The 57,671-nt window shown below is 28.5% G+C and carries 49 protein-coding genes, 5 tRNA genes, 1 rRNA gene, 2 pseudogenes and 3 other annotated features (1 of these 60 running past the window's edge); of the genes and pseudogenes, 8 read left to right on the forward strand and 49 right to left on the reverse strand.

The window, feature by feature from the left end; translation table 11 throughout:
- Positions 1–59 precede the first annotated feature (59 nt).
- The 8 genes from rrf to BUA90_RS08175 all read right to left on the reverse strand — a co-directional run bounded on the left by rrf (position 60) and on the right by BUA90_RS08175 (position 8,113).
- A 5S ribosomal RNA gene (gene rrf, locus BUA90_RS08140) occupies positions 60–176 on the reverse strand.
- Between the two features lie 413 nt (positions 177–589).
- The gene (locus tag BUA90_RS08145; RefSeq protein WP_072967478.1) at positions 590–1,168 is read right to left on the reverse strand and encodes an indolepyruvate oxidoreductase subunit beta; all 579 of its coding nucleotides are present in this window, start codon (positions 1,166–1,168) and stop codon (positions 590–592) included.
- 1 nt (position 1,169) lies between these two features.
- Positions 1,170–2,939: an indolepyruvate ferredoxin oxidoreductase subunit alpha gene (gene iorA, locus BUA90_RS08150; RefSeq protein WP_072967480.1), complete on the reverse strand. Its 1,770-nt coding sequence runs from the start codon at positions 2,937–2,939 to the stop codon at positions 1,170–1,172.
- Positions 2,940–2,970: 31 nt separating this feature from the next.
- A complete protein-coding gene (locus tag BUA90_RS08155) occupies positions 2,971–3,879 on the reverse strand; it encodes a bifunctional enoyl-CoA hydratase/phosphate acetyltransferase (protein ID WP_072967482.1) in 909 nt (302 codons plus the stop codon).
- Positions 3,880–4,052: 173 nt separating this feature from the next.
- Positions 4,053–5,180 carry a tetratricopeptide repeat protein gene (locus tag BUA90_RS08160; protein WP_072967484.1) on the reverse strand — a complete coding sequence of 376 codons (1,128 nt, stop codon included), beginning with the start codon at positions 5,178–5,180 and terminating at the stop codon, positions 4,053–4,055.
- Between the two features lie 61 nt (positions 5,181–5,241).
- Positions 5,242–5,727: a GNAT family N-acetyltransferase gene (locus BUA90_RS08165; protein ID WP_072967486.1), complete on the reverse strand. Its 486-nt coding sequence runs from the start codon at positions 5,725–5,727 to the stop codon at positions 5,242–5,244.
- Between the two features lie 25 nt (positions 5,728–5,752).
- Positions 5,753–7,504: a B12-binding domain-containing radical SAM protein gene (locus BUA90_RS08170; RefSeq protein ID WP_072967488.1), complete on the reverse strand. Its 1,752-nt coding sequence runs from the start codon at positions 7,502–7,504 to the stop codon at positions 5,753–5,755.
- A gap of 111 nt (positions 7,505–7,615) precedes the next feature.
- Positions 7,616–8,113, reverse strand: a complete 498-nt coding sequence (locus tag BUA90_RS08175; RefSeq protein WP_072967490.1) for an amidase domain-containing protein — start codon at positions 8,111–8,113, stop codon at positions 7,616–7,618.
- 139 nt (positions 8,114–8,252) lie between these two features.
- On the opposite strand from BUA90_RS08175, the gene BUA90_RS08180 reads away from it, so the two are divergent.
- Complete coding sequence (locus BUA90_RS08180) at positions 8,253–8,747, forward strand: hypothetical protein (RefSeq protein WP_094756815.1); 495 nt, start codon at positions 8,253–8,255, stop codon at positions 8,745–8,747.
- A gap of 30 nt (positions 8,748–8,777) precedes the next feature.
- On the opposite strand, the gene argS is transcribed toward BUA90_RS08180, so the two are convergent.
- The 18 genes from argS to BUA90_RS08270 form a co-directional block, all read right to left on the reverse strand.
- The gene (argS, locus tag BUA90_RS08185) at positions 8,778–10,478 is read right to left on the reverse strand and encodes an arginine--tRNA ligase (RefSeq protein WP_072967492.1); all 1,701 of its coding nucleotides are present in this window, start codon (positions 10,476–10,478) and stop codon (positions 8,778–8,780) included.
- Between the two features lie 99 nt (positions 10,479–10,577).
- Positions 10,578–10,791: a binding site (T-box leader), on the reverse strand.
- A gap of 81 nt (positions 10,792–10,872) precedes the next feature.
- Positions 10,873–11,463 carry a GerMN domain-containing protein gene (locus tag BUA90_RS08190; RefSeq protein ID WP_072967494.1) on the reverse strand — a complete coding sequence of 197 codons (591 nt, stop codon included), beginning with the start codon at positions 11,461–11,463 and terminating at the stop codon, positions 10,873–10,875.
- Positions 11,464–11,495: 32 nt separating this feature from the next.
- Positions 11,496–11,954 carry a 2-thiouracil desulfurase family protein gene (locus BUA90_RS08195; protein ID WP_072967496.1) on the reverse strand — a complete coding sequence of 153 codons (459 nt, stop codon included), beginning with the start codon at positions 11,952–11,954 and terminating at the stop codon, positions 11,496–11,498.
- Positions 11,955–11,973: 19 nt separating this feature from the next.
- Positions 11,974–14,346 carry an endonuclease MutS2 gene (locus BUA90_RS08200; protein WP_072967507.1) on the reverse strand — a complete coding sequence of 791 codons (2,373 nt, stop codon included), beginning with the start codon at positions 14,344–14,346 and terminating at the stop codon, positions 11,974–11,976.
- Between the two features lie 51 nt (positions 14,347–14,397).
- Positions 14,398–16,866, reverse strand: coding sequence for a U32 family peptidase (locus tag BUA90_RS08205; protein ID WP_094756816.1), 2,469 nt, complete (start codon positions 16,864–16,866; stop codon positions 14,398–14,400).
- A 172-nt stretch (positions 16,867–17,038) separates the two neighbouring features.
- Positions 17,039–17,602 (reverse strand): cell division protein ZapA, encoded by a 564-nt coding sequence (zapA, locus tag BUA90_RS08210; RefSeq protein WP_072967509.1) that lies wholly within the window; start codon positions 17,600–17,602, stop codon positions 17,039–17,041.
- A 239-nt stretch (positions 17,603–17,841) separates the two neighbouring features.
- Positions 17,842–20,235, reverse strand: coding sequence for a phenylalanine--tRNA ligase subunit beta (gene pheT, locus BUA90_RS08215; protein ID WP_072967511.1), 2,394 nt, complete (start codon positions 20,233–20,235; stop codon positions 17,842–17,844).
- 57 nt (positions 20,236–20,292) lie between these two features.
- Positions 20,293–21,312 carry a phenylalanine--tRNA ligase subunit alpha gene (gene pheS / locus BUA90_RS08220; RefSeq protein WP_072967513.1) on the reverse strand — a complete coding sequence of 340 codons (1,020 nt, stop codon included), beginning with the start codon at positions 21,310–21,312 and terminating at the stop codon, positions 20,293–20,295.
- Positions 21,313–21,476: 164 nt separating this feature from the next.
- Positions 21,477–21,694: a binding site (T-box leader), on the reverse strand.
- Between the two features lie 17 nt (positions 21,695–21,711).
- Entirely contained in the window at positions 21,712–21,804 is a 93-nt protein-coding gene (locus BUA90_RS12830; RefSeq protein ID WP_072967515.1) for a YqzL family protein, read from the reverse strand.
- A gap of 88 nt (positions 21,805–21,892) precedes the next feature.
- The gene (rlmB, locus tag BUA90_RS08230) at positions 21,893–22,702 is read right to left on the reverse strand and encodes a 23S rRNA (guanosine(2251)-2'-O)-methyltransferase RlmB (RefSeq protein WP_072967517.1); all 810 of its coding nucleotides are present in this window, start codon (positions 22,700–22,702) and stop codon (positions 21,893–21,895) included.
- Between the two features lie 11 nt (positions 22,703–22,713).
- A complete protein-coding gene (locus tag BUA90_RS08235) occupies positions 22,714–23,364 on the reverse strand; it encodes a potassium channel family protein (protein WP_072967519.1) in 651 nt (216 codons plus the stop codon).
- Between the two features lie 206 nt (positions 23,365–23,570).
- Complete coding sequence (gene rplT, locus BUA90_RS08240; protein WP_072967521.1) at positions 23,571–23,930, reverse strand: 50S ribosomal protein L20; 360 nt, start codon at positions 23,928–23,930, stop codon at positions 23,571–23,573.
- 31 nt (positions 23,931–23,961) lie between these two features.
- A complete protein-coding gene (rpmI, locus tag BUA90_RS08245) occupies positions 23,962–24,159 on the reverse strand; it encodes a 50S ribosomal protein L35 (protein WP_072967523.1) in 198 nt (65 codons plus the stop codon).
- A gap of 29 nt (positions 24,160–24,188) precedes the next feature.
- Positions 24,189–24,791: a translation initiation factor IF-3 gene (gene infC / locus BUA90_RS08250; protein WP_465220309.1), complete on the reverse strand. Its 603-nt coding sequence runs from the start codon at positions 24,789–24,791 to the stop codon at positions 24,189–24,191.
- A 131-nt stretch (positions 24,792–24,922) separates the two neighbouring features.
- Positions 24,923–26,236 carry an ABC transporter permease subunit gene (locus tag BUA90_RS08255; RefSeq protein ID WP_072967525.1) on the reverse strand — a complete coding sequence of 438 codons (1,314 nt, stop codon included), beginning with the start codon at positions 26,234–26,236 and terminating at the stop codon, positions 24,923–24,925.
- 1 nt (position 26,237) lies between these two features.
- Positions 26,238–27,278 (reverse strand): ABC transporter permease subunit, encoded by a 1,041-nt coding sequence (locus BUA90_RS08260; protein WP_072967527.1) that lies wholly within the window; start codon positions 27,276–27,278, stop codon positions 26,238–26,240.
- Complete coding sequence (locus tag BUA90_RS08265; protein ID WP_072967529.1) at positions 27,279–28,889, reverse strand: sugar ABC transporter ATP-binding protein; 1,611 nt, start codon at positions 28,887–28,889, stop codon at positions 27,279–27,281.
- A gap of 99 nt (positions 28,890–28,988) precedes the next feature.
- On the reverse strand, positions 28,989–30,185 hold the full coding sequence (locus tag BUA90_RS08270; RefSeq protein WP_072967531.1) for a DUF3798 domain-containing protein: 1,197 nt from the start codon (positions 30,183–30,185) through the stop codon (positions 28,989–28,991).
- A 433-nt stretch (positions 30,186–30,618) separates the two neighbouring features.
- Between BUA90_RS08270 and ftsH the strand changes: the two genes are divergently transcribed.
- Positions 30,619–32,178: an ATP-dependent zinc metalloprotease FtsH gene (ftsH, locus tag BUA90_RS08275; RefSeq protein WP_072967534.1), complete on the forward strand. Its 1,560-nt coding sequence runs from the start codon at positions 30,619–30,621 to the stop codon at positions 32,176–32,178.
- 36 nt (positions 32,179–32,214) lie between these two features.
- Here the strand turns inward: ftsH and thrS are convergent, their stop codons facing one another.
- The 6 genes from thrS to BUA90_RS08305 form a co-directional block, all read right to left on the reverse strand.
- Positions 32,215–34,137 (reverse strand): threonine--tRNA ligase, encoded by a 1,923-nt coding sequence (gene thrS, locus BUA90_RS08280; protein WP_072967536.1) that lies wholly within the window; start codon positions 34,135–34,137, stop codon positions 32,215–32,217.
- Positions 34,138–34,189: 52 nt separating this feature from the next.
- Positions 34,190–34,405, reverse strand: a binding site (T-box leader).
- Positions 34,406–34,490: 85 nt separating this feature from the next.
- On the reverse strand, positions 34,491–35,093 hold the full coding sequence (locus BUA90_RS08285; RefSeq protein ID WP_094756818.1) for a DUF445 domain-containing protein: 603 nt from the start codon (positions 35,091–35,093) through the stop codon (positions 34,491–34,493).
- Between the two features lie 83 nt (positions 35,094–35,176).
- Positions 35,177–36,091: a putative sporulation protein YtxC gene (ytxC, locus tag BUA90_RS08290; RefSeq protein WP_072967541.1), complete on the reverse strand. Its 915-nt coding sequence runs from the start codon at positions 36,089–36,091 to the stop codon at positions 35,177–35,179.
- 95 nt (positions 36,092–36,186) lie between these two features.
- Positions 36,187–36,948, reverse strand: coding sequence for a DUF6873 family GME fold protein (locus BUA90_RS08295; RefSeq protein WP_072967544.1), 762 nt, complete (start codon positions 36,946–36,948; stop codon positions 36,187–36,189).
- 615 nt (positions 36,949–37,563) lie between these two features.
- On the reverse strand, positions 37,564–38,760 hold the full coding sequence (locus BUA90_RS08300) for an MFS transporter (RefSeq protein ID WP_072967546.1): 1,197 nt from the start codon (positions 38,758–38,760) through the stop codon (positions 37,564–37,566).
- On the reverse strand, positions 38,760–40,067 hold the full coding sequence (locus BUA90_RS08305; RefSeq protein WP_072967548.1) for a radical SAM/SPASM domain-containing protein: 1,308 nt from the start codon (positions 40,065–40,067) through the stop codon (positions 38,760–38,762). The genes BUA90_RS08300 and BUA90_RS08305 overlap by 1 nt, the downstream gene beginning before the upstream one ends.
- Positions 40,068–40,789: 722 nt before the next feature.
- Between BUA90_RS08305 and BUA90_RS12600 the strand changes: the two are divergent.
- Together BUA90_RS12600 and istB are read left to right on the forward strand one after the other, a co-directional pair.
- Positions 40,790–41,356 (forward strand): annotated as a pseudogene (locus tag BUA90_RS12600) (Mu transposase domain-containing protein); the annotation flags it as partial.
- 102 nt (positions 41,357–41,458) lie between these two features.
- Positions 41,459–42,105, forward strand: a pseudogene (gene istB, locus BUA90_RS08310) (IS21-like element helper ATPase IstB).
- Between the two features lie 244 nt (positions 42,106–42,349).
- Here istB and BUA90_RS08315 read toward each other — a convergent pair.
- From BUA90_RS08315 to BUA90_RS08365, 11 genes are all read right to left on the reverse strand, one after another.
- Positions 42,350–42,424, reverse strand: a tRNA-Cys gene (locus BUA90_RS08315).
- A gap of 11 nt (positions 42,425–42,435) precedes the next feature.
- Positions 42,436–42,510: transfer RNA gene (locus tag BUA90_RS08320), tRNA-Gly, on the reverse strand.
- A gap of 1 nt (position 42,511) precedes the next feature.
- Positions 42,512–42,587 (reverse strand) — tRNA-Phe (locus BUA90_RS08325).
- Between the two features lie 3 nt (positions 42,588–42,590).
- Positions 42,591–42,667: transfer RNA gene (locus BUA90_RS08330), tRNA-Asp, on the reverse strand.
- 111 nt (positions 42,668–42,778) lie between these two features.
- Positions 42,779–42,854 (reverse strand) — tRNA-Val (locus tag BUA90_RS08335).
- A 196-nt stretch (positions 42,855–43,050) separates the two neighbouring features.
- Entirely contained in the window at positions 43,051–43,932 is an 882-nt protein-coding gene (gene hslO / locus BUA90_RS08340) for an Hsp33 family molecular chaperone HslO (protein ID WP_072967550.1), read from the reverse strand.
- A gap of 266 nt (positions 43,933–44,198) precedes the next feature.
- Entirely contained in the window at positions 44,199–44,396 is a 198-nt protein-coding gene (locus BUA90_RS08345; RefSeq protein ID WP_072967552.1) for a cold shock domain-containing protein, read from the reverse strand.
- 144 nt (positions 44,397–44,540) lie between these two features.
- Positions 44,541–45,281, reverse strand: a complete 741-nt coding sequence (locus tag BUA90_RS08350) for a class I SAM-dependent DNA methyltransferase (protein ID WP_072967554.1) — start codon at positions 45,279–45,281, stop codon at positions 44,541–44,543.
- Between the two features lie 126 nt (positions 45,282–45,407).
- Positions 45,408–45,620: an alpha/beta-type small acid-soluble spore protein gene (locus BUA90_RS08355; RefSeq protein ID WP_242945067.1), complete on the reverse strand. Its 213-nt coding sequence runs from the start codon at positions 45,618–45,620 to the stop codon at positions 45,408–45,410.
- A gap of 255 nt (positions 45,621–45,875) precedes the next feature.
- Positions 45,876–46,823 (reverse strand): type II CAAX endopeptidase family protein, encoded by a 948-nt coding sequence (locus BUA90_RS08360; RefSeq protein ID WP_072967557.1) that lies wholly within the window; start codon positions 46,821–46,823, stop codon positions 45,876–45,878.
- Positions 46,824–46,942: 119 nt separating this feature from the next.
- Positions 46,943–48,109, reverse strand: coding sequence for a M20 metallopeptidase family protein (locus BUA90_RS08365; protein WP_072967559.1), 1,167 nt, complete (start codon positions 48,107–48,109; stop codon positions 46,943–46,945).
- 364 nt (positions 48,110–48,473) lie between these two features.
- Between BUA90_RS08365 and BUA90_RS08370 the strand changes: the two genes are divergently transcribed.
- From BUA90_RS08370 to dapD, 4 genes are all read left to right on the forward strand, one after another.
- Positions 48,474–49,469 (forward strand): aspartate-semialdehyde dehydrogenase, encoded by a 996-nt coding sequence (locus BUA90_RS08370; protein WP_072967562.1) that lies wholly within the window; start codon positions 48,474–48,476, stop codon positions 49,467–49,469.
- A gap of 111 nt (positions 49,470–49,580) precedes the next feature.
- Positions 49,581–50,462, forward strand: a complete 882-nt coding sequence (gene dapA, locus BUA90_RS08375; RefSeq protein ID WP_072967565.1) for a 4-hydroxy-tetrahydrodipicolinate synthase — start codon at positions 49,581–49,583, stop codon at positions 50,460–50,462.
- Between the two features lie 12 nt (positions 50,463–50,474).
- Positions 50,475–51,224, forward strand: coding sequence for a 4-hydroxy-tetrahydrodipicolinate reductase (dapB, locus tag BUA90_RS08380; RefSeq protein ID WP_072967567.1), 750 nt, complete (start codon positions 50,475–50,477; stop codon positions 51,222–51,224).
- A 42-nt stretch (positions 51,225–51,266) separates the two neighbouring features.
- Positions 51,267–51,998 carry a 2,3,4,5-tetrahydropyridine-2,6-dicarboxylate N-acetyltransferase gene (dapD, locus tag BUA90_RS08385; protein ID WP_072967569.1) on the forward strand — a complete coding sequence of 244 codons (732 nt, stop codon included), beginning with the start codon at positions 51,267–51,269 and terminating at the stop codon, positions 51,996–51,998.
- A gap of 52 nt (positions 51,999–52,050) precedes the next feature.
- On the opposite strand, the gene hpt is transcribed toward dapD, so the two are convergent.
- The 6 genes from hpt to BUA90_RS08410 form a co-directional block, all read right to left on the reverse strand.
- Positions 52,051–52,581, reverse strand: a complete 531-nt coding sequence (hpt, locus tag BUA90_RS08390; protein ID WP_072967571.1) for a hypoxanthine phosphoribosyltransferase — start codon at positions 52,579–52,581, stop codon at positions 52,051–52,053.
- 111 nt (positions 52,582–52,692) lie between these two features.
- Complete coding sequence (locus tag BUA90_RS08395) at positions 52,693–53,994, reverse strand: L-cysteine desulfidase family protein (protein WP_072967573.1); 1,302 nt, start codon at positions 53,992–53,994, stop codon at positions 52,693–52,695.
- 254 nt (positions 53,995–54,248) lie between these two features.
- Positions 54,249–56,000, reverse strand: a complete 1,752-nt coding sequence (locus BUA90_RS08400; protein WP_072967575.1) for a sigma-54-dependent Fis family transcriptional regulator — start codon at positions 55,998–56,000, stop codon at positions 54,249–54,251.
- Positions 56,001–56,186: 186 nt separating this feature from the next.
- Positions 56,187–57,119: a 1-phosphofructokinase family hexose kinase gene (locus BUA90_RS08405; RefSeq protein WP_072967578.1), complete on the reverse strand. Its 933-nt coding sequence runs from the start codon at positions 57,117–57,119 to the stop codon at positions 56,187–56,189.
- 133 nt (positions 57,120–57,252) lie between these two features.
- Positions 57,253–57,393 (reverse strand): hypothetical protein, encoded by a 141-nt coding sequence (locus tag BUA90_RS12515; protein ID WP_170139262.1) that lies wholly within the window; start codon positions 57,391–57,393, stop codon positions 57,253–57,255.
- A 28-nt stretch (positions 57,394–57,421) separates the two neighbouring features.
- On the reverse strand, positions 57,422–57,671 hold the 3' end of the coding sequence (locus BUA90_RS08410; protein ID WP_330390708.1) for a CCA tRNA nucleotidyltransferase. Its footprint extends 1,112 nt past the window's final position; the window shows 250 of its 1,362 coding nt (coding positions 1,113–1,362); its start codon lies off the right edge, out of view — the gene reads right to left on this strand; it ends in the stop codon at positions 57,422–57,424.

A 57,671-nucleotide genomic window follows, 5' to 3' on the forward strand; every position in this document is an offset into this window, starting at 1 on the left:
ACCCACAACCTACCGGTTAACAGCCGGGTGCTCCACCATTGAGCTACTCTGGAATACCTAACCGGCAACGACCTACTCTCCCAGGCGGTCTCCCACCAAGTACCATCGGCGCTGAAGGGCTTAACTTCTGTGTTCGGTATGGGAACAGGTGTATCCCCTTCGCTATAGTCACCGGACATATAAACTAATTAATAATTAATAGTGAATAATTAATAAGTAAAAAAACAACAAATTATCAAACGATTTTATGTTCTTTTAATACCTATTCATTATTCATTATTAACTATTAATTGCTTTCGCTACTCTTTAGCGACATTTTATATTTTAACATTTTAAATCTAATTTGTCAAGAAAAACTTTAAACAATTTTTCAAGAAGTTCATTGTAAAATTAAATACAATAAATAACAAACAGTATAAAATTTCATTTGCTATGAAACCCTTAATAAATCAACTACTTTTGCTATCACTAACCAGGTGATATGTTAGCATATTTTTATTAATATGTCAATTACATTTTTTATTTTTTACAAAATCAATTAATCAGGCTAGGATCTATTATTAACTAGAACCTAGCCTGATTTCAATTATTATTTAACTTGTTCCATTCCTTTTTTAAATGCTTTTATATTTATATCTATAAACTTTTCTTTTACTGTCTTTTTAATTACTTCTTCCCAATCAATATCATCTAATCCAAGAGCTTTAACTAAAGCTCCTACCATAACAACATTCATTGTTCTAATGTTTCCTAACTCTTTAGCTATATCTGCTGCTTTAAATACTGTAACATCTGCTTTTTCTTTAAGTTCTTCTATAATACCTTCTGGATAGTTTGCTTTTCCAGCTAATATAGGTGCAGAAGGAATTTCAAAATCATTTATTACAACTTTACCGTTTATATTTAAGTATTCTATCCACTTTGCAGTTTCCATTTTTTCAAATGATACAAGTATATCTGCTTGTCCTTTACCTATAATAGGTGAATATACTTTTTTACCAAATCTTACCTGAGTAGTAACACTTCCACCACGCTGAGCCATACCATGAACTTCTGACATTTTTACATCATAACCTGCATTCATCAATCCAGTAGACAATATTTTACTTGCAAGAATTATACCCTGTCCTCCTACTCCTACTAATAATATGTTTTTTACATCTGACATATTATTCACCCACCTTTTCTATAGCATCAAATGGACATACTTGAAGGCATACTTCACAGCCCACACACATATGTTCATTTATTTTAGCTTTATCAGTAAACTCTATAGCAGGACATCCAACTTTTGTACAAAGTCTACATGATTTACACTTATCTTCTATTACTACACAAACAGTTTTTTCACTACCAAATTCCTCAATATCTTCTGGAGTCGGTTTTTTAAGAACACATGGCCATCTCGTAATTATAACTGAAGGTTCATCTAATGCAAGGGCGTCATCTAAAGCCTTATTAACTTCATCAAGATTTAATGGATTAACTGTTACAACATGCTTAATACCCATAGCTTTACACAACTCTGGTATGTTTATAATAGGAGCTTTATCTCCTTGCAAAGTATAACCAGTTCCCGGATTTTCTTGATGTCCAGTCATACCAGTAATTCTGTTATCCAATATAACAGTTATTGTGTTACTTCTGTTATAAGCTATATCTAATAAGCTAGTTACTCCTGTATGGAAGAATGTAGAATCACCTATAACCGCAACAACTCTTTTATCTATTCCATGTTTATTAAATACTACTTGAGCTCCATGACCTGTACTAATACTTGCACCCATACAAATACAAGTATCCATTGCATTTAAAGGCTCAGCAGAACCTAATGTATAACATCCAATATCTCCTGTTACCATAATGTTTTTCTTTTTACTTAATACATAAAAGAATCCTCTATGCGGACATCCAGCACACATTGTTGGTGGGCGACCAACTAATTTAGATTCATCAAATTTTATAGTTTCTCTTTCTTTTCCTAAAATAGCCTTTGCAATTATATCAGGATTTAATTCACCAACTCTAGGTATAACTTCTTTACCAATACATTTAATACCTGCTGCCTTAATTTGTTCTTCGATAAATGGTTCTAATTCTTCAATAACATAAAGAGTTTCAACTTGATTAGCAAACTCTCTAATCTTCTTCATTGGCAATGGGAAAGTAAAACCTAATTTAAGATATGAAGCTTTGTCTCCAAATACCTCTTTAGCATACTGATAAGCAACCCCAGAAGAAATAATTCCTATTTTTTTATCATTCCACTCAATTCTATTTAGTTCAGTTGTATTGCTAAATTCTTCTAATTGTTTTAATCTTTCTTCAAGCTTTACATGAAGTACTCTACCATTTGCAGGTGTAGCAACATACTTAGGGATATTCTTTTCATATTTTTTAATAGCTACTTCTTCTCTTTCTCCTAACTCAACTATTCCTTTGCTATGACAAATCCTAGTAGTCATTCTAAATAAAACAGGTGTATTAAACTTTTCACTAATTTCTAAAGCTATTTTGACAAAATCTTTACTTTCTTGACTATCACTCGGTTCAACCATTGCTATTTTAGCAAATTTAGCATAATTTCTATTATCTTGTTCATTTTGAGAACTATGCATTCCCGGGTCATCAGCTGATACTAATATAAGTCCTCCATTTACTCCAGTATAAGCATAAGTAAACAATGGGTCTGCCGCAACATTAACTCCAACATGCTTCATTGCAGCAAGTGCCCTAGCTCCTGCTATTGAAGCTCCAATTGCAACTTCTAAAGCAACTTTTTCATTTGGAGCCCATTCAGCATATATTTCTCCTTTATATGGTCCAATATTTTCTAAAATTTCAGTACTTGGTGTTCCCGGATAAGCTGAAGCAAATGTAACACCTGCTTCATAAGCTCCACGTGCCACAGCTTCATTACCTGTTAAAAATTTTTTCATACAATTTTGCCCCCTTTAAAATTAAATAACTTTATTTATATGCTGCTATAACACTTCCTAATGCTATTGAATTTAATTTTGCCTCATGGCTATCTGCACGAGAAACTAAAACTACTGGTGCTTTAGCTCCCATTATAATTCCAGCAGATTCTGCATTAGCCATATAAGTTAAAGATTTTCCTATTCCATTTCCAACTTCTATAGTTGGCACTAAAAGTATATCAGTATCTCCTGCAACTTTACTTTCAAAATTCTTAACTTCAGCTGCTTCTTTTGAAACTGCCAAATCAAAAGCTAAAGGACCTTCTACTAAAACATCACTGCCAAATTCACCATTTTTACCCATTTCTTGTAATTTATCGGCTTCAACAGTTGCAATCATCTTAGGACTAACCTTTTCTTTTGCAGCAAGACAAGCAACTTTAACTTTTTCAATACCCATTGCCTTTGCAACTTTAATAGCATTTTTTATAATCATAGCCTTTTCTTCTAAAGACGGAGCTATATTCATGCCTCCATCTGTTAAAAATAAAAGCTTATGATAAGATGGGACCTTATAAACCATAACATGACTTAAAAGGCTATCAGTTCTTAAACCTATCTCTTTATCCAAAACTGCTTTTAATAATATAGAAGTATCTATTAAACCTTTCATCACAAAATCAGCTTTTCCACTACTAACAAGCTCTACTGCTGTTCTAGCAGCATCATTCAAATCTTTTTTCTCAATTATTTCATATTTCTCAACATCTAAACTATGGTCACTTGCAATTTCTTTAATTTTTACAGCATCACCTACTAAAATAGGTTCTACAATACCCATCTTAGCAGCATTACATACTGCTGCTAAAACTTCTTCATCTTGAGCAGCCGCTACAGCTAATTTCATAGTTTTTTGCTCTTTAGCAGCATTAATTAATTCTTGAAAATTTTTTATCATACCACCACACCCTATTTATTTTTTTAAATTTCAAAATAATCAATACAAGTTATTTAAAAATTTTTAATAATATTTCAAAAAAATATTGAGTTTAAAAATATTTTACAATACTTTCTAAAGCTATTCAATATTTAATTCAAAAATATTTCAGAAAATTTCATGTCCATATTAATTTATTTTGTAATTTTTTCTAACTCTTTCATCCATGCTATTGTAATTTCATCTTGAGGATTTATTTTATAAGATTTCATAATATATTCCCTTGCTTTCTCATAATCTCCTTTTTCAATATAAGCTGAACCTAGATTGCATAATATATCAGGCAAATCGTTCTTTAAATTAACAGCTCTTTTAAAATATCTTATAGAATCATCTATTTTTCCTAAAGACATATAACATAATCCCATCTCATTCAGTATATCTACTTGACTCGGCTTTAAATTATGAGCTCTTTTAAAATAAGACAATGCTTTTTCATACTCTTTCAAATGTCTATATGCTAAACCTACAAAAAATAATAAATTCCACCATTCTGGATATTTTTCAGCTAAAGGCAAAAGTTTATCTAATGCCTCAAGCGGTCTACCATTAAGCACTAATGAATAACCTTCTTCATACTGAATTTTATAATTATTTTCTGATAATTTATTTAATATTTCCATTTCCTTTTCTTCGTCTATACCCTTTTCTATACAAGTTTTCCAAATTAGCTCTGCTTTTTTATACTGTTTTCTATTCATATAATGAAATCCTAAATGATAATATGCCAATGAAAAATCAGGATATTTTTCAATAATCACTTCAAAAACTTCTAAAGCTTCATCATAAAAATCATAATTCAAATCATTATTATCTTCCGTATCAAAAGCTAATTCTTCACAAACTCTTGCATAGTTATATAAAGCATTTATATCTTCCTTATCAATATATAACGAAGCTTTAAAACATATTAATGCATCTAATTTTTTATCATTTTGAGCATATTTAAATCCCTGCTCTAATATTTTAAATTTTATATTTTCATCAAAATTTAATAAAAATTCTTTGTAATCCTTATTATATTTAAAATCTTTATCTATACCTAACATGAATATCATACCTTGAATAATATCAAATAATGAAAATTTATCATTCTCTTCTTTTCCATTCACTTTACTTATCACTTTTTGTAAAGCTATAGGTAAAGAAATATCTTTACTCAATTTTAAATTTTTAGCTTTAAAATATTTATCTTCTTTAAGCTCTATAAAAACAATTTCATTTGCTCTTTTTCTTAAATATTTTTCTATTCGTGAAAACATCTAAGTAACCTCCCTATAAAATTTATATGGAACGGCAAAAACCGTTCCTCTACTTTAAAAATTACAGCGTCTTATGAAAAATCAAATCGTCAACATATCTTCCTGTCTTTTTATCATAATGATGCATGTATATACTACCTGCAAAAGTAAATCCACACGATAATATTGTATTTATCGAAGCCATATTATTACTGTATATATATGCTCTCACAACTTTTATCCCTTCTTGCCTAAGTACTTCTAATACATATTCAGTTAAATCTTTTGCAATACTATTTCCTCTAAAATTATAATCTACCGCCACAGTTATATTACATGCATGATTTTGATTACCTTTACCCCTTTTAGCTCTTAATACTGCTAGTATTACATCACCTTCAGCTGCAACATACACATACGTATTTGGATTTTTAAGCCATTCCTTTATCTCATCTATTGAAGCAATTTCAACAAATGAAACTTCTGCCCTTTCTTTACTTAAATTCGAAAACAAAGATATTACTTTAGGAATATCCTTCTCTTGAAGTTCCCTAAAAGTAATACTCACAAAAAATCCCCCTCCCTTAGAAATTTTATATATTCACCTTATAATATTTCGACTTTCCAAAATCCTTATTTTCTACATCATAATCAAACAAAAATACAGTTATAGATTTCTCTATTAAATTTTTTTCTCCTTGTAATTTAAAAATATCATATTTAAAAGGTTCAAAGTGCACTTTTTTAATAATTTTTTTTGCAGTCATACCTTTATACTTAGGCAAATACTTTTCAATATTTTGCTTATTTTGTAAAAATTCATGACATCTGTTTTTAAAATCATCTATTTCAACTTTATCAAATATTTCTAATAAATTACCTCCTCTTTTGTTCCTAATATAATCAAATTTCAATATTTCCCTGAAAAATTCCTCTTTATCAAAATTATTATTTTTATAAAAGTCTAAAAGTATTTCATAAAGTTTTTCTTTCTTATGTGAAATATGATGATAACCGTTGTTCTCCCAATATTTTGCTAATGATTCAAAAAATAAAGAAGGTCTTTTAAAATAATTATTTACAATAAAATTTATACTAAATTCAAAATCATGAGAATTATAATAAATCTCTACCATTTCTTCAATCATTTTCAAATTTAAAATTTCACTATAATTTATAAAATCATTTTGAAGCACTTCATATGGCGGTCTATCTTTATATATATATCCATACTTTTCTCTATTTAGTCTGATTCCAGAACCCTTTAACAATTTTAAAAAACCTAACTGCAATTTATCAGGCTTTAAATTATAAACTTCATCAAACGAATTTAAAAAAGACTTATAATTTTCATACGGAAGGCCTGCTATCAAATCTAAATGTAGATGAATGTTTCCAAAAGACTTAAGCCGTTCACAAGCTATTTTCAATTTATTAAAATTAACTGTTCTTTTTATTTCTTTTATAGTTTTGTGATTTGTACTTTGTACCCCTATTTCAAATTGAAACAGTCCTTTTCTAACATTTTTTAAAAAGTCTAATATTTCATTATCCAACAAACTAGCAGTTATTTCAAAATGAAAATTAATCTTTCCATTATCTATTTCATTTAAATATTTCATAATCTCCATACAATGTTTTTTATTTGCATTAAAAGTTCTATCAACAAATTTCACTTGTTTTACATTTGCATCAACAAAAAATTTAAGGTCTTTCTTTACTCTATCTATAGAAAAAAATCTTACTCCTCTTATTGTAGAAGATAAACAGTATTGGCAGTTAAAAGGACATCCTCTAGAACTTTCATAATAGATAATTCTATTTTCAAGACCCTTTAAATCATCATAGGGAAATGGGATATCATCTAAATTTTTTATTAAAGGTCTTTCCTCATTTACACAAATTCTGCCATTATTTCTATAAGCCAATCCTTTTATTTCACAAAGATTACCTCTACCCTTTACTAATAAATTTAACAATTCTTTAAACGTAACTTCCCCTTCACCGTATACTATAAAATCGATATAAGAATTATGTTCTAATACTTCATGGGAATCATAGCTTACTTCTGGTCCACCTAAAATTATCTTTATATCTTTATTAATTTTTTTTAGATTTTTAGCTATCTCAAGCGTTTCAGATATATTCCATATATAACACGAAAAGCATACTATATCATAATGTTTTTTGTATATCTCTGCAAGTATATAATCTAAATCGTTATTAATAGTATATTCTTCAATATACAAATTTTCAAAATCACTTTCACAATATTTCTTTAAATACCTTATAGCTAGTGAAGAATGTATAAATTTTGAATTTAATGTAGTCAGCAATATTTTCATTTGTTCACTTCTCCTATCAAACAATTTTATCTCTTGTTTTTATATATCAAAAATCATTAATAATTATAGCATAATAAATATTAAACTATACTATCAACAAAATGAAAACTTTTACTTTCTATAACCAAGTATGTGTAAAAATCTAATTTTTTTAAAGTTATAATTCGACAATCTATAATCTAATCTATCAATAGTATGAGCTGCAATAAAAATATTATATAAAGTCTTTGGAAAACCTATATCTACTATAATAGGCGTATGATTGAAAAAACCATCACCATCAAAATCAAGCTGCACTAAATCTCCTATTTGAACATCTTTTAAACTTACTTCTTTTGCAACAGGACCTCTGCCTTCATTATTTATTAAAAACTTATATAAATAATTTACACTTGTCCAAGCAGGTGCTCTATCATTCAAACTTCTATAATACCAACCATATTTACTATAATTCATTGGGCACCTACCTGCATACAGTACTTGAGAAGCAAAATTTGTACAATCTCCACCCATCTTATCGAAATTTGCAAATTTAGGATTTCTTTTAAAAGCCCATCTTCTTGCATAACTAACAGCATTTAATCTATCATAAGCAAATAATACAGTCATATAATACCACCTCATCAATATTTTTAAAATATATGTATGTAATCATAAAAAAAATATTATATTTTAACAATTGATAATTTTTTTAATTTTTATATGATATAATTATAATATAGATATTTTTTCCATAGGAGGAATGTAAATGGCAATTATGTCTTCACGTTTAATTAGACATCAATTTTGTATCGAAGAACTCAAAAAACTTGGAGCTAAAGTAATTTCCGTTCAAGGAATCATGATTTATGTAAAATTTAAAATAAAAAATACAAAACTTGAATATTTATACCATATAAACCCTGACAGTACTTATTTTTTAGAAAGAATTAAACCTTATGTTATGGCAGTAGGAAATTTTAATACAGAAGAAGATATAATTGATATAATTAAAATAGACCTTGAACAATTCAAAAACGCAATGAATAGTAAAAACTTTAAAGATTTTATTGAAGTAGACGATAAAATATCTAAATTAGTTCGATATTTTGAAGACTTATATCTTTATTACAATATCTCTAAAGAAGATTTAAAATTACTTAAAGATGAGGTAAATACTATTTTAAATACTATTATTGATATTAAAGACAGAAGTAAAAGAGTATATTATAAAAAAGAACCTGAAAGTTTTAAAAAAACATAAAGCAGTAGCCTGTCAGCTACTGCTTTATTACTACATTTTTTCTGGAGCTGCAACTCCTATAAGTTTTAATCCATTTTTTATAGTCTGCTTAACTGCTGCAACTAAAGCCAATCTAGCTTTTTGAAGTTCTTCATCATCTACTAGTATTTGAGTATCATGGTAAAATTTATTGAAAGCTTGAGCAACATCTATCACATATCTGGTAACAACTGAAGGTTCATATTTTCTTGCAGCATCTTCTACTACTTCTGGGAATTTATTAAGTATTCTAACAAGGTCCATGGTTTCTTTTTCTTGTAATAATTTATAGTTTACATTTTTATTATAATCAACATTAGATTTTCTTAATAAGCTTGAAGCCCTTGCATGAGTATACTGCACATAAGGACCTGATTCTCCGTCAAAATTAAGCGTTCTATCCCATGAAAATACATAATCTTTAATTCTATTGTTAGAAAGTTCCTGAAATACTACTGCACCAATACCTACTTGTTTTGCTATTTCATCTTTATCTTCTAAATTTGGATTCTTTTCACTAATAATTTCTTTAGTTTTCTCAACTGCTTTATTAAGTACATCTTCTAAAAATACTACTCTACCTTTCCTAGTTGACATAGTACCTTCTTCAAGACTTACCATACCAAAAGGAACATGAATACAATCTTTTGCCCAATCATATCCCATTAATTCTATTATTTTAATCCACTGTTTAAAATGAAGATTTTGCTGTGAACCCACTACATAAATATTTTTATAAAAATCATAATGTTCTTTTCTATATATTGCCGCAGCAATATCTCTCGTAATATACAGTGTTGAACCATCTTTTTTAGTAATCAAAGCAGGTGGCATACCATACTCTTCAAGGTCAACTATTTCTGCCCCCTGTGATTTTTTAAGTAAATTCTTTTCTCTCATAAGTTCAAGTACTCGAGGCATTTTATCTGAATAAAAACTTTCTCCTGCATATGAATCAAATTTGATACCAAGCATGTCATAAACTCTATTAAACTCTTTTAAACTAACATCTCTAATCCACTGCCAAAGCTCAGTAGCTTCATCATCTCCATCTTCAAGTTTTTTAAACCACATTCTTGCTTCATCTTCAAGTTCTGGATTTTTTTCAGCTTCTTCGTGGAATTTTACATATAGCTTAAGTAATTCTGGAATAGGATTTTCTTCAACTACTTCTCTATTTCCCCAAGCCTTTAAAGCAACTATCAATTTCCCAAATTGAGTACCATAATCTCCAAGATGATTAACTGCTATTGTATTGTATCCAAGAAATTTATAAATATTATTTAATGCACTGCCTATTACTGTACTTCTGATATGTCCAATATGAAAAGGCTTAGCAATATTTGGTGATGAAAATTCTACAACAACATTTTTACCTTTACCTAAATCTAAGCTGCCAAATTTATCACCCATTTTTAATATTTCTTCAATAACACTCCTAGCAAATATCTCTTTATCAACAGTAAAATTTATATATGCTCCAATTATTTCTATTTTTTCAAATAACTCATTTTCCCCAATAGATTCTACAATATCCTTCGCTATAAGATTTGGAGCTTTTTTAAAAATTTTAGCCAATTTAAAACACGGAAAAGCAAAATCTCCCATTTCTGACTTAGGTGGAATTTCAATCATATTTAATACTTCTTCACTATTTAACTCATCTACTTTTTCAGATAAAATATTTGCTATCTCTCTCTTAAAATCTATCATTTTTTTACCTCCCTATTCATTTCATTTATGTATTATTTATCTTATCATTAAAATAATTTTTTCAAATTATAAGCAAATAAAAACACCCGCCCCTTAATAGTAAGAGACGAGTTATTGCCCGCGTTACCACTCTTATTGATACATAAATGTATCCTCTCTATTCTCCGATAATGGGGAGAAAACCATTTAGCCTACTGTTATTTCAGCTAAAATCTCAAAGGTGCGCTTCAGTCAATACTGTATGTCAGGCTTCCACCGTCCCTGACTCGCTATAATACATGTAAAGACCTACTCTCCTTCTCATAGATACATAAATATTAAATTTGAAATATAATTTAACATAAATTACTGATTAAATCAAGTAGTTTAATTTATTTTTTAATACAAAACTTATCTACTTATCTGGAAACAATCCTTCTAAAAATGAAAGAGGCTTAGAAGTATCAAATCCATAATATTCTTTTAAAAATTCACCGTCTACCTTTATTTGAACAGTTTCATTTCCCGGAAGTACAACTAAAGAATTAACTATACTTCCTATAGTTATAGTAGCATCATTAGTTGACATTTTCTCTTTCAAAAATTCTTTTGAAAAATTAACTATTACATTTTTACCATCTCTTTCAACAGATATAACTTTTGTTCCCTTAGGTATAGGACTTACAAATTGTTCATCACCTTTATAATTTATCAACTCATCTAAAACAAACTCTTCCATAGTTTTATTTTTAAGCTTTTCATCATTTATATCAATCGAAAACATTTCATCATAGAGAAATGGCATGTTTTTCATTTTTAGATATAAAACATAGTCAATCTTATCACTTTTTGTATTTTCATCACTTACCTTAGTAGCTTGTTCATTATTTTCTTCTACAGCTTGTTCTAAATCTGTTCCACTAACTTCAGCTTCCTTTTTAGAACAGCCAACTGAAAGAGATAATATAAATAACGCTATCAATAAAATTGAAAATAATCTTTTCATACATTTGTCCCCCTTGCTTATTTTAATTTTAATTATTCTATATATTCCCTATAATTTTCTTCATTTAACACTTTTATTCCATTTTTTTTAAGTAAAGCTGTTGTAACTCCTACACCTTCTCTTAGCTTTCCGCTAAAACTGCCATCATAAATTTTAAAACTTGCACATGATGGACTTCTAGCCTTTAAAATAGCTTTTTTTATACCATACAGTTTAGCAATTTTAAGTGATTCATATGCTCCTTTTATAAAATAGTCTGTAACATCATCCCCTTTGAGATTTAATACTTTTTTCTTACCATCTAAAACATCATATCCATCTCCAGCAATTATTTCACTAGGTTTGCGTGGAGTTGGCAGCCCACCCAATTGTTCAGGACATACGATTATATATTTTTTATCTTTTAAAAATTTCTTCAAATCTTCATTATAATTATTTTTACCATTATATTTACAATCAATTCCCAACAAACAAGCACTAACTAATATCATCTTTACTTCTCCTTAAAATTTATTTTAATTCAACTATAGTTACTCCATCTCCTCCTTCACCATAAACGCCCTGTCTAAAAGACTTTACATGAGAATGAGTCTTTAAAAACTGATGTATACCTTTTCTAAGTGCACCTGTTCCTTTACCGTGAATAATACTCACTCTCTGCAATTTAGCCAAATAAGCATCATCTAAATACTTATCCAATATAATCCTTGCTTCTTCAAAAGTTTGTCCTCTTAAATCTATTTCACTTTTTACAGTCTGTGTTTTTGTTTTAAGAATAGTTCCTACATTTGTCTTTTCTATGCTGTCTCTATCTTCCTTAACTAATCTTAAATTTGAAATATTGACATTAATTTTCATAATTCCAATTTGTACTGTTAAGTCACCATCAGAATTCGGTTTGCTAATAACAGTACCCGTTTGATTTAAAGTTAATATTCTTACTGTATCTCCTACTCTTAAATCTTTAGGTGGTTCATCAGTATCAATATTTTCTATTCTAAATAGTGGTTCTTCTAAAGCATCTATACTGATTCTCATCTTCTTTCTCATTTCTTCAATCTTTCTATTTCTTTCTCTACCAACTTCCTTTGAAATATTTCTGAGTTCTTTTATTATCTCATCAGCTTCTTTTTTAGCATCTTTCAAAATTTTTCTAGCTTCTTCTTTAGCTTGTCTTATTTCTCTTTCTCTTTGCTTATTAAGTTTTTGTATTTTTTTCTCATATTCATTTTTAAGCCTTTGAACTTCAAGTCTCAATCTAATAGCTTCATCTCTATCTTTTTCAGCTAACTTTCTATTTTCTTCTATTGAAGATATTATTTCTTCAAATTCTATATCTTCTTTATTTATAAATTCTCTAGCTTTTTCTATTATATAATCACTTAATCCCAATCTCTTTGATATTTCAAGAGCATTTGACTTACCCGGTATTCCTATTAAAAGCTTATAAGTAGGACTTAAAGTTTCAACATCAAATTCAACTGAAGCATTTTCCATGCCATCTTTTATTAATGCAAATTGTTTAAGCTCGCTATAGTGAGTAGTAGCTATTGTCCTTACTCCTCTTTCATACAAATCAGTTAATATAGCCATAGCCAAAGCTGCACCTTCTGTCGGGTCTGTCCCTGCTCCTAACTCATCTAATATGACAAGGTCTTTTTCTGTAACATTATTCATTATTTCAATTATATTTTTCATGTGAGATGAAAATGTACTTAAACTCTGTTCTATGCTTTGTTCATCTCCTATATCCGCATACACTCCATCAAAAACAGATACTTCAGTACCATAATCAGCTGGTACATAAAGTCCAGATTGAGCCATAAGTACCATAAGTCCAACCATTTTTAGAGTAACAGTTTTACCACCTGTATTTGGACCTGTAATAATTAAACTAGTAAAGTTATCACCTAACCAAATACTATTTGGTACTACAACATTTTTATCTATTAAAGGATGTCGTCCATTTTTTATTTTTATATATCCTCTATTATTTAATTTGGGTTCTATGCCTTTCATTTCAAGTGCCAATTTACCTTTAGCAAAAATAAAATCAAGTTTAGTTAAAATTTCCTGATTTACTTTTATACCTTCAGACTTTTCGCCTATCAATCCTGTAATTTCAGTTAAAATTCTTTCTATTTCAGCTTGTTCTTTAAGTTTTAATTCTTTCAAATCATTATTCATCTCAACTATAGATAATGGTTCAATAAAAAGTGTAGCGCCACTTGATGACTGGTCGTGAACTAATCCAGGAACATTGACTCTATTTTCAGCTTTTACAGGAATTACATATCTTCCCTGTCTAATAGTTACAATAGACTCTTGTAGATATTTCTGCATGCTCGGAGAACTTATTATTAAATTTAACTTATTTTTTATAGCATTATTTTTATTTGCTATCTGCCTTCTTATATTTTTAAGAGTTACACTGGCATTATCTGATATTTCATCTTCCCCTAAAATTGCTTCATTTATTCTGTCTTCAATATGTTTATACGTATTTAAACTAGAAGCATAACTTTGTAAAATAGGAAAATTTCCATTATTTTCATTACCGCTTTTTATAAAATTTTTTAACATTCTGGCCGTTCTCAAAGTATCTGAAACCTCTAACAGTTGAGAAGGCGTAAGATATGAACCTATCTCTGCCATCTTTAAATGTCTTCTCAAATCATATATGGGTCCGATAGGCACACTTCCTCTTTGTATTATTAAATTAGCTGCTTCAGAAGTTTCACTTAGTAGCTCTCTAACCTCATTAAAATCAGTTGATGGTCTAAGTTTTTCTACCAAATTTTTAGCTAAATTTGATGTTACATGATTTTTAAGCATGTCCACTATTTTTTCATATTCTAATACTCTTAGACTACGCTCGTTCATTTTCACTCTCCTTACACACTTCTTTGTTTAAGCTTCAAGCCTTTAGCACAATTACTCTACGCCTCTAAAAAAATGTCCCTTAGTATAATCATTATTTGATTTATATTTTTCAATAAATTGTATTATTTCCTCGGAAATTATTTTTTTACCTTTTAAAACATCTTCTATCATTTTTTCATAAGCCTTAACAATATCTATTATTTCATTCTTTTTTTCATTTGTAAACTGTAATCTTATCAAACCTAAATCATTATCCAAAAGTTCTTTTATGTATTCAATTAAAAATAACTTCTTAGAATTAAGTATCTGAACTTTACAATTATTATCAGTTAATATCGGAAAGACATTTCCATATCTGTCCTTTAATCCAAATTTTTTATTCCTACATATATTGCATAATTTTTTTTCATTTTTTATAGCAGTTTTAATAGCACAATATTTCATAATCATCATGGGTAAATGTCCATAAACTAATACTTCACAATTTATATCAGCATTTTTTACAATATCTCTAATCTGAGCAAAAGTTAGTTCTAATGACAAAGTGCAGCATTTTACACCTAAATCGCTAATTTTCTTTAATGCCATATTATTAAATATATTAAAAGAAAAATCTGTATAAATATTTACATCTGTATTTCTTAATAAATTTAACTGTCCATGATTAGATACCAATATATGACCTGTTCTTTTTATGTTTTCTAAATTCTGTCTAATATAAGCCATTTCTCTATCATCTGTAATTCTACTTAAAGCCGGTACTATCAATTTATTATATTTTTCAGAAACTTTTATAGCTTCATCTATATCATATAAGTTTGAATAATAAATTAAATCTACATTACATTTTAAAACGGCTTCCAGCTGCTTTAAATTATTTACATATACTCTTAAACTTACTTTTCCTCCATTGCCTTGAATATTATTATTTTTACTATCTGATAATTCATTTATAATCAAATCCATATATTTTCTATTATTGCGTCTTTTTCTAGCATTATTTAACTTGTCAATAGCATTTCTTCTAACCTCATTAATTTCACTTATTGGAATTAATATATTATCATCTAACTCTACTTCTAATTTTTCAAAATAGTAAGGTGTTCCTCCCAATTTATTCATCTGTTTTATAATTCTTTCCTCTGTTAAAGGTTTATTAACAGCCTTTTCAACATACTTATCACCTACAAAATTTATATAATTGCCATCTGTATCCCATATATATACTTCTAATTTTTTACCTAATTTACATTTAATTGCCCCGTAAATAGGAACTTTTTTATTTTCAATTGCAAAACTCTTTCTAGCTCTTTCAAGAAGCTCTATATCTGCTGTTTTATAAATGATATTTTCAATATTCCCTTTGACTTTATAATCTATTTCAACTATTTGTCCAGCTTTTGCTTCATATATTATCTTATCTTTACTATATATTTTATTGACAATTATACCATCATCTTCACTGCTGGATTTTAACTTTATCTTTATTCCATCTCCTTTTCTTAAATCTTCAAATAACTTTATCTTCAGCTTATTACTCTTTTTGTTTATTTCAATTACTCTGCCAAGCTTAATTCCTCTATTTCCCGGTTTTTCAAAACTCATAATGTCTTTTCCATATTCTCCAAACAAATAACCTTTAGTAAATTTACGATTAAATATTTTTTCTAAATCTTTTCTCAAGCTTTCATTTACATTAATTTTACCTGTAGAAAGATATTCGTCTATGACTGCTTTGTAAGCATAAACTACTGTTGCAACATATTCTGGTCTTTTCATTCTTCCTTCTATTTTTAAAGAATTCACTCCTACATCTATAATTTCACCAACTTTTTCAATAGTATTTAAATCCCGCGAACTCAAAATATAATTGCCATTTATATTCGCCATTTCTTTATTACTTTCTAAATCTACCAATTTATATGGCAATCTGCACGGTTGAGCACACCTTCCTCTATTTCCACTTCTTCCACCGATAAGACTACTCATTAAACACTGACCTGAATAGCTAATGCATAATGCCCCATGAATAAAAACTTCTAATTCCACATCACTATTTTCTTTTATATATTTTATTTCTTTTAAATCCATTTCTCTAGGCAGAACTACTCTTTTAACTCCAAATTCTTTTAAAAGTTTTACTCCATCTAAATTATGTATAGTCATTTGGGTACTTGCATGAATTTCAAAATCTGGATAATTTTCTCTAATATATTTTAACACTCCCAAATCCTGAAGTATTACAGCATCTACATCTATGTTATATAAATAATTTATATATTTTTCAAATTCATAAAATTCATTGTTAGATATTAGAGTATTTACTGTTATATATGTCTTTACACCTCTTATATGACAGTACTCAACTGCTTTTTTCAGCTCATCATTTCCAAAATTGTTTGCATACTGTCTAGCTCCAAAATTTTTTCCACCTAAATATATCGCATCAGCACCATTTTGCACTGCAGCTATCATAGCTTCATAACTTCCAACTGGAGCTAATAGCTCAACTTTTTTCACTTTACCAACTCCTATTATTTAAAATAAAAAAACAAAAAAGTAGCAATATTATTATATCACTACTTTTACAGATATACGCTTACAAAACTCCTTTTATAAAAATTAATTATTACAAATTTAATTCTACTTTTATATCACTTTCTAAATATAAATACACCTTTTAAAATATTTATCATGAATTATCAAATGTTTCAATAAATTCTTGAAGCTCTTTCTTCGTTTGAACAAGTTTTACTTCAGTCATCATCAATTTATCTTTTAAATCTTCTATTATCTTATCTGATTTCTCTAACTTGCTATTTTTTATATTTATCTCGTAATTTAATCTGTTAATTTCCTCTTTTAAGTCAATATTTTCCTGTTCAAGTAAAGCCGAGCTTTCTTTTAGTTTCTCATAAGAACTATATATTTTTTCATACTCTTTATTTATTTTATTTACCTCTGTAGTAGTCGCTGCTAGCTGCTCTTTAATCTCCTCTAATTCAGCAATAGGTTTGTATGCTTTATCTTTTAATTCTTCATATTCTTTTAACAATTTAAAATATTCATCAGCAATATTTAAAGCCGTCAATACTGCAATCATTGCAGTACTTAACTTTTTATTTTTTTCTGCTATTTCAACCATTTTATCATCAACATAGTTAGATAATTTTTGAATGTATTCTCTACTTTCATCACTAACTATGGTATAATCCTGACCTAATATTTTAACTATAACTTTAATCTTTTCTCCCATGCACAACAACCCCTTTTTAATATGAGCAAATCTTAATTATATAATTCTTTGCCAAAATTAAATTTCCTTCTAAATACAAAAATTTAATTAGCTTATGAACAACATATATTATTTTACCACACTTTCAGCTAAATTTTTTAAAACTTTATTATCTGTTTCAAGTTTCATACTTAACTACAAGTTTTTAAGTTAAACAAAAATAGCCGTTAATTATTTTAAAATAATTAACGGCTATTTTTTTACCTCAACTTTGCATTTAATTTTTCCATCAATTCTTTTAATATCTTATCATATACCTTATTAACTTCCTCATCTGTTAAAGTTCTATCTAATGCTCTAAATGTTAATGAATAAGCCATACTCTTATATCCATCAGGAATTTGCTTCCCTCTATAAACATCAAATAATCTATATTTTTCTAGTATTTTTCCACCATTTTCCCTTATAATATCCTCTATATCTTTAGCATAAACTTCTTCTTTAACAACTAATGCCATATCCCTAGATGTAGAAGGATATTTTGGCAGTGGTTTATAAACTCTATCTAGCCTTGTCAACCCAAGTATCATATCAAAATCTATATCCGCAACATAAATTCTATTATCTATTCCGTAGTTTTCTATAACATCTGGATGAATCTCTCCTAAATTACCAAGTATATGATTTCCATAAACTATGGTAGCACACCTTCCCGGATGAAATGTCAAATGATTCTTTTCAGGAATAAACTCATAGTCTTTTATTCCCAGTCTTTCAAAAATTGTACATACTGCTCCCTTTAAATCAAAGAAATCTACATCATCTCCATACATTCCCATAGTCAATACTTTTTTCTCTATTGGAAGAGTTTTCACAGGCACTTCATGCGGTATAAACACTCTTCCTATTTCAAAAGCAAATGCCTGTTTAACATTTCTATTTATATTTTTCGTTAGCACTTCCATCATACTAGGAATAAGAGTTGTTCTCATAATACTGTATTCTTCTCCCAAAGGATTTATTAACTTAACAGTTCTCCTTAAAAAACTTTCTTCAGGAATTTTTATCATATCTAAACTCTTAGGTCCTACAAATGAATAAGTAGAAATTTCATTAAACCCTAGAGAATACAGTATATTTTTTGTATAACTTTCTATTTCTTGAGCATTAGTCTTTGCACCCCAAACTGCTCCCTTAGGAAGTGTAGAATTTATAATATCATATCCATATATTCTAGCTACTTCTTCTACAAAATCTATTTCCTGTTGTAAATCTTGTCTAAAAGTCGGTACTACTACTTCTAATACATTTTCTTTTTCTTTAACTTCTAATTCTAATCTACTCAATATATCAATCATTTCATCAGTTGATAATTTTATTCCAATCAAATTATTAACTCTTTCAGGTCTTACTTTAATACATTTTTTCTCAAGTTTATTTTCATAAATATCTATAACTCCTTTTATAACTTTCCCTGCATTTAATTCTTGTATTAGCTGACATACTCTATTTAAGGCTGTTTGTATAATATTCGGGTCAATTCCCTTTTCAAATCTCGATGAAGCTTCAGTTCTAAGTCCTATTCCTCTTGAAGTATTTCTAATACTTGTCTTATTGAAATTTGCACATTCCAATAAAATAGTTTTAGTACTTTCAGTTACCTCTGTATCTTCTCCACCCATAACTCCTGCTATTGCAACAGGTCTTTCGGAATCTGCTATTACAAGATGATTTTGATTTAACTTTCTCTCTACACCATCAAGAGTTTTAATAATTTCACCTTCTACAGCTCTTCTAACTAATATCTTTTTACCACACAGCTTATCTAAATCAAACGCATGTAGCGGTATTCCATATTCAAGCATTACATAATTTGTAATATCTACAATATTATTGATTGGTCTAACTCCTGCTTTCATTAATTTTAGTTGAAGCCACATAGGTGATGGAGCTATTTTTACATCTTTTATAGCTCTTACGGCATATCTTCTACATAAATCTTTATCTTTAACTTCTATGGAAATATAATCATTTATATCTTCAATTTCATTAACTATATTTATTGCTGGATATTTTAATTCTCTTTTAAAAGTAGCTGCTGTTTCTCTTGCCATACCTATCATGCTTAAACAATCTGGTCTGTTAGGCGTTATTTCAAATTCTATTATATAATCATTTAAATCTAAAGCCTTTTTAATATCCTGTCCTAGTACAAACTCACCATTTAATATAAATATTCCATTTTTAGATTCTTTTGGAACTACATTTTCTGTAAAACCTAATTCTTCTGCTGAACAAAGCATTCCATTAGATACTTCTCCACGAAGTTTCCCTTTTTTAATTTTGATACCACCCGGAAGTTTTGCTCCTACTAAAGCTACAGGTACTATATCTCCTTCTTTTATATTTTGAGCCCCAGTTACAATTTGAACTACATTTTCTCCAACATCTACTTTCGTAATAAGAAGTTTATCAGCATTAGGATGTTTTACTACTTCTACTATTTTGCCAACTACAACACCTTCAACTTCTCTAGCTGTCTTTAGAACACATTCAGTTTTTGAACCAGACATTACCAATCTTTCTTCTAATTCCTCTATTGAAATATCATCTATATTAACGTATTCTTTTAACCAATTTACAGGTACTAACATGACAGTCCTCCTTACTTTATTAAAACATATTGAAAATTTTCAAATTACAAAACTACTTTAAAATTGTTCTATAAATCTCATATCGTTATCAAAGAAATGTCTTATATCATCTATTTCAAGTTTAAGCATTGTAATTCTATCAAGTCCCATTCCAAATGCAAAACCACTATAAATTTCAGGGTCTATTCCACATTCCTTAAGAACATTAGGATGTACCATACCACACCCTAGTATTTCTATCCACCCACTTCCTTTACACATTCTACATCCTTTACCGCCACATTTAAAACAAGAAACATCTACCTCTGCACTCGGTTCTGTAAAAGGAAAATAATGAGGACGAAACTTTGTTTTAGTCCCTATTCCAAAAAGTCTCTTAGCAAATAAATCTAAAGTTCCCTTCAAATCTGTAAAAGTTATACCCTTATCTACAACTAATCCTTCTATTTGATGAAACATAGGTGAATGAGTAGCATCTATTTCATCAAAACGATAACATCTTCCAGGTGAAATTATTCGTATTGGCGGTTTTGTTTTCTGCATAACTCTTACCTGTACAGGTGATGTTTGAGTTCTAAGCAGTATATCTTCACTTATATAAAATGTATCTGACAAATCTCTAGACGGATGGTCTTTAGGTGCATTTAAGGCATCAAAATTATGATACACTGTCTCTATTTCTGGTCCCTCAGCTATTTTAAAACCCATTCCTATAAATATATTTTGTATTTCATCTAATACTAAAGTTAGAGGATGCTTATGCCCTACTTTATTTATTTTTCCCGGCATAGTAACATCAATTACTTCATTCTCAAGTTTAGCCTTTTTTTCCTTTTCTTTTATAACATTCTTATTAAATTCCAATTCTCTTTCTATTTCCTGTCTAACTTCATTTGCAAGTTTACCTATTACAGGTCTTTCTTCTTTAGAAAGTTTACCCATTTCTCTTAAAACAAGAGTTAACTTACCTTTTTTTCCTAAATATTTAATTCTAATCTGCTCTAATTCTTCCATAGTATTAACTGAAGATATTTCCCTTTTAGAATTTTCTAATATCTGCTGTAACTGCTCTTTCATTCTATAACTCCTTTCTCACTTATACTTTGTTTAAATTGCATGTTACAATTTTTTGTAACTCTTAACTTATAATTCTCAATATACTTGATTTTACTTTACTTAAACGTTATAACTTCTCATAAAAATATTTTAATTTCTAAACAAAAATTAAAAGCCCTCATCCTAAAAGGGACGAAGGCATTTTTCCGCGGTACCACCCTAATTGTTGAATAATCAACCACTCATTAAAATAACGGTTTTACCCGATAAAGCCTACTATTACTTCAGCTTTATAGCTCCAGAGTGAACTTTCAGATAAACCTGTGCTGGAAATGCTTTCAGCCAATGACATTTCCTCTCTGTAAGCTGTATTTATCCTACTTTTCTCCTTCACAGCCGATATATCTATATAAAATTTGCTTAATAACTCATCAATTCCTTATAAAGCAAATATGCATCCACATTACCAGTTAACATAAAAATTTTCCAGAAAATTTGACACATGTTGAACATAACTAGCAGCACCCCTTTTCACTGGTTTACTTTATATAAATTATAGCACAGCAAAAAAGGGTTTACAAGAATAAGATTATTTGAATTTTTAATTTTTAGAATTTTTGAAATTAAACTTTTGCCTAACTATTTCATACATAATAATCCCTGCTGCAACAGAAGCATTCAATGATTCTGCATTTCCTAACATTGGAATTTTTACTTTTATATTCGACTTTTCAATAAATTCTTTAGAAATACCGCTGCCTTCATTCCCTATAATAACAGCATTTTTCTTTTTATATACTACTTCATTATGATATTTTTCTGCACTTAATACAGTCGAAATAATGTCAATACCATTTGTTTTTAATTTATAAATAAGCTCATCAATATCATGGGCATATATTATAGGCATAGTAAATATTGAACCCATAGTAGCTCTAATAGTTTTACTATTGTAAATATCTACACAACCTTTTATCATAACTACTGCATCAAAACCTGCAGCATCTGCTGTCCTAATAATAGTTCCAACATTTCCCGGGTCCTGCAATCTATCTAAAATTGCTATTGAAATCTCATCTTTATCCATAAAATCTTCCAAATCATAAAACTTTTTCTTAACTATACCTATAATACCTTGAGAATTTTCTGTTGTTGAAATCTGCTTCATAATTTTACTGTCTATTTTAAATATATTAATATTCTTTTCAGATATAGTTTTTAAAATTTCAAAATCCTTCATATTTTCAGAATAATACACAGCTAAAAGCTCTACATTATTTTCAAGACTATGTCTTATTATTCTCAAACCTTCTATAATAAACTCACCATATTTATCTCTATATTTTTTTATCTGTAGTGACTTTATATGTTTCACATGCTTATTATTTGGTGAAGTTATTTCTAAGGTCAACAATAACACCTCTATCTTTTTTCTATTTTTCGCAAGTCATCATTATGTCCTATTACTACTAAAACATCACCTTGCATGATTACATCTGAAGCCCTAGGAGCTATATTTATATCTGCTCCATGTTTAATTGCCATTACATTTATACCATATTTTGACCTCATATTTATATCTATAAGGCTTTTTCCTATCCACTCATCTAAAGCTGCTATTTCAACTATACTGTAATCTGGAGCAAGTTCAATATAATCCATTATATTTGAGGATACTAAATTATGAGCAACTCTTACTCCCATTTCTCTCTCCGGAAATACTACTCTATCTGCTCCTATTTTATAAAGTACTTTAGCATGTAATTCATTCTGAGCTTTAGCTACAACATATTTAACTCCAATTTCTTTTACCATCAAAGTTATGAGTATTGAAGATTGAATATTTGACCCTATTGTTACGACTGCTACATCAAAATTTCTTATTCCCAATGCTTTAATGGAATTTTCATCGGTAGCATCTGCTTGAACTGCATGAGTTACATAATTTGCAATATTTTGTACAATTTCTTCACTCTTATCTATAGCTAAAACTTCATGTCCCATGTCAAATAATACTTTCGCGATACTTGAACCAAAACGTCCACATCCAATAACAGCAAATTGTTTTTTCATAAAATGCACCTCATTTTAACTATTACTCTCCACAAATCAACTTTAACATTTTAACATCAATAGTTTTTTATTTCTCTGAATATGAATATTAATTCAAGTCAAACACAATAATATGAAACTTTTTACATTAGTTTATTATACCACCTCAAACTATTTTTTAAAAGCACTAGAGAAAAATAAAATAGACTCTTTAAGAGTCTATTTTATTATGCATTTAACTTTGATTTAGCAACTTCAACTAACTGCTTGAAACCTTCACTATCGTGAATAGCCATTTCAGAAAGCATTTTTCTATTTATATTAACACCAGCAAGTTTTAAACCATTCATAAATCTGCTGTATGATAAACCATTCATTCTTGCAGCTGCATTAATTCTTGAAATCCAAAGCTTTCTAAAATCTCTTTTTCTCAATTTACGACCAATATATGCAAACCTTAATGACCTCATTACTGCTTCATTAGCAGGTCTAAAAAGTTTAGACTTAGCTCCATAGTAACCTTTTGCAAGCTTTAATATCTTTTTATGTTTCTTTTTAGCATTTACTGCTTTTTTTACTCTTGCCATTTATTCCAACCTCCTTTGCTTTTTACATTTTTTACAGATATGGAAGTAATGTTGCTATTCTCTTTTGATCTCCTTTAGACACAACATCTGATTGACGTAAATTTCTCTTTCTCTTAGAAGTCTTCTTAGTTAATATATGGCTTTTATAAGCCTTATATCTTTTTAACTTTCCACTTGCTGTTTTCTTAAATCTTTTTGCTGCCCCTCTGTGTGTTTTCATCTTAGGCATATATATTTCCTCCCTTCAACTTTTATGTGCTAATTTTTAGGCGAAATAAACATTACCATATTTCTACCTTCCATTTTAGGTTTTTTCTCCATAACACCAACTTCTTCAACTATAGAGAAAAATTTATTTAGAACATCTACTCCTAATTGAGTATGACCTAATTCTCTTCCTTTAAACCTCAATGTTACCTTAACTTTATCTCCATTTTTTAAGAATTTTATTGCTTTTTTAGCTTTAGTATTAAGGTCATGATCTTCAATGTTAAGACTTAATCTCACTTCTTTAACTGTTATAGTCTTCTGCTTCTTTCTAGCTTCTTTTTCCCTCTTAGCCTGTTCGTACTTGTACTTACCATAGTCCATCAACTTACATACTGGTGGATTAGCTCCAGGTGCTATCTTTACTAAATCAAGTTTCTTTTCTTCTGCTATCTTTAGTGCTTCCTTAGACGACATTATACCTATTTGTTCTCCATCAGGTCCGATAAGTCTTACCTCTCTGTCTCTGATTTGCTCATTAATTTCAACCTTTTTAATAGTTGTCCACCTCCTGATAAATATGAAAACATAAAAATAAAAGACGAATGTACAAACATTCGTCTCATAGCCATAAATCTTTATATAAAAAAACAATCTAAATAATTTCCACTAGGCTATATTAACCTTACAGACTTAGTCGTAAGGTGAGAAACGAAATGTTTCTACTTTGTTTTTACACTTATTTTTCATTTCCTCACTAAGTATAACATTCATAAATTAGTATGTCAATATTTTTTTCCAAAAGTTTTTTTCCATGCATGTAATCCTAAAGAAATTCCTATAACGCCATATGCTACAAACGCCCTAAAATATTCACCAATTTGAGCATCACCAAACAAGTTTTTACCTGCTTGTGGAGAAACAATAAATAATGTATGGAAAAGAATTATCCCAAGCAATCCCTGTCCCACAGTAGCTTTAGTAACTGATGCTCCACCTACAAGAAGTGCAGCAATTGAAAATAATCCTATTTGAACATGACTTCCATATGTATTTAAAGTTCCAATATTTTGCAAAAATATAATTTGTCCCCAAGCTGCCAATAAAGTTGAAATAGTTATAGCTAATATTCTAACTTTATCTACATTTATACCCGAAACTTCTGCTATATGCATATCCTGCCCTACAGTTCTAAAATCTTGTCCTAACTTAGTTTTAAGAATTACGTTATTAAACATGCATAACAAAAATATGACTATAGCAGTAACAACTGGCAACTTTAAATTTTTAAGCATTCTGATATTATTGTTTGGAATATATTGATTAAAAGAAACTAAAACAAAACTAAATACTATTACTACTACGCTTAATACTGCTATTACTATATATCTAATTTTACCTTTTTTATTTTCCTTTGCACTATTACTTTTAAATATTTTATATAGAGAATAAGCTAAAGCTATGATAAAACCAACTATTAATACATTAAATAATGGAAGTTTTAATAAATTATCTAGTGCATACATTATTCCATTATTTCTAGAAAGGTCAACAGTATTTCTTATTCCTATTCCTCTACTTAAAATTAATTCTGGATTTTTCATTGGTATTAATGTTCCTATAAGAAACAAGAATAAAAATTGATATAAACCATTTGCAAAAAAACCTGCAATCATACTTGCAATCATTTCCTGCCCTTTAGTTTTATTAAGCAGTTTTCCTGTCAAATTTCCAAATAATACAGCTATAGGTGTAGATAGTACAATACACAAAAGAAATCCCCATATGCCACCTATTTTCCAATGTGCTATTGCAATAATTGCTATTTGCCCCGCCATTGCTCCAATTGTAATACCAAAATTTAATCCCATACCTGCTAAAACGGGAATAATAAGCGAAAGAACTAAAAATGAATTTCTTGTAATTCTAGTAAGCAGTTCATTTATTATATAAAAAGGAGATAACTTTGAAATATATATCGCAATCATACATATAACAACAAATAATAGAGTAACACTGTGATTAATTAAGAACTTTTTTATTTTAAATGAATTATTTTTATCTTCTTTTAAAAATTCTAATTTATTTACATCAGCCATACTACTTTTCACCTCCTACTTGAGTAAGTGCATAAAGAATTATTCCATTTTGTACTATCATGCGGAGAACTTCTGATAAATTTCCTTCACTTACAACTGCATTTGCAACAGGAAGTGCAACAGTTAAAAGTCCCTGAAATAATAATACTCCTATAATTACATGAGATATTTTAGCTTTTTTAGCTGATGCACCGCCAATTAAAATTGCTGCTACTGCTGGAAAAGCCATATATAGCGGTGCTAAATACAATTGAAAAAATCCATAACTTTGAGCATAAACTAAGATTCCCACTGCTCCGAGTACATTAGAAAGTATTGTACCTATAATTCTCGTCTTATCTACATTTATGCCAGATGCCTGTGCAAACTTAGGATTATCTCCTGCCGCTCTAATTGCAATACCTAATTTGCTTCGAGTAAAAAGCCAAACTATAATACATGTACCAAAGAAAAATAATAAAAGTCCTGTTGGTATATATATGTGCCCTATTCTTATTCCCAACCAGTTATTAAGTATTTCTCCAAATGTTGTATCAAGTGAAATTGTAACCCTTAATCCCTTTCCTATCGGCCAAACCATTTCTCTGTGTTTGAATGGTAAAAATATCCACATCATACACATAAAAGAAACTATTGAAAACCCAGTATAAGTTGCAACTAACATCTCTGAACCTTTTATCTTGTTTAGTAACATTCCGTAAATTAATCCAGTTATTACAGCAAAGGGCAAAGAAATCAATATAGCAGCAATAAAAGCCCACATCCCTACAAATCCCATTTCTAGACTAATAAGTCCTCCAAGAAGCCCGCAAATTATTCCAAGAGGCAGAGCAAAATTTGGTCCTATTCCCGATTGAATTGCTGGCACCATAGCAAGAACTAAAATGCCAAACATTCCAAATCTACGAATCGTATCAGATACAAGCGTACTAATAGGTAATTTTATGATAAAAGAAACTATCCAAAGAAATAAGAAAAATAAACTTATAATTAATCTTGGAAGCCCTATTTTTTTTGTATATTGCTTTACCGTATCAGTCATTTAAATAGCCTCCTTATTATAAAGTTTATGATATTCTCCAGCCATCATTAAACCAAAATCTCTATCACTATCAGTCGGTTTTAAAATACCTTCTACTTTTCCTTCAGAAATAATCACTATTCTATCAGATATTGCTCTAAGCTCAGCAAGTTCACTTGAAGTCATAATTATAGTCATTCCAAATTCTTTATTCAATTTCACCAGTAAATCTAAAACTAACTTTTTAGCTCCTATATCAATTCCTCTAGTAGGTTCAGAAACAAATAATACTTCTGGCTCTAAAGTAAGAGCTCTAGCTAAACAAACTTTTTGCTGATTTCCTCCACTCAATCGCCTTGTAAGCTGCTCAGGTCCAGTACACCTTATATCTAATTCTTTAATCATTTTTAATGCATGATTTCTAATTTCTTTTTTATCTAATTGATTAAATATACCAAATCTTTTTAAAAATTTATTTTTTATCTGCATAGTAGTTACTACAATATTATGTTCGATAGAAGAATCTAAAAGTAATCCTACTCCTCTCCTATCTTCCGATACAAATGCTAAACCTCTTTTTAAAGCTTCATAAGTATCATTTAACTTTAATTTTTCCCCTTTTAAATATACCTCTCCCGAGGAAGGATAAAGTCCCATTATGCCATTAGCTATACCTATTTTCCCTTGCCCAGCTAATCCTCCTATTCCAAGTATTTCGCCCTTTTTAATTTCAAGATTAATCCCCTTAACTTCTTCACCGGGCATATCTACTTTTAAATTTTTTATAGACAATATAGTTTCTCTCTTTTCAAAATCTTCTCCATCTTCTCCACTTTTTGCAATAACTTCTACTTTTCTACCTACCATAAGTTCTGCTAACTCCAAAACATTCGTTTCTTCTTTCTTGCGAGTAGCAACTAGCTCTCCATCTCTGAGAATAGTAATACTATCAGCAGCTTTCATAACTTCATCAAGCCTGTGGGTAATAAACAAAATAGCTATTCCAGATGATGCTAGTTTTTTCATTGCCTTAATAAGATTATCTGCCTCACTTTCTGTAAGCACAGCAGTAGGTTCATCAAAAACTAAAAGTTTAACTCCTACTTTATCTATTTCTCTAGCAATTTCTACAAACTGCATATACCCTACAGGAAGTCCTGCTATCCTTGCCCACTCATCTATATCTATTCCAAGAGTATCTAAGGCTTTTCGAGCATCTTTCCCCATTTTTTTATAATCTAAAAATTTCAAACTATCTCTTTTAAAAATTCTTGATACCAAATTATCTTTGGTAATTTCTCTATTTAATTTTATATTTTCTGTCAATGTAAAACCGGGTATGAGCATAAACTCCTGATGAACCATACCAATTCCACATTCCATAGCTTCCTTTGGAGACTTTACTTCTCTTTTTTTTCCATCTATATAAACTTCTCCGCTAAACCCACCAGTTGAATGAATTACAGGCATACCAAATAAAATATTCATAAGCGTAGATTTTCCAGCACCATTTTCTCCTAACAGAGCATGTATTTCTCCCCTTTTAACAGATAAATTTACACCTTTTAAAACTTTATTACCAAAATATTCCTTATTTATATTTTTCATCTGCAGCATATACTTTTCCTGCATATAATCTCACCCGCCTTCAAAGTTTCATCAAAATGTAAGGCTGCCAAATAAAGGCAACCTTACACATATTCTTTATAAATAATCATTTATGATAATCTATTAAAAATCTAAAAAGTCTAATAGCACCATTAAATAATTATCATACTTATTACCATTTTCTTCAAGTGGAGTTAAGCTTATATCAGTTTTTGCATATTCTTTAAACTTGTCCTTAATAACATCTACATCTAATTTGCCATTAGTTTTTCCTTCTATATAAGCCTTAGCATATTCTGCTCCAGCTTCAATAAACATCATAGCAACTGGAACTGGCCATGTAGAAAATCTACCTGTTCCACCTTTTTCTGCAATTTTAGCTTTTATTTGTTCTATAGCATATTCAACGTCTCCTTTTTTATCTTCTGGTATTTCTATACCTAAAGCTGATGGAAATCCATGATATGGAGATGGACAGCAAGGTTGAGGATAAATAGCACCTTCTTCAAGACAAGCTGAAATTAATGGAACTTGCATAGCACAATTTGTACTGAAAAATGCTGTATCCTTTCCATATTTTTCAACCATTCTTGGCACATCTTCAAGTATGAACTGCTGAGCTCCTGATACACCAGCATCACCTGTTGGGTCTGGAGCAGTAGCATCAACAAATTTTATACCTAACTTTTCACAATTTTCTTTTAACAAATCTCTCCTTGCTGCTAAAAGCGGATATGACATATGTCTTGGAAATGAATAGTGCACAAGTACTTTAGCACCTTGTTTTTTAGCTTGTTTTGGAATAGTTTCTCCCATTGCTAATTCATTCATAGCAAATACAACATCTGCCACTGCAGCTATCTGACTAGGGTCTTCACCCGGAGTACCAGCAATAAATAAAATATCATCTCTTATTTCTCTAGCTTTTTTAATAGCTGCAACAGTTCCAGGAACAGCCTGAACTATAATTATAGCTTTTACATCTGGGTCTGATGCCATATTTAAAACATTTGCTATAGTTGTTTCCTGCTCATCCATAAACTTATCCGGATAAGTCATTAATATAACATGTTCTTTACCATATTTCTTTTGAACTCTCTGAGCTGCCCTATATTCCTCTTCATTCTGAGATACTGTGCCTGTCATAATGCCTATCTTCCAATTATTAGAAGTGTTTGAAGTTTGAGCTGACTGCTCATCTACTTTTTCTGCTTCATTTGAAGTATTATTATCCGACTCATTTGAAGCAGGTTGGCTACAACCAATTAAACCAAGTACCAAAGAAAGTATAAGCATTATTGACAATAATTTTTTTAACATTAATAAAATCCCCCTTTGTTTTATCTTTGTTATGTAACAAATTAATCTTTTTAAACAATTTAATATTAAATTTGTCCCTCCTTTCACATATTTTTTAAAAATTTATTATTAATAATATGTAAACAAGTATTGATTAATTCCTGAATTTTTATCAAAGAACTAACATTTTCGTTCTATTTTGACCTTAAATCACAATTAAATCTACTCAATTAATTTCTTTGTAAGTAAATAGATTCTACATTTATTAGAATTTTCCTTCTATTTTAATTTATTTTTATTTTTAAAATTTTTTATATATTAAAAAAATATTTTACCAACTATAATTTTATAAAATGTATATTTTAAATTTCTATATTTTAAAATAACTTTGGGAACACTATCTATGAAAATATTTTTAAACAAATCATATAAAATAAGGCAGGTGGTTATAAATTTGAAAAGAAAAACTATCTTTTTTATTATTTTTATTTCAATAATTGTCAATACAGTTATTATTGCTCTTTCAAATAGTAGTAATAACTTTTCAAATATCTTCAATAATACAAGTAAATATATTTTTATATTGTTTAACATTATTTTAATCATTTGTTTTTTTAGAATTAACAACTCTCCTCAATTAGCTACTGTAAACTTAAAAAATGAAAAAAATGAAAAAAGGCGTGAAGAAAACAGTAGTCCCAAAATAGGTTTTTCAGATGTAGCCGGTTTAGAAGAAGTAAAAGAAGAACTAGGTGAAATAATTGATTTTTTAAAAAATCCAGAAAAATATAAAGCTATGGGAGCAAAAATCCCTAAAGGTATACTGCTCTATGGCCCACCCGGAACTGGTAAAACCCTATTAGCTAAAGCTATAGCAGGAGAAACAAATTCAAAATTCATACATGCAAGCGGCTCTGAGTTCGTAGAAAAATACGTAGGAGTTGGTGCAAAAAGAGTAAGAACCCTTTTTGAAAAAGCTAGAAAAGAATCTCCTTCTGTTATTTTTATAGATGAAATTGATGCTATAGGTGCAAAGAGAAGTTTAGAAAGCAATAATGAAAAAGACCAAACTTTAAATCAATTATTAATTGAAATGGATGGATTCAACAATGACCAAACTATAATAGTAATCGGTGCTACAAATCGTATAGATATGCTTGATGAAGCATTACTGCGTCCGGGCAGATTTGATAGAAATATATATATTGGAAATCCAGATATTAATTCTAGAAAGGAAATCTTTAAAGTACATTTAAAAAACAAACCTATAAATCCTAATATAAATATAGAAGAACTTGCAAAAAAAACACACGGTATGTCAGGTGCTCATATTTCTAACATTGCAAATGAAGCTGCTATTTTAGCAGTTAGAAAAAATAAAAAAATTATTGATAAAGAAGATTTTGATGAAGCTATTGAAAAAGTCATAGGAGGACTTGAAAGAAAAAATTCTCATATCATTGATAAAGAAAAAAGAAGGGTTTCTTTTCATGAAGCCGGTCATGCTTTAATGGGAAAAATTTTAAATACAGATTTAATTACTAAAATCTCTATAATTCCAAGAAGTCAAGCACTTGGCTATGTAATGTATACTCCAGAAGAAGAAAGATTTTTAATCACTAAAGAAGAACTTTTTAACAAAATTAAAGTAATGCTCGCAGGAAGAGCAGCAGAAGAAGTAATATATGGAAATATATCAACTGGAGCTAAAGATGACCTTAAAAAAGCAAATCAATTAGCTTTTCAAATGGTTTGCGAATACGGAATGAGTAATCTAGAAAATAGATTTTTCGAACCAACACTTATAAAAACTTGCTACAATATAATAGATGAAGAAATAAACAAAATAATAAATTCCTGCTACAAAGATTCTTTTGAAATAATAAAATCTAAAAAAGATATTTTATGTAAAATAGCAGAATCTTTATATGAAAAAGAAAGTTTAACAGGAGAAGAATTGGAAAACATCTTAAAAGAACATGAAAATTCAAATAACCTATTAGTAAAAACATAAAAGTCGTCTAAATTTAATAGACGACTTTTATGTTTTTTAAATATTAGTTAAAACTCTATTTTTTATTTCTTCTACTATTTGATTAATAAAATCTTGTAAATTTTGACTTCCTAATTCACCTTTATCTCTTGAACGAACAGAAATTGTATTAGTTTCTTCTTCTTTATCTCCAATTATTATCATATAAGGTATTTTTTGTAGTTGTGCTTCACGTATCTTATAACCTATTTTTTCACTTCTACTATCAATTTCAACTTTTATATCATTTTCCTTCATTATGTCAGCAACTTTTTTTGCATATTCAACATGCCTGTCAGTAATAGGTAAAATCTTAACCTGAATAGGAGCAAGCCAAGTTGGAAATCTACCAGCAAAATGTTCAATTAGTATACCTATAAATCTCTCAATGCTTCCAAAAGCAACTCTATGAATTACTATAGGTCTATGTTTTTCTCCATCTTTTCCTATATAAGTCAAATCAAATCTTTGAGGCAATTGGAAATCAAGCTGAATAGTTCCACACTGCCATGTCCTACCTAGACAGTCCTCTAAATGAAAATCTATCTTAGGTCCGTAAAAAGCTCCATCACCCTCATTTAATTTATATGGAAGCTCTAATTCCTCTAATGCTTCTTTTAATGCCGATTCAGCCATTTCCCATTCTTCATCAGTACCCATTGAATCTTCAGGTCTTGTTGACAATTCGACATGATATTTAAAACCAAACTTTGAATAAACCTCATCAATCAACTTTGCTACTCCTTTAATTTCATCTTTTATCTGTTCTGGAAGCATAAATATATGTGCATCATCTTGAGTAAAAGCTCTAACCCTCATAAGCCCATGTAAAACTCCAGAAAGCTCATGTCTGTGAACTCTACCAACTTCTGCCACTCTCATAGGAAAATCTCTATAAGAACGCATTTCTGTCTTATAAATAAGCATTCCGCCAGGACAGTTCATAGGTTTAATAGCATAATCTTCATCATCAATTAATAATGTATACATATTTTCTTTGTAGTGATACCAGTGTCCTGAAGTCTCCCATAATTTCCTATTTAAAATGATAGGAGTTTCTACTTCTACATATCCAGCTTTTTTATGAACCTCTCTCCAATATTCAAGCAAAGTATTTTTTAACTCCATACCATTTGGCAAGAAAAATGGAAAACCCGGTCCTTCTTCTAATATAGCAAATAATTTTAATTCTTTTCCCAATTTCCTGTGGTCTCTTTTTTTAGCTTCTTCTACTTTATACAAATATTCTTCCAATAATTTTTTCTTAGGAAAAGAAGTTCCATAAATCCTCTGAAGCATTTTATTTTTTTCATCGCCTCTCCAATATGCTCCAGCAATACTTAACAGTTTAAAAGCCTTGACATATTTAGTTGAAGGTAAATGAGGTCCTCTACAAAGGTCTACAAATTCTCCCTGTTTATAAAAAGATATAGTTTCACCTTCAGGAAGGTCTTTTATAAGTTCTACCTTATATATTTCACCTTTTTCTTCCATCAACTTTAAAGCTTCTTCTCTTGAAAGTTCAAATCTTTCTATTTTCAAATCTTCTTTAATTATCTTTTCCATTTCCTTTTCTATTTTTTCTAAATCTTCAGGTGTAAATTTATACTCAGAATCAAAATCATAATAATATCCATTATCAATAGATGGACCAATTGCAAGTTTAGTATCTGGATATAATCTCTTAACTGCTTGTGCTAATATATGAGAACTTGTATGCCTAAATACATCTTTTCCCTTCTCATCTTCAAATCTTAATATATTAACTTCACTATCTTCATTGATTTTATAATCAAGCCCTACTACCTCTCCATTTACCTCTCCTGCTACAGCTTCTTTTGCAAGCCTTTTACTTATCATTTCAGCAATTTCTAATATAGTAATGCCTTTAAACACTTCTTTCTCAGACCCATCTTTCAATATAATCTTAATTTTTTCCATATACACACCCTCCTTTTTTTACTTTAGCAATAAAAAAACTCCCATCCCTATAAAAAGGGACGAGAGCTGTATCCCGCGGTTCCACCCTAATTGAAAAATCCACTCTTACAGCATTAACGTTGCCACCCGGTAATCTTTTCACCTATAGGCTACTAAGATTACTGCTCAAGGGTAGTTTTCCCATAGTCATGTCGGAAATGCTCTCAGCCAATGACATTTCCTCTCTGTAGACTGGGGCTATAGTACTCTTCCCTATCACAGCATTAACTAATATTTACTTGTATTTAATTTATTATTATATTTAAAAAAAAGTATTTGTCAATAATATTACACTTTTTTTCTGATTTTATACCTTAAAATTGTAAAATTATCAATCCTTGTATAATTCCAATTAAAAACCCAATTAAACCACCTAATAATTCTATATGTTTTAATTCTCTTTTGGCAATATTTAAAATTATTCTTTCTAATTTCTCAAGTTCAAAATTAATAATTTTTTCTTCTATTATTTCTGAAATTTTCACTTTACTTGTAGCTCTGTGTATAAGTCTTTCAGCTAATTCATTTATAACTTCTTCTCCCTGAGTTTCAATAACTTCATCTGCATAAGCTATAATCATATTTTTTATAGTTGTAGGAATTAAAGTAGGTATTTTTTGTTCTATTATAGTTTTTACTCTTTCTTTAATTTCCAATATAATCTCTGATTTATTTTCTCTTTCAATAAACTTATCTATGATTTCTTCAATAGATATGAGCTCCGTTTCAACTGTATGTCCAATGCTTTTTGCTATTTCACTTTTTCTCTTTGGTATTAATCCTTGTATATAAAAATTTACACCGGGTATTTTTATAGGTTTTAGCGGTCTAAATATTAATTTTATAGCAAATACATTAGTAAGCCAGCCTATTACAGCACCTATTACAGCTAAAAACAACAATTTTCCCCAAAACATCAATTCCACCTCTTAAATTTTGTCTTCTGTAAGCATAAAAAGTATATCATATAAAAAAAATTCTTACAATATAAATAAATATTCTACTCCTCTTTTATCTCTTTATTCAAATTGCAAATTCTACAATTATTACAAATATGTAATCTGTCATCAAATATATTTTTTATTGTTTCAATAATTTCATTGTTTTTTATATTACTTATATAATGAATTATTATCTTTCTAGGAGCTATATTTATAAGAGAGCTAATTAACAAATCATCTCCATTTAAATTATTATCCTTTAAATCATCAGTTAAATCATTTATTGAACTATCTCTAATAGCTTTTAAATTTTTATCATAAAAATGATATCTTCCTGCTTTGTCTACAACTATATTTATAACATCCATCTTCGGCTCCTGTATATTTACAAAATATCTAAGAAGTTTAATAAATTCTTTATACTCTTTTTCCTTCATATATTTTTCAACCACTTTTTCTAAAACTCTACTTAAATCTTCAATATAATTTTGCAATCTGAACTTAACAAATCCATTGACATTTATAATCTCCTCTATTGATAAAAATTCTAACAATTCATACAATATTTTAGCCTTTCGATTTACTTTATATGGTACATATACATTTCCATCATAAAATTCATTCTCAAGCGATTTATTCAATTCTTCAATTATAATTTTTCTCTCTACTGGCTTTAAAAAGCAATAATTATTTTTAAGAATTTTTTTTGCCATTTCTAATTCCAATACATCTATAATATAATCTGCAATAACAATTGCAGCATAATGCTTAAAAAAATTTATAAAATCTTTTACCTTATCTTTATCATTATTAATACAGTCATCTATATAAAAATAAATAGTATTATATCTACCATTTTTTATTATATCACTTTTAACTGAAAACTCTTGGCTCATACAGCTATTAATAATCTTTTCAGCCATAATTTGAACATTTTCTTCATTTTCCTTTATCGTTAATAAAAAAATATCCACCTGTTTCACACCCTCTCTCATACATTAATTAATATAATATTATATAGTATTTATTTACATCAAATAGATATACAAAATTAACAGCATAATTTTTATTAAACTACACTTTCAGTAATAGGTATAATTGAACCTAAATCTATAAGTTTCTCATTTTCTACATAATCTAATCTTATGGAATATTTATCTAAAAACAATTTTATTTTCTCGTAATCAGGATGTAATCTTATATCTCCACAAAATAAAATTTTGTCTTTATCCACAAGCCCACTTGCTCCACCAATAAAACCGTAATTCAGTCCCGGTAAATCTATATATCCATGACTTATAAACAACACATCTATCCCATATCTGTCTAACTGTTTTGCAATCCCTTTATCAGATGTAATTACAGCATTCTCATTAACAATGCATATTGAGCATTTTGCATATCCCTGTTTTACATTTATTAATTTTATATCTTTTTCTACTAATTTTTCAAAAAGCACTTTATCTGTATACTTAAAATTGTGTACTGCAAATTTTCCAATCCTTCCTACATTATATGCAATATTATTCGGATAGGTACTTCCTAAAACAGTTTCTCCTAAAATAACTTTAAAATTTAATTTTTCAAATTGAAAGCGCATATGCTCATAAACATTCGGAGATACAACTATTTCATTTCCACCAACATGATGCATTAATATATCAGGATGACATAATATAGCTTCATATAAATCACTACAACAACATGTTTTTATAATATTTATACCTTCAGCTCGTATTTTATTCTGAATACATCTGGGAACACGTCTATCAACTATAACTGTTTTTACTTTACTTTTTGGTATAAATGAAATATCAATGGGCTTTTCCATATAATCACCTATTTTCATTTTTTATAATTTGAAAGTTTTAAATTAATAAAAGGTTCTATAATAAATATTGGGATATAAAACCTCATCATTTTTATTTTGCAAAAAAATAATGCACCTGTTAAAAATGTCTTACAATATTGTTTGCGAAACAAATACTGAAAGAAGACATTTTAACAACTGCATAACATAATTATATCAATAAACTACTTAATTTAAAATAGGTAAAAACAACAAAAATTTCTCATACAGATACTTTTATTCAAAACTAGCTTAAAAAACACAATTATCATGCTTGTGCTTTTATAAATTCAAAAATACATGATTACAAAAATCAATTTATTAAAAATTTGTCTTTTCAATTTAAACATACTTATTTAATACTTTTAAAAATTTTATAAATCTTATGATTTTCTTCCTCGTTATTACCATATAACTAACCGTTTAGCTCATTATATTTGTCAAGAACTTACTAAAATTATTGGTATGACTGAAGGCCACTAAAAATACTAATATTTTATTCCTACAGTTATGCGTATCTTCAACCTAAAAAATAAATTCAAATATAATAATAGAGTGGAATTGTAATCCCACTCCAATTACTTACAAAGAACCTATTCATTCTTTTATAATTTTTGTTTGTATGTTTTTATTTAAATTTATTAGTTTTAATAATTTTATTAAACTAATTAAAAGAATGATAATAGATATAAATATTGATACATTTATAGAAATTTTCTGAGTAATATATCCTATACCAAATAATCCTATAGGCATAAATGCTTGAGAAAACATCCTTCTAAACGAAAATACTTTACCTCTCATTTCATTTGGTACATTTTCTAAAAAAATCATATTAGTAGCAATTTGTATAATTGGAGAAGTAAATCCATAAGCTAGAGCTGACAATATAAATATTATCGTATTCCATGCTATCAAAAGCAACATAGTTGAAAAAGTGAAAATTGATATACCTATAAGAATAATATTAAGTTTTTTAAAAGGTATTTTAGAATATAATAAAGCTCCCAAAATTCCTCCTACTCCAAGCAAAGAGTAAAAAAAACCAATTGAAAGCGAATTACCAATATTTTTTGATATTAATAAAGGAACAATAATTTGAAGTATTGGTAACCCAATCATATTTATTATGGCAAATAAAGGCATTAAATTTCTAAGAATATAATTTTTTTTAATAAATTCGACACCTAATTTAAAATCATTGACTATATCTTTTATAATGACTTTTTCATAAGTTTGAATCTTAAATTTAATAAACATCTCCATTATTGCACTAATTAAAAAAGATAATCCATTAATAATAAAACTAATTGCAGGACTTACTATAGTTAATAAAAAACCACCAAAAATAGGTCCAAAAACGGAAACTAAATTTCTGATTAATTCCATTCTACTTTGTAATTTAATTATATTTTTATCACCATCAACAATCAATGGAATAGAAGACAAAATAGTTGGATCAAACATTGCTGAACATATTCCTATAATAAAAGTAGCCATAAATAAATAATAAAGTGATATAGAATTATTTACACATAAAATGCCTATATGAATCATTAACATGCCTCTTACTATATCCATATATATTATTATTTTTTTTCTATCTAGTTTATCAGATAATACTCCTAAAAAAGGGCCTACTAAAACCGAAGGTATTACAGAAATTGCAAATATTGTTCCTAATATTTTAGGTGAATAATTATTTTTTAACAACCACCATAATAAACCTACATTGTAAATTTGATCACCAATTTGTGAAATAAATTGACCTATCAAAAAAAATAATGAATTCATTAATTAATATCTCCTTCTATTAAACATAATACTCTATTTTTAGTGTATTCATCTCCTTGCAAAATAATATATTTTGTAATTTCTTTATTAGCTGCACATCTATATGGATTATTCGATTTTAATTTCCCTGTCAAACTATATATTTCTCCTAAACAATTATTACATAGATATCTATTCCAACAATCTTTACAATTTTCAATATTAGATCTTGTAATTTCTTTTAAATATTTAAGTATTTCAGATTCCGTCCAAATTTTTTCTAAATTACTATTTCTTATATTACCTAGTTTAAACTCATTGAACTTCATATGCATACAAGGGAAAATATCACCACAAGGATTAATAACAGGAGAACTCCCTATAGAACATTTTTTACTTGCTACTAGTGTAGCTGAAATTTTATTATCTGATGTAGAATGAGTAAATTTGTATAAATCTACCAATTGCTTTTTAGTTAACATCAAATTAGAATTTATTCCTTTTTGTATAGGAACAATTGGAGCAATTCTTGGTAAAACACCATTTGATACACAGAAGTCAATAAATGCTGGAACTTCGTCAAAATTTTTTTGCGTTATTGTCATAGAAAGTGCTACTTCTTTCACGTTATACTTTTTTAAATTACTAATAGAACTAAGAACTTTTTTATATGAACCTGGTTTATTCCTAATTTTATCATGCTTATGCTCATAAACACTATCCAAACTAATTTGAACTTTATTTAGTCCAGCTTCATGTAATTCTTTAATTGTATTTATATCAAATAGGAATCCATTAGTTAATAAAGTTACATCTATATTTTTTTCACTACATTTTTTTACTGTATATAAAACCAAATCTTTCTTTAATAAGGGCTCTCCTCCAGTTATTGTTAAAACATTAATATTCAATTTATCCATTTGTAATAATATATTATCTATATCATTAAAAGAAATTTCATTAACTTTTTTTTGAGAATAATCAACCATACAGTGCTCACAATTCATATTGCAATTATATGTAACTTCAATATTTAGTGATGTTGGATATGCTTCATCTTCAAATATATGAATTTTTTGTTTGTTTGGATTCTTGCTAAATTCTATAATATTTTGTTCTTTTAAAAAATTTAAAATATCATTTATTTCTTCTTTAGTATATTTGTTTCTAAAATATTGATATATATCATTTATACTATTTGTTCCATTAATCAAATTTAATAGCTCTATGACTTCTTTTTCTATTTGAAAATAATTATTTTCATGTATAATATAAGTTTCTTTTGGTGTATCTCTTAAAAAAATCTTTTTTTTAACAATAGGATACATGATATCACCTCATATTAATTATTTTTTAGCATTTTATATAATTTTAAACGCTTTATATTACTTTGTTAGAATATAAAATTTCTTTATCAATCTGTAAATTTTTTCTGTTTTCAAAAAAATTTCATCTCCTTTTTATTGAATATTAATATTATATTTTAATCTTAAATATTTAATTTTATTAAAAGCGAATCCTTTATAAATAGACAGCTTATTTTTGAATATATTGAATTTTTACACCAACACATAAACCAAACTTTTATTTTTTTAACTATTTGATGCAATTAATCCATCTGACTTTCCAAAATATTCTTCATCTAAAAATGCTACTTATATACTTAGGTTAATATATTATTTTTTATTAGATGCTTTAAAAAAACTATAAATTCTATAAGAAAATGGAGGATTACAATAATCCTCCTTTTACGTTACTAACGACAATTAGGTTTTTTTTCTTTCCAATCCCAACATACTAAACTTTTAGCTATTGGAGATTTAGAAGTTTTAATTTTTTTATTTTCATAATATTCACCTCCTATTGAATTATTTGAAATATATCACAGTTATATTTAATCATTTTTACCTTATCCTGTAAATATTTAAATTTTTTAAATTATTTGTGTATTTCTTTTTTTATATACTATTTATTTCTTTAAATACCATAATATTTAAATAAAATGCATGATTTGCCTTTAATTTCAAAATATGTTAGTATATTATATTAATCCTTTGCAGATGATTTTGGATTTGAAATATATTTATGTAAACCAAGACATTCTTACACTAAAGACAAAGTAGAAGCTGCAAATAAATTTATAGAATGGCTACTACCATACAATCATGAATTTGAGACTGAAAAGGATTTAGTAGAAATAATAAAAACTATAAATTCAAAAGTTAATCAAGCACCAAATCAAGCTACTAATGTTCCACCTATACTACTATTTCAAAAAGAAAAGGAGTATTTATCTCCATTACCATGTAATCGTATCATAGAAAGTTATATGAACTACGAGCTGTCAAAGTTCATAAAGACTCTCTAGTACATTACAAAGTAAATAAATACTTTGTCCCGCCTAATATATAGATAAAAAAGTAACACTTAAAAATATAGAAAATAAGTTACACATATATTTTAACACAGAATTAATTTCTGTACATAAAATAAGCAATTAATAGCTTTTTATAATCATAATGATTATAAAAAGCTATTAATTGAAGTTATTAAAAATGAAGACAATTTAGAAAATATATGCTTAAATAATCTCAATGAACTAGATAAATTGCTATAAAAACAAGGAGGAAATATGAATAACTACGTTAAATTTTTAAACAATTTAAAAGAACTTGGTTTAAATAACATTAAGAATAATATAGATACATACTTAAATTTAATGTCATCAGGAGAAAAAAACATTATAGATGCTTTATATGAATTAAGTAATTTAGAAATAAAAGCAAAACAAGAAAAGGCTATGCTTGCCTGTGTAAAAGTAGCTAATTTCCCTTTTTTAAAAGAAATTGATGAATTTGATTTTGATTTTCAGCCTAGTGTAAATAAACAACAAATTCTTGACTTAAAAAGTTAAGATTTATTGAAAATAATGAGAATATATTTTTTGTTGGAATTCCTGGAGTAGACAAGACTCATCTTGCTACTTCCTTAGGAATGGAATGTACAAAGTGCAGATACTCTACATACTTCATTCATTTTCAGGAATTAATTTCGCAATTAAAAAAAGTTTTAGCAGAAAACCGATTAGAAGCTAGATTAAAACATCATTCAAAGTATAAAATATTAATAATAGATGAAATAGGGTACTTACCGATAGATACAGCTGCAGCTAACTTATTCTTTCAACTAATATCTAAAAGATATGAAAGTCATTCAATTATCATAACTACTAACACTGCTTTTTCTAACTGGGGTGAAATATTTGGTTCAGCTACTTTAGCTCATGCTATATTAGATGGATTATTACATCATTCTCATGTTATTTTAATTAAAGGACCTTCATACAGACTTCAGTCAAAAATTTAATATTTTTACAGTTTTTCTAAAAAACTGTCGATTCGCTTTTTTGTACAAAATTATTTTCCACTTTTCATACAAATTTATATTGACATTTACATATAATAACTTTGTAGCTTAATTAATCTTGTAAACTGGTGTTAACAACTATAAAAATTGCTTCAAAATAAGAAAAGGCAGGCATTTCAAAGAATACCTACCCCAAATATTGACATAAAACTAAAAAAATCAACCTTTTTGGTTGACTTGAAATTGGAGGCGGCACCCAGATTCGAACTGGGGAATAAAGGTTTTGCAGACCTCTGCCTTACCACTTGGCTATGCCGCCATATATTTAATTGGAGCGGTAGAAGGGATTCGAACCCTCGACCCTCGCCTTGGCAAGGCGATGCTCTACCACTGAGCCACTACCGCATGGTGCCCAGAGGCGGAATCGAACCACCGACACGGGGATTTTCAGTCCCCTGCTCTACCGACTGAGCTATCTGGGCATATGGCGACCCGGAAGGGACTCGAACCCTCGGCCTCTAGCGTGACAGGCTAGCGTTCTAACCAACTGAACTACCGGGCCAAATCAAATATAAATTAAAAATTATGAATTAAGAATTAAAAATTATATTAAAATTTTCCTTAATAATTCTTAATTATTAATTTTTAATTCTTAATTAAATTTGATTGAATCTGGTGGGCGCAATAGGACTTGAACCTATGACCCCCTGCTTGTAAGGCAGGTGCTCTCCCAGCTGAGCTATGCGCCCTCCCCAAACTGACAGATATTATAATACTATATTTTAATATCAATGTCAATATGTTTTAAGATAAAAATTTAATTTTTCCTTTCAGCCGCAACACAAAAATAAATCTTTATTAATTGCAAAAATTAATTATAAATTTTATTTTTTAAATTTTCAAATCTAACAACCTCTTAATCAAATAAAAAATTCTACAACTGATTTAATTTTTTGCTCTTTTTAAAATATCTATAAGCTGCTCTTTATTGAATTTATAAAAAGTATTGCAAAAATGACATTGAATTTCAGCTTCCTCATCTTCTTCGATAATATTCTTTAATTCTTCCTCACCTAAACTTATAAGTGCCCGTTCAATTTTTTCCAGCGAACAATCACATACAAAATCAACTTCTTTCTTTTCTCCTACTTCTACATCAAAATCTTTCAATATTCTTCTCATTATTTCTTCTCCTGATAATCCTTCTGCCACCATAGCTGATACCGGTGGTACATCTTTAATACATTCTTCTAATTTTATCAAAATTTCTTCTTCTACATCAGGTAAAGGTTGAATAATAAATCCTCCCGCAGCCTTCACACTACCATCTACATCAATTAAAACACCTAAAGATACCACAGAAGGCTGTTGCTCTGAATACATATAATAAGCTGCTAAATCTTCTGCTATTTCTCCACTAATTAAATTTGCTTGTCCTATATATGGTTCTTTTAACCCAAGGTCTTTTATTACTCTCAATTTCCCTCTACCTACAGCTCCACCTACATCTAATTTTCCCTTGTCATTTAATTTAACTTTAGCATTTGGATTAGATATATACGCCTTTACATTTCCAGTCGAATCTGAAACTGCTACAATTGATTTTATTTCATTACTTCCCAATATTTGCAATGTCAATTTATCTTTTTCACCCTTTAACATATATCCCATAATTGAAGCTGCAGTTATTGTCCTCCCAAGAGCTGCAGTTGAAACAGGAGTCGTTTTATGTATTTTTCTAGCTTTTTCCACCATTTCAGTTGTTATTGCTACGAATACTCTTATATTTTTATTTCCTGCAAGTCCTCTTACTATATAGTTTTTCATAACTATCCCTCCGTTTCAATTATAAAATTGCAAACTACATATTACAAGCTCTAAACTTATAACTTATTTGAACTATCTCAAATAAAAAAACTACACTAATCTGTAAAAACTTACAATATTATTTTTAACAAAATACAAATAGCTGATAAAATTTATCTATAAAAAATTTCTTTATTCAAAAATTTTATAAATAAATATCTATAACATTAGTAAAGCCCTGATAATATCAGGGCTGACAGACAATCAATTTAATTGTTCATTATACACTATAATTTTACAACTTGAGCTGCTTGAGGTCCTTTTTCACCTTCTACAACTTCAAATTCAACTTCTTGATTTTCCTCTAAAGTTCTAAATCCTTGTTGTTGAATAGCAGTATAATGTACAAATACATCATTTCCATCTTCTCCGGTTATAAATCCATAACCTTTTTCACTATTAAACCATTTTACTTTACCTTTCATTAAACAATCCTCCTAAAAACTTTCAAAATAAAAATTAATTAAGCTAGCTTAATTGTATTTATTTTACCACATTTAATATATTGTGTCAAATATTTTTTAGATAATTATATTATGCTCAATATTATGACAAGATATACATAAAAATTACTTAATACATACGAAATTTATCCTTTCATCTGTAAATTTTGGACTTTCAAATGTAAACGCATTATAAACATTTATATCTTTAAATTTAACTTGCTTTAATAAATCTATAACAACATCAGTCCTATATGCTCTCTGCTCATGAAATTCTTGAACCCTTTCAAACAACTGTCCTTTTCTCATAAATATAGTTAAATCAAATTCACACACTTCTCTTTCAGCATCAAAATAATTTTCCCATATATATGAAATATCTTCAAAGTTTTCTGCATATGTATTATTTCCAAGAATTTCCGAAATTTTATAAAAAGAACTTATATCAAAAATAAAAATTCCTCCAAAATTCAAAATCGAATAAACTTTTTCATAAATAGAAATTAAATCTCTTTCTTCTAAAATATAATTAAACCCATCACAAAGACAAAGTACACAGTCTACTTTTTCATGTATATCTAATTCTCTCATATCCTGATTGATATAAGCTACATTTATACCTAAATCCATAGCCTTTTTTCTAGCAATAGTCAACATTTCACTAGATATATCTACTCCTGTAATCTCATAGCCTCTTAAAGCTAATCTATTTGTAATATTGCCCGTACCACATGCCAATTCTAAAATTGTATTTGGTCTTAAATTAAATTTTTTAAAAATATTTTCTATATAATCTGCCCATTTGTCATAATTTACATCTCTCATCAAATAATCATACACTCTGGCAAAACCATTATACGCTTCCATAGATAATCACCTGTTATTTTAAAATTTTTTATACAATTTTTTAAATCTTTTAAGTCAATTCTCATTAATCAAAATTTATTATACCTAATTACATCAAAAAAACAAAGTGCCTTTAACTCCCGGCACTTACTGTTTCTGATTTTTTTCTTTTTTCATTTTTTTCTTCCTAACTGTTATCAACCCACCTATTCTTCCTGTTTCCTTTGCTGTTAAAGCCCCCCATCCATCTTTCATAACTTTATCAAGCAAACCTAACTCAGAAGCTATTTCATACTTCCATTTATCCTCTATAGTTTCAATCTTAAACTTCTTATTTTTATCTCTATTCTTTTTAGACAAATTAATCACTCCCCTCCTAAAATATTATAAGACAAGGGGATACTTTTTATACAGTTTAATCTACTTAATTAATTAAAAAATTGTAAAATTTTAATTTTGCTATTGATATTTTTCGACATTAATGTTATATTGTTTATTGTCAAAAATTTGTTCCCACTCCCCCTTTAATATATATATTTTTTAAAGCCACGAAAATTTTAAAATTTTCGTGGCTTTTGTCTTTTATAAAATAATCACAACTGAATAATTCTAATTTTAAAATTGTATATAACATATAAAAACATATATAAGAAATACAACAATTAAAGGTGCATAGTGAACAAATCTTTCTTTAGCTGAATATATACCTGCATCTATTCTATATCTTTCATCACATCTATTTTTTACATCATCTATTTTCATATCCTCTCTAATTACCTTTATAAGCAAGTAAGCTAATATACCCATTATAAGTGCAACTATTCCAATAAATATAAGACCTCCTATCATATTTGCAACATTTGGCATAGTATTTTCTGAAACTGCACCGCTTTGTAAATTAAACTTACTGCTTAAAACTCTTATCATATAAGCCAGTGTCACTGCCAATCCGTTATTTGTAATATGACCTATAATACCTGCATATATAGAATCTGTTAAATAAACTAAATATCCAAAAATCAATCCAAGTACTACTGGTCCAAACAAATTTTGTAAATTAAAATGAAATATTCCAAATAAAAAAGCTGTAATTACTATTGCTTTTTTTCCAAACCTCTCTTCATAAGCACTTAAAAGCATTCCTCTAAAAAAAATTTCTTCACATATTCCGGCAGAAATAGCTATTATAAAAAATAGTCCTATATATTCATGAAAACTGTCCGCAGTAGGTATAGGTAAAGGTTTAATTACACTAAAACTTCTTATAATTATCATCATTAATAAATTAAAAAAAACTGCTACTGGATACATAAATAAAGTTATTACTATTATTAAAAAAGCATGTTTTATTCTTAATCTATTAAGTCTTAAAACTTTTTTAATATCCTTATTTCTCAATTTTAAAAATATTAAAAGCGGAAACAATACAATAACATATTCAGTAATCAACAGTCCAGTTTTTATATTAAGTTTCTGAAAATACCCTCCAAACGTTAAAAGCAGTATTGCAATAACTAAATAAAATAAATTTACTTCTAAAATGTTAAACCTCTCACTTCTCACTTTTTTGCCTCCTTTTGTACTACAAATAAATATTTTTAGCAAATCTATTATTTTGGAAACTCTTTAAAAATTTACTGCTCATATTTACTTATTCATTATTCACTATTACTTATTAACTGTTAACTTATATATCCATTGCCCTTTAATAAATTAACATATATCTGAACTCCCATAGCAAGTACTCTTTCATTGAAATTAAACTGCGAATTGTGAAGCGGATAAATATATCCTTCTTTTTCATTCCTTACTCCTAGAAAGAAAAATAGCCCCGGCAATTCTCTCTGATAATAAGAATAGTCTTCAGAAATCATTTGCGGGTCAATTATTTCTATATTTTCTTTACCAATAATATCTATAAATCTATTTACCATATTTTCATCATTATTTACCGGCGGATACATATCCCTAAATATCAATTCTATCTTGCAATTATGTACAATTTCTTTTCCCTTAAGTATTTCAATCATTCTATCTTTTATTTTATTATATACTGACTCCTCAAATGCTCGTATTGTCCCTTCTAAAACAACTTTTCCAGCTATAACATTTCTTCTTTCTCCGCCTTCAATTCTTCCAATAGTCAATACAGCTGGTTTAATAGGATTTATACTTCTACTTATTATAGTTTGAAGTGAATTAATAACATCTGCTGAAATAATTATAGAATCTACTGCATTTTGAGGTATAGCTCCATGTCCGCTCTTTCCATAAATATAAATATCAAACTCACCGGTTTGTGCCATAAGCGGTCCACTCCTCAAAGCAACTTTACCTTCTTCTACTTCAGGATACAAGTGTAATCCATATATACAATCTACTTTAAACTTTTTAAGTATCCCTTCTCTAATTATTACTTCTGCCCCACCGGGTCCTTCTTCTGCAGGCTGAAAAATTAACAGCACATTATCTCTAAGCTTATCCTTATTTAATGAAAGATATTTTGCAAGTCCAAGCAATATAGCCGTATGCCCATCATGTCCACATGCATGCATTTTTCCAAGATATTTTGAACAGTACGGCACTTTTGTATTTTCTTCTACTGGTAATGCATCAATATCAGCTCTAAAAGCAACTGTCCTCTTTGGATTATTTCCTCTTATATAGCCTACTACTCCTGTTTTAGCCACATTTTTATAAACCTGTATTCCTATGTCTTCAAGATATTTTGCAATATACTTGCTAGTTTCATATTCTTCAAATCCCAGCTCAGGAATTTGATGAAGATACCGTCTTATATTTATAATTTCATCAGACAAATTTTCTATTTCTTTACATACCTGAATCATATTATCACCTCTAACGTATATTAATATAATAGAATTATAGATAATACCATTTTATCAATTAAAACTTTAAAAATCATCTAAAACTTGAAGTATATAACTTGAAACTCTTTATAATTTATATTTATAGAATAACATAAATTTGATATATTTTTCTCATTTTCTACTATAAACAAACTTATATTTATTCTTTTTTCCTATATATTGACATATATCTGCTTAAATGATACCATATAAATTAATTTATAGTCTTTTAAAGCTTTTTAAAAAATACATATGTTTATTTTTTTAGATTATAATTTTGTATATTTTTAAAATAAAATTTATAAATATAAATTTATTTTTTATAAGATTGGAGGTCTTTTCATTGAAAAAAGTTAATGTTGCCATTGTAGGTGCAACAGGTATGGTTGGTAGAACTTTTTTAAAAGTTCTCGAAGAAAGGGATTTCCCATTTGATAAATTATACTTATTCGCTTCAGCAAAATCTGCAGGTTCTAAACTAAAATGTAAAGAAAAAGAATATATTGTAGAAGAATTAAAAGAAGATTCTTTCGACAGAGATATAGATATTGCTCTTTTCTCTGCCGGTGGAGAAATCAGTAAAAAATTTGCCCCAATAGCAGCTTCAAAAGGCACTATCGTAGTCGACAATAGCAGTGCATGGAGAATGGAAAAAGATATACCATTAGTTGTTCCCGAAGTAAACCCGCAAGATATAAGATGGCACAAAGGAATTATAGCCAATCCAAACTGCTCAACTATTCAAGCAGTTGTTGCACTTAAGCCTCTACACGATAAATATAAAATAAAAAGAATCGTCTATTCAACTTATCAAGCTGTTTCGGGTTCAGGTGTAAAAGGAGTAAAAGATTTAGAAGAAGGTTTAAAGGGTAATAATATTATGAAAGCTTATCCTCATCCAATAGCAAATAATTGTCTTCCACATATAGACGTTTTCATGGATAATGGATATACTAAAGAAGAAATGAAAATGATAAATGAGACTAAAAAAATTCTCGGAGACTATGATTTAAAAATAACTGCTACAACTGTCAGGGTTCCAGTATTCGACTGCCACAGCGAATCAGTAAACATAGAATTTGAAAATCCATTTGAAATTGAAGATGTAAAAAAACTTCTATCAAACAGCCCCGGAATAATTGTGCAAGATGACCCTAAAAATAATGTCTATCCTCTCGCTACAAATGCAAAAGGTACTGACTTAGTTTATGTAGGTAGAATAAGAAGGGATTACAGTATAGATAACGGTTTAAATCTTTGGATAGTTGCTGACAATATAAGAAAAGGTGCTGCAACTAATGCTGTTCAAATAGCAGAAGAATTATTAAAATTTTTTTAATTATACCCGAGCATAATCCTGTTCGGGTATAATTTTAAATGTATAGTTATTTGAATTTCTAAATATTATTATATTGAAAAGCTTTTAATATCTTAAGGAAGGATGATTTAAGTGAAACTTTTTAGAGGTTCTGGAGTTGCCATAGTTACACCATTTAAAGATGACAAAGTTAATTTCGAAAAATTAGGCGAATTAATTGAATGGCATATTAAGCAAGGTACTGATGCTATAGTTGTATGCGGAACTACAGGAGAAGCTTCAACAATGTCTGATGATGAAAAAAAAGAAACCATAAAATTTACAGTCGAAAAAGTAAACAAGAGAATACCTGTAATAGCTGGAACCGGAAGCAACTGTACTGCTCACTCAATAGAAATGAGTAAATATGCTGAAAAAGTTGGAGCTGACGGACTATTAGTAATTACTCCATATTATAATAAATCAACTCAAAAAGGCTTAATTGCCCACTTTACCGCTGTAGCAGATGCAGTAAATATTCCAATTATAATTTATAATGTACCCGGAAGAACTGGAGTAAATATACTACCTTCTACACTTGCTACACTTGCAAAACATCCAAATATAAAAGGAATTAAAGAAGCAAGTGGAAATATTTCACAAATTGCAGAAATAGCAAGACTTGTACCTGATGACTTTTATATATATTCAGGTAATGATGACATGGTAGTCCCTTTAATGTCCTTAAAAGGTGATGGTGTAATATCTGTTATAGCCAATATTGCTCCAAAAGACACTCATGATATGGTTCAAAAATTTATTGATGGCGACATAAAAGAAGCATGTGAACTTCAACTCAAAATGAAACCTCTCATAGATGCACTTTTTATTGAAGTTAACCCTATCCCCGTTAAAACTGCAATGAATTTAATGGGTTTTGAAATGGGTAATTTAAGACTTCCTTTAGTTGATATGTCTGATAAAAATCTTGAAATATTAAAAAACAGAATGAAAGATTATGGAATTCTTGAATAGGAGGAGTTTATATTGCTTAAAGTACTTTTATCTGGCTGTAATGGAAAAATGGGTAAGGTTGTAACAGAGTTAATAGAAAGTGAAAATAATATAGAAATAGTAGCTGGTATAGATATTTCAAAAAAACACAACAAATTTCCTGTTTTCAAAGATTTTAAAGACTGCACTATAAAAGCCGATGTTATAATTGACTTTTCTCATCATTCAATGATGCCAGCTTTAATAGACTACAGTGTTAAAACTAAAACTCCTGCTGTCATATGTACAACGGGACTCGATGAAGAAATTATACAAAAAATAAAAGATGCATCAAATAAAGTAGCTCTATTCAAATCCGGAAATATGTCACTAGGCGTCAATCTAATAACTAAATTAGCCCAAGAAGCTGCTAAAGTGCTCAGCGAATCATTCGATATAGAAATCATCGAAAAACATCACAATAGAAAGTTAGACGCTCCAAGTGGAACTGCATACATGATAGCTGATGCAATAAATGAAACACTCAATAACTCAAAAGAATATAATTTCGGAAGATATGGAAAATCAGCTAAAAGAAACAAAAATGAAATAGGTATACATGCTGTCAGAGGCGGTACAATAGTTGGTGAGCATACAGTAATATATGCAGGTCCTGATGAAATAATCGAAATAAAACATACTGCAATGTCAAGAAAAATATTTGCTGCCGGTGCAATAAAAGCTGCAAAATTTTTAGCAAATAAAACTTCCGGTTTATACAACATGTCAGATATATTAAAATAAACTCAGGAGAAAAAAAGTATTCAGAAAGGATTGATAAAACTAATGACAAACGAAAGACGAAATGCAAATATCGATTTAACTGACCCATATAAAATAGCAAAATACATAAAAGAAGCTAAAAAATCAACTCCTGTAAAAGTTTATGTAAAGGGAAATTTAGCTAACTGCTCACACAAAAGTATTAAAATTTTCGGTTCAAATGATTTTTGGATTATATTTGGAGAACACAAAGATGTAGTTGAATTTTTAGAAAAAAATAATTCTAAGGTGCAAGATTATGTAATAGAAAATGATAGAAGAAATTCTGCCATTCCTCTATTAGATATAAAAAAAATTGATGCAAGAATTGAACCGGGAGCTATAATAAGAGATAGAGTTAAAATAGGAAAAAATGCAGTAATAATGATGGGAGCAGTTATAAATATAGGCTGTGAAATAGGAGAAAATTCTATGATTGATATGAATGCAGTATTAGGTGCAAGAGCGACAGTTGGTAAAAATGTCCACGTAGGAGCTGGAGCTGTATTAGCAGGCGTTCTTGAACCTCCTAGTGCTACCCCTGTAATAGTTGAAGACAATGTCATGATAGGCGCAAATGCAGTAATTTTAGAAGGTGTAAAAATAGGTGAAAATGCTGTTGTTGCTGCTGGCTCCATAGTTACAAAAGATGTCCCTCCAAATGTCGTAGTAGCAGGAGCACCAGCTAAAATAATAAAAAATAAAGATGAGAAAACTTCTGAAAAAACTAAGCTTTTAGAAGACTTAAGAGGTTAATAAAGAAACCAGTAGTCTTATTTAAAATATAAAATAGACTACTGGTTTCTTTCTAATCAACAAAAGCAAATACATATGGTACATTTCTATAATAATCGCCGTAATTTAGACCATATCCGACAATGAATTTGTCAGGTATTGTAAAACCTACATAATCAGGCTCTAATTCAACCTTTCTTCTTGAAGGCTTATCAAGCAATACACAACTTTTAATACTGCTTGGATTTTTAGATTTTAAATACTCTATAATATATTTCATAGTAATACCTGTATCAGCAATATCATCAACTATCAAAACATCATATCCCTCTAAACTGCCCTTAATATCATAAAGAACTTTTACTTTACCAGATGACTCTTCTGAATGTCCGTAACTTGAAGTAGTCATAAATTCAATTTTCACAGGAATATCTATTTCTCGAACTAAATCAGCAGTAAATATAAAACTACCTTTTAGTAAAGACACAACAAGTAAATTTTTCTCCTTATAATCATTTGAAATCTCTTTTCCAAGTTCTTCAACTCTTTTCTGTATATCTTCCCTTGACAATAATACTTCTTTTTTCTTGTTTTCTATATCCATGTCTTGACCTCCACAATTTTGTAAAATTTATTATAAAATATTCTAAATAATATTGTGGAAAATGTCAATTCTAATTTTAAATTTAATAACTATAACATATTAAAACTCTATCTATACAGCTTTCTCCATCTTCTGCATTATACTTAGTATTACCCTATCTGTAATATTCATTCCATCTTGTCCAAGCATACCTAAATTTTTTATTGTATCTTCTGCTGTTTCTGCCACTATACCATTTCTCGGAGGAACTATTCTTCCATTTATAGCTAAAATAGCTGATTGTATAGCAGTTGCTGCTGATGTAGCAAGTTTTAGAGCACATCCAACTTTTGCTCCATCGCAAATCATACCACTTATATTTGCAATCATATTTTTTATCGTTCCATCTATCTTATCATAATCTGCTCCCATAAGCCATGCTATAGCAGCACTAGCTCCCGTTGCAGCTGCAACTCCACAGCCACATAGTGGAGATAATCTGCCAATATAATATTTTATATATCCATTTATAATATGACTTATAGCCAATGCTTTAGATAATTTTTCTTCATCTACATCATAAATATTTTTATAAGCAACAAGCGGTAAAATAGCAGTTAGCCCATTATTTCCACTTCCATTACTACTCATAACAGGCATATTAAGTCCTGACATTCTAGCATCAGCTCCAGCTGCTGTAAGCATCATAGCATTATTGATAAAGTCATCTGCCATCACACCATTTTTTATATTTTCATAAAATCCTGCACCCACACCGATACCATATGTTTTCTCAATTGCAGCTTTTGCAATTTTTTCATTCATATCTATACCTTCTAATAAAAACTCTATATCCTTATAATCTATTTTCTCAATAGCTTTTATAATATCCCTTATTCTCAAACTATACAATTCCTTTAAAACTTCATTATATCCACCGCCATTTTTATTTTGCTCTTCTTTAAATAACACTTCATTATCTTTTTCTATATATACAAATTTATTATGTCTTTCCTTTACAATTACTCTTGCACTTCCTTTTTTCCCTCTTACAAAGACTTCAATATATATCTTTTCATCTGTATCTTTTATGTCCAATTTTAAAACATCATTTTCAAGCATTTTTTTTGCACTTAATACTTCTGAATCTTTTATTCCTTCTAAAACTCTTAAATCTTTTTCTGATTTTCCAGCTACTATCCCTAAAGCTCCTGCAATATAAAGCCCTACTTCGTCAGTATTTGGAATACCAACACACAACCCATTTTTATATATATTTGGACTTACTAAAATACTAACTTCCTTTATATCATCTTCACTTAATACCTCTTTAGCCTTTGATGCTGCAAGTGCAACAGCCACAGGTTCTGTACAGCCCATTGCTGGTACAACTTCTCTTTTTAAAGTTTCAATTATAATTTTCTTTTTATCCATATTTATAACCTCCCGCTCTATTTAAAATATATTTTAAAACTTAGCCGCTTAACTACATTTCACAATCATTAATCAAAGCAATTTTTATGCCAATAACAAAACTAGCTTATTTAAAAAACATTTCTAATAATTTTGCCTTAAACTCAATACTACAAACACCATACCTTAACACTCATATAAGTAAATTATTCTCATTTTGAGAATAAGAGCAAAAAAATAATTCTCATATTGAGATTTTATTCTCATTATGAGAATTAAATACTGTATTTCTTTAACTTGCGATATATTGTTGCTCTACTAATCCCTAACACCTTAGCAGCTTCTTCTATACCTTTTTTTGTCCTTCCAAATTTTCTAATTGCTTTTGATATTTCTCTTTTTTCCAAATCTTGAATTGATATTATTATATCATCTGCTGCCATATTTTTTACATGCTTGTTCTTTATCCTATTAGGTAAATCATTAATACTTATACAATTAGAAGATGCCATATTTACTGCATATTCAATTATATTTTCAAGTTCTCTAACATTACCCGGCCAATCATAATTTTTAAAAAACTGAAGTACTTCTTCACTTATATGTGAAATATTTTTTCCAAGTTTATAATTAAATTTGTTAAGAAATTTATATGCCAATATAGGTATATCATCAATTCGTTCCCTGAGCGGTGGTATATAAAGAGGAATTACATTTAATCTATAATAAAGGTCATCTCTAAATTCACCTTCTTCAACCCTTTTTTCAAGATTTTTATTTGTTGCTGCTATAATTCTCACATCAATAGGTATAAATCTCTTTCCACCTACTCTTTCAATCATATTTTCCTGAAGAACTCTCAATAATTTTGTCTGAAGATGAAGCGGCATATCTCCTATTTCATCTAAAAAAATAGTTCCTTTATTCGCTAATTCAAATTTTCCCGTTTTTCCTCCCTTTTTAGCACCTGTAAAAGCTCCTTCTTCATATCCAAAGAGTTCACTTTCAAGAAGATTTTCAGGTATTGCTGCACAATTTATAGGTATAAATGGATATTTTCTTCTATCACTATAAAAATGTATAGCTCTTGCAAACAATTCTTTTCCTGTACCACTTTCTCCTTGAATAAGCACAGTTGAAGAACTCCTTGCAGCTTTCTTAGCATAATCTTTAACCATCTTTATTGATATACTCTCTCCAATAATATCATCAAAATTCATCTCCATGCTAGCACCTGTAACATCATTTACTACGTTAATAATTTCATTTATTTTATTAAGAGTTATAACTAATCTTACAATTTTGCCATTTACTTCTATTGGTTTTACGCTATATACTATTCTAAAATTATTTCCGTTTATACTGTGATAAAATTCTTTATTTCTAATATTTAATTTTTTACTAACTATATTTTTTATATCAAAATGTCTAGTTATTTTATTAATATTGTCTATATGTTCTTTTCCTAATATTTCAATAGCTTTTGAATTGTAGTGAAGAACATTTCCTTCTGCATCTACCAGCATCAGTCCTCTATCAATCGAATCAAATAAAACTTCAAGTTCACCTATTAGTAGTTTTATTTCTTCTGATTTCTTCTTTTCTATTAACTTAGTAGCAAGTAAATCTGCCATCCTAGATAAAAATTCTAACAAATTATGTTTATTACTCAATATTGAAGCTTTCTGTTTTTCATCAAATGCAATCAATCCTATAACACCTATAATAGTTCCATTTACCTTTATAGGACAGCAAACTTGAGCAAATTCCCTGCAACTCTCTTTTTTTTCACATCTGCTACATGCTTTATGAATTCTAGGATTTTCAATTATAAAACTCTCTCCACTTTTCAAAGCATATGCAAAAACTGACTTATCATTTATTCTTGCACCTATATTCTCGGTATAAAGTCCAGTAGCTGCTATTCTGTTCAGTTTATTATCTATTATAGTAACATCTACATTTATAACGCTTTCAATAGCCTCTGCAATCCTTTGAACAATATTAGAAATCCTAAATAACTGCATAATATCACCTCTTTCAACGCTTCAAACTGCAAGTACATATCTTAAAATTAATCCTTCAAGTTCTCTACTATTTATTTCAGCGTTTTTAGAAATATTAAATTATAAATTAACTCTTAAAATACCTAAAATATATTAAAAACCTATGGAAATATTAAAATCTTCCCATAGGTCTTTTACTAGAAACTATTATTCAAGTCTTTTTATCTTTACTTGTCCATATATTTCTTCAACTAAATCTTTATTTACAAAACTAATTTCCTTTTCCAAAGCACTTGCAGATGAACATGCAACTGCATACTTAAAAGCTTCTTCTAAAGAATATTTTTTTATAATAGCTACTGCAAAACCAGCTACTAGAGCATCTCCAGAACCTATAATATTTACTGGTGTCATTTCTGGAGCCTTTACTTTAAACACTCTTTCTTTAGCTGCAAATATTGCTTCATCACTACTCAATGAAATAACTACTATGTCTACTCCTTGCTTACATATATATTTTAATTCATGAATTATTTCATATTCATTTTTTAAATCATAACCTACTATATTTTTCAGTTCATTTAAATTTGGCTTAATCATATACGGCTTTGCTTTAATAGCTTCTTCTAAAAACTCACCTGAAGCATCAATTATAGGTAGTACATTATTATCCTTAGCTATTTTTACCATATCTCTATATATAGTTTTAGGAACTCCTTTTGGTACACTTCCTGAGGCAATAATAATTTGACTGTATTTCAATATCTTTATGTATTCTTTAATAAACTTCGTCAGTTCTTCTTTTGTTACAAAGGGGCCTACTTCATTAACAGTCGTTTCAACATTATTTACAGGGTCTATTATAGCAGTTAAATTTCTAGATTCATCACTGATACTTACAAAAGAAGTTTTTATACCCATTTCCATCAACTGCTTTTTAATATACTCACCTGTTATGCCACCTAAAAAACCCGTAGCATTAAGCTTTTCTCCAAGTATAGAAACAGTCTTGGCTACATTTATACCCTTTCCGCCAACAGTGACTGTTACTTCATCAACCTTATACTCTTTATTAAGTTGAAAATTATTTATTATATACGACCTATCTATAGCCGGATTTAACGTTACTGTTGTAATCATAATAACCCCTTCTTAAAAGTAAAGTCAAATAGTATTATACAATAAAATCACTTACTTTTAAAGAACTTTGTAACATTTATTACTTCAAAAAATAAAATTTACAGACAAATTAGGTAAATACTACTAATATATATTAATCATAATCCCTTTTATTGTATAATCTGTATAATATATCCTTTGTTTCTTTTAGTAAAACAATTATTTTGTTTAGTGAATATTGAATTGATGTTAATATAATAAGTAAAATAACAGCTCCTACTATCCAGTATTTCATATTTTTCCTCCATTCAAATTAAAACTTTTTAACTCAAATTAGTTTTTTCTCTGATATTATTGTAAATAAAAATCGCTTCCTGTATCAATAATTCCTTTTTATTCATCTCAGGGCTTTCAAAAACTTTTTCTAACAATTTTTTTAAAATAATTCCCATTTCTCTACCTCTTGGTATGCCAATCTCAATCAAATCATATCCATCAATATCTAAATCTTTAAGAGTTAAAGGTTCTTTTTCAGATAATATTTTTTTATACAAATCTACTGCTTTTTCTATA

It is taken from the genome of Caminicella sporogenes DSM 14501, from assembly GCF_900142285.1.
Classification (GTDB): Bacteria; Bacillota; Clostridia; order Peptostreptococcales; family Caminicellaceae; genus Caminicella; species Caminicella sporogenes.

Bases quoted from the DNA above. Each gene is read 5' to 3' on its own strand.
- BUA90_RS08190 (WP_072967494.1), bottom strand. From the start codon at position 11,463: ATGAAAAGATTATTTTCAATTTTATTGATAGCGTTATTTATATTATCT.
- pheT (WP_072967511.1), bottom strand. From the start codon at position 20,235: ATGTTAGTACCTGTAAATTGGTTAAAAGAATACGTTAATATAGATGAT.
- BUA90_RS08195 (WP_072967496.1), bottom strand. From the start codon at position 11,954: ATGATATTAGTTAGTGCTTGTTTGTTGGGAATTGATTGTAAATATAAT.
- thrS (WP_072967536.1), bottom strand. From the start codon at position 34,137: ATGGAAAAAATTAAGATTATATTGAAAGATGGGTCTGAGAAAGAAGTG.
- BUA90_RS12515 (WP_170139262.1), bottom strand. From the start codon at position 57,393: ATGAAATACTGGATAGTAGGAGCTGTTATTTTACTTATTATATTAACA.
- argS (WP_072967492.1), bottom strand. From the start codon at position 10,478: ATGATAGATTTTAAGAGAGAGATAGCAAATATTTTATCTGAAAAAGTA.
- BUA90_RS08285 (WP_094756818.1), bottom strand. From the start codon at position 35,093: ATGTTTTGGGGAAAATTGTTGTTTTTAGCTGTAATAGGTGCTGTAATA.
- dapD (WP_072967569.1), top strand. From the start codon at position 51,267: ATGACAAACGAAAGACGAAATGCAAATATCGATTTAACTGACCCATAT.
- BUA90_RS08170 (WP_072967488.1), bottom strand. From the start codon at position 7,504: ATGAAAATATTGCTGACTACATTAAATTCAAAATTTATACATTCTTCA.
- BUA90_RS08265 (WP_072967529.1), bottom strand. From the start codon at position 28,889: ATGCAGGAAAAGTATATGCTGCAGATGAAAAATATAAATAAGGAATAT.
- BUA90_RS08395 (WP_072967573.1), bottom strand. From the start codon at position 53,994: ATGGATAAAAAGAAAATTATAATTGAAACTTTAAAAAGAGAAGTTGTA.
- BUA90_RS08155 (WP_072967482.1), bottom strand. From the start codon at position 3,879: ATGATAAAAAATTTTCAAGAATTAATTAATGCTGCTAAAGAGCAAAAA.
- BUA90_RS08300 (WP_072967546.1), bottom strand. From the start codon at position 38,760: ATGAATTCATTATTTTTTTTGATAGGTCAATTTATTTCACAAATTGGT.
- BUA90_RS08145 (WP_072967478.1), bottom strand. From the start codon at position 1,168: ATGTCAGATGTAAAAAACATATTATTAGTAGGAGTAGGAGGACAGGGT.
- BUA90_RS08200 (WP_072967507.1), bottom strand. From the start codon at position 14,346: ATGAACGAGCGTAGTCTAAGAGTATTAGAATATGAAAAAATAGTGGAC.
- BUA90_RS08295 (WP_072967544.1), bottom strand. From the start codon at position 36,948: ATGGAAAAGCCCATTGATATTTCATTTATACCAAAAAGTAAAGTAAAA.
- zapA (WP_072967509.1), bottom strand. From the start codon at position 17,602: ATGGGAGAAAAGATTAAAGTTATAGTTAAAATATTAGGTCAGGATTAT.
- BUA90_RS08235 (WP_072967519.1), bottom strand. From the start codon at position 23,364: ATGAAAAAACAATTTGCTGTTATTGGATGTGGACGTTTTGGTTCAAGT.
- BUA90_RS08405 (WP_072967578.1), bottom strand. From the start codon at position 57,119: ATGATTACAACAGTAACGTTAAATCCGGCTATAGATAGGTCGTATATA.
- BUA90_RS08305 (WP_072967548.1), bottom strand. From the start codon at position 40,067: ATGTATCCTATTGTTAAAAAAAAGATTTTTTTAAGAGATACACCAAAA.
- BUA90_RS08175 (WP_072967490.1), bottom strand. From the start codon at position 8,113: ATGACTGTATTATTTGCTTATGATAGATTAAATGCTGTTAGTTATGCA.
- BUA90_RS08365 (WP_072967559.1), bottom strand. From the start codon at position 48,109: ATGATTCAGGTATGTAAAGAAATAGAAAATTTGTCTGATGAAATTATA.
- iorA (WP_072967480.1), bottom strand. From the start codon at position 2,939: ATGAAAAAATTTTTAACAGGTAATGAAGCTGTGGCACGTGGAGCTTAT.
- hslO (WP_072967550.1), bottom strand. From the start codon at position 43,932: ATGAAAAACTATATAGTAAGAGGACTTGCAGGAAATAAAAATATAAGA.
- rpmI (WP_072967523.1), bottom strand. From the start codon at position 24,159: ATGCCTAAGATGAAAACACACAGAGGGGCAGCAAAAAGATTTAAGAAA.
- BUA90_RS08180 (WP_094756815.1), top strand. From the start codon at position 8,253: ATGGCAATTATGTCTTCACGTTTAATTAGACATCAATTTTGTATCGAA.
- BUA90_RS08350 (WP_072967554.1), bottom strand. From the start codon at position 45,281: ATGGAAGCGTATAATGGTTTTGCCAGAGTGTATGATTATTTGATGAGA.
- BUA90_RS08270 (WP_072967531.1), bottom strand. From the start codon at position 30,185: ATGTTAAAAAAATTATTGTCAATAATGCTTATACTTTCTTTGGTACTT.
- BUA90_RS08345 (WP_072967552.1), bottom strand. From the start codon at position 44,396: ATGAAAGGTAAAGTAAAATGGTTTAATAGTGAAAAAGGTTATGGATTT.
- BUA90_RS08255 (WP_072967525.1), bottom strand. From the start codon at position 26,236: ATGGCTGATGTAAATAAATTAGAATTTTTAAAAGAAGATAAAAATAAT.
- BUA90_RS08400 (WP_072967575.1), bottom strand. From the start codon at position 56,000: ATGCAGTTATTTAGGATTTCTAATATTGTTCAAAGGATTGCAGAGGCT.
- hpt (WP_072967571.1), bottom strand. From the start codon at position 52,581: ATGGATATAGAAAACAAGAAAAAAGAAGTATTATTGTCAAGGGAAGAT.
- BUA90_RS08260 (WP_072967527.1), bottom strand. From the start codon at position 27,278: ATGACTGATACGGTAAAGCAATATACAAAAAAAATAGGGCTTCCAAGA.
- pheS (WP_072967513.1), bottom strand. From the start codon at position 21,312: ATGAAAGAGCAGTTACAGCAGATATTAGAAAATTCTAAAAGGGAAATA.
- BUA90_RS12830 (WP_072967515.1), bottom strand. From the start codon at position 21,804: ATGTTCAACATGTGTCAAATTTTCTGGAAAATTTTTATGTTAACTGGT.
- BUA90_RS08160 (WP_072967484.1), bottom strand. From the start codon at position 5,180: ATGTTTTCACGAATAGAAAAATATTTAAGAAAAAGAGCAAATGAAATT.
- rplT (WP_072967521.1), bottom strand. From the start codon at position 23,930: ATGGCAAGAGTAAAAAAAGCAGTAAATGCTAAAAAGAAACATAAAAAG.